Source organism: Marinobacter sp., from assembly GCF_965229985.1.
GTDB lineage: Bacteria > Pseudomonadota > Gammaproteobacteria > Pseudomonadales > Oleiphilaceae > Marinobacter.
On the sequence record NZ_OZ245935.1, the window covers coordinates 628,362 to 683,311 of the forward strand.

At 55.9% G+C, this 54,950-nt stretch carries 57 protein-coding genes (2 of these 57 cut by a window edge); 34 read left to right on the forward strand and 23 right to left on the reverse strand.

All coding sequences use genetic code 11. The features are described 5' to 3' along the window. The 10 genes from gspF to gorA form a co-directional block, all read left to right on the forward strand. Positions 1–1,100, forward strand: the 3' portion of a protein-coding gene (gspF, locus tag ACO06L_RS02815; protein WP_202346615.1) for a type II secretion system inner membrane protein GspF. It extends 112 nt beyond the left edge of the window; the window shows 1,100 of its 1,212 coding nt (coding positions 113–1,212); its start codon lies beyond the left edge, outside the window; the stop codon is at positions 1,098–1,100. Positions 1,101–1,168: 68 nt separating this feature from the next. Next, positions 1,169–1,621, forward strand: coding sequence for a type II secretion system major pseudopilin GspG (gene gspG / locus ACO06L_RS02820; RefSeq protein WP_202346614.1), 453 nt, complete (start codon positions 1,169–1,171; stop codon positions 1,619–1,621). A gap of 6 nt (positions 1,622–1,627) precedes the next feature. Continuing rightward, positions 1,628–2,158 (forward strand): type II secretion system minor pseudopilin GspH, encoded by a 531-nt coding sequence (gspH, locus tag ACO06L_RS02825; protein WP_202346613.1) that lies wholly within the window; start codon positions 1,628–1,630, stop codon positions 2,156–2,158. Next, positions 2,155–2,529 (forward strand): type II secretion system minor pseudopilin GspI, encoded by a 375-nt coding sequence (gene gspI, locus ACO06L_RS02830; protein ID WP_064227993.1) that lies wholly within the window; start codon positions 2,155–2,157, stop codon positions 2,527–2,529. The genes gspH and gspI overlap by 4 nt, the downstream gene beginning before the upstream one ends. Beyond that, the gene (gspJ, locus tag ACO06L_RS02835) at positions 2,529–3,305 is read left to right on the forward strand and encodes a type II secretion system minor pseudopilin GspJ (RefSeq protein ID WP_202346815.1); all 777 of its coding nucleotides are present in this window, start codon (positions 2,529–2,531) and stop codon (positions 3,303–3,305) included. The genes gspI and gspJ overlap by 1 nt, the downstream gene beginning before the upstream one ends. A 6-nt stretch (positions 3,306–3,311) precedes the next feature. Continuing rightward, positions 3,312–4,316, forward strand: coding sequence for a type II secretion system minor pseudopilin GspK (gene gspK / locus ACO06L_RS02840; RefSeq protein WP_202346612.1), 1,005 nt, complete (start codon positions 3,312–3,314; stop codon positions 4,314–4,316). Positions 4,317–4,318: 2 nt separating this feature from the next. Then, on the forward strand, positions 4,319–5,623 hold the full coding sequence (gene gspL, locus ACO06L_RS02845; protein ID WP_202346611.1) for a type II secretion system protein GspL: 1,305 nt from the start codon (positions 4,319–4,321) through the stop codon (positions 5,621–5,623). Between the two features lie 4 nt (positions 5,624–5,627). Continuing rightward, positions 5,628–6,158 carry a type II secretion system protein GspM gene (gene gspM / locus ACO06L_RS02850; RefSeq protein ID WP_202346610.1) on the forward strand — a complete coding sequence of 177 codons (531 nt, stop codon included), beginning with the start codon at positions 5,628–5,630 and terminating at the stop codon, positions 6,156–6,158. Between the two features lie 56 nt (positions 6,159–6,214). Beyond that, the gene (locus ACO06L_RS02855) at positions 6,215–6,886 is read left to right on the forward strand and encodes a GNAT family N-acetyltransferase (protein ID WP_202346609.1); all 672 of its coding nucleotides are present in this window, start codon (positions 6,215–6,217) and stop codon (positions 6,884–6,886) included. Positions 6,887–6,914: 28 nt separating this feature from the next. Then, the gene (gene gorA, locus ACO06L_RS02860; protein ID WP_202346608.1) at positions 6,915–8,276 is read left to right on the forward strand and encodes a glutathione-disulfide reductase; all 1,362 of its coding nucleotides are present in this window, start codon (positions 6,915–6,917) and stop codon (positions 8,274–8,276) included. Positions 8,277–8,314: 38 nt separating this feature from the next. On the opposite strand, the gene ACO06L_RS02865 is transcribed toward gorA, so the two are convergent. The 3 genes from ACO06L_RS02865 to ACO06L_RS02875 are packed head-to-tail and all read right to left on the reverse strand — an operon-like array spanning position 8,315 to position 13,384. Then, positions 8,315–10,258: an ATP-binding protein gene (locus ACO06L_RS02865; RefSeq protein ID WP_336143693.1), complete on the reverse strand. Its 1,944-nt coding sequence runs from the start codon at positions 10,256–10,258 to the stop codon at positions 8,315–8,317. Next, positions 10,251–11,228: an ABC transporter substrate-binding protein gene (locus ACO06L_RS02870; RefSeq protein WP_064227985.1), complete on the reverse strand. Its 978-nt coding sequence runs from the start codon at positions 11,226–11,228 to the stop codon at positions 10,251–10,253. Before ACO06L_RS02870 ends, ACO06L_RS02865 begins: the two co-directional genes overlap by 8 nt. A 32-nt stretch (positions 11,229–11,260) precedes the next feature. Next, positions 11,261–13,384: a TonB-dependent receptor plug domain-containing protein gene (locus ACO06L_RS02875; protein WP_227715818.1), complete on the reverse strand. Its 2,124-nt coding sequence runs from the start codon at positions 13,382–13,384 to the stop codon at positions 11,261–11,263. Positions 13,385–13,541: 157 nt separating this feature from the next. Between ACO06L_RS02875 and ACO06L_RS02880 the strand changes: the two genes are divergently transcribed. Next, positions 13,542–14,186, forward strand: a complete 645-nt coding sequence (locus ACO06L_RS02880) for a J domain-containing protein (protein WP_202346606.1) — start codon at positions 13,542–13,544, stop codon at positions 14,184–14,186. A 16-nt stretch (positions 14,187–14,202) separates the two neighbouring features. Here the strand turns inward: ACO06L_RS02880 and ACO06L_RS02885 are convergent, their stop codons facing one another. The 4 genes from ACO06L_RS02885 to ACO06L_RS02900 all read right to left on the reverse strand — a co-directional run bounded on the left by ACO06L_RS02885 (position 14,203) and on the right by ACO06L_RS02900 (position 18,453). After that, positions 14,203–15,198 carry a bile acid:sodium symporter family protein gene (locus ACO06L_RS02885; RefSeq protein WP_202346605.1) on the reverse strand — a complete coding sequence of 332 codons (996 nt, stop codon included), beginning with the start codon at positions 15,196–15,198 and terminating at the stop codon, positions 14,203–14,205. 3 nt (positions 15,199–15,201) lie between these two features. Next, positions 15,202–15,879 (reverse strand): FadR/GntR family transcriptional regulator, encoded by a 678-nt coding sequence (locus ACO06L_RS02890; RefSeq protein WP_202346604.1) that lies wholly within the window; start codon positions 15,877–15,879, stop codon positions 15,202–15,204. An 81-nt stretch (positions 15,880–15,960) separates the two neighbouring features. Then, positions 15,961–17,451 carry a flavin-containing monooxygenase gene (locus ACO06L_RS02895; protein ID WP_202346603.1) on the reverse strand — a complete coding sequence of 497 codons (1,491 nt, stop codon included), beginning with the start codon at positions 17,449–17,451 and terminating at the stop codon, positions 15,961–15,963. A 90-nt stretch (positions 17,452–17,541) separates the two neighbouring features. Continuing rightward, complete coding sequence (locus tag ACO06L_RS02900) at positions 17,542–18,453, reverse strand: LysR family transcriptional regulator (RefSeq protein ID WP_064227979.1); 912 nt, start codon at positions 18,451–18,453, stop codon at positions 17,542–17,544. Positions 18,454–18,553: 100 nt separating this feature from the next. On the opposite strand from ACO06L_RS02900, the gene ACO06L_RS02905 reads away from it, so the two are divergent. Both ACO06L_RS02905 and ACO06L_RS02910 read left to right on the forward strand, forming a co-directional pair. Then, positions 18,554–20,173 carry an NADH-quinone oxidoreductase subunit L gene (locus ACO06L_RS02905; protein WP_202346602.1) on the forward strand — a complete coding sequence of 540 codons (1,620 nt, stop codon included), beginning with the start codon at positions 18,554–18,556 and terminating at the stop codon, positions 20,171–20,173. Beyond that, the gene (locus ACO06L_RS02910; RefSeq protein ID WP_202346601.1) at positions 20,170–22,626 is read left to right on the forward strand and encodes a YbcC family protein; all 2,457 of its coding nucleotides are present in this window, start codon (positions 20,170–20,172) and stop codon (positions 22,624–22,626) included. The genes ACO06L_RS02905 and ACO06L_RS02910 overlap by 4 nt, the downstream gene beginning before the upstream one ends. Before the next feature lie 31 nt (positions 22,627–22,657). Here the strand turns inward: ACO06L_RS02910 and ACO06L_RS02915 are convergent, their stop codons facing one another. Beyond that, entirely contained in the window at positions 22,658–22,930 is a 273-nt protein-coding gene (locus ACO06L_RS02915; RefSeq protein ID WP_202346600.1) for a YebG family protein, read from the reverse strand. Between the two features lie 146 nt (positions 22,931–23,076). Continuing rightward, complete coding sequence (locus tag ACO06L_RS02920) at positions 23,077–24,045, reverse strand: beta-ketoacyl-ACP synthase III (RefSeq protein ID WP_064227976.1); 969 nt, start codon at positions 24,043–24,045, stop codon at positions 23,077–23,079. Between the two features lie 167 nt (positions 24,046–24,212). Here ACO06L_RS02920 and ACO06L_RS02925 point away from each other — a divergent pair, with 167 nt between their 5' ends. From ACO06L_RS02925 to ACO06L_RS02935, 3 genes are all read left to right on the forward strand, one after another. Beyond that, the gene (locus ACO06L_RS02925; protein WP_064227975.1) at positions 24,213–24,464 is read left to right on the forward strand and encodes a YdcH family protein; all 252 of its coding nucleotides are present in this window, start codon (positions 24,213–24,215) and stop codon (positions 24,462–24,464) included. Between the two features lie 169 nt (positions 24,465–24,633). Continuing rightward, entirely contained in the window at positions 24,634–24,786 is a 153-nt protein-coding gene (locus ACO06L_RS02930) for a hypothetical protein (protein WP_008171150.1), read from the forward strand. A 234-nt stretch (positions 24,787–25,020) separates the two neighbouring features. Continuing rightward, entirely contained in the window at positions 25,021–25,272 is a 252-nt protein-coding gene (locus ACO06L_RS02935; RefSeq protein ID WP_202346599.1) for a hypothetical protein, read from the forward strand. A 3-nt stretch (positions 25,273–25,275) separates the two neighbouring features. On the opposite strand, the gene ACO06L_RS02940 is transcribed toward ACO06L_RS02935, so the two are convergent. From ACO06L_RS02940 to ACO06L_RS02970, 7 genes are all read right to left on the reverse strand, one after another. After that, on the reverse strand, positions 25,276–26,145 hold the full coding sequence (locus tag ACO06L_RS02940) for a peptidoglycan-binding domain-containing protein (RefSeq protein WP_227715819.1): 870 nt from the start codon (positions 26,143–26,145) through the stop codon (positions 25,276–25,278). A 116-nt stretch (positions 26,146–26,261) separates the two neighbouring features. Continuing rightward, entirely contained in the window at positions 26,262–28,268 is a 2,007-nt protein-coding gene (locus ACO06L_RS02945; RefSeq protein ID WP_227715820.1) for a methyl-accepting chemotaxis protein, read from the reverse strand. A 117-nt stretch (positions 28,269–28,385) separates the two neighbouring features. Beyond that, entirely contained in the window at positions 28,386–29,351 is a 966-nt protein-coding gene (locus ACO06L_RS02950) for an ABC transporter substrate-binding protein (RefSeq protein WP_202346598.1), read from the reverse strand. A 288-nt stretch (positions 29,352–29,639) separates the two neighbouring features. After that, entirely contained in the window at positions 29,640–31,478 is a 1,839-nt protein-coding gene (locus tag ACO06L_RS02955; protein WP_202346597.1) for a protein kinase domain-containing protein, read from the reverse strand. Positions 31,479–31,487: 9 nt separating this feature from the next. Next, on the reverse strand, positions 31,488–33,086 hold the full coding sequence (locus tag ACO06L_RS02960) for a dihydrolipoyllysine-residue acetyltransferase (protein ID WP_202346596.1): 1,599 nt from the start codon (positions 33,084–33,086) through the stop codon (positions 31,488–31,490). A 26-nt stretch (positions 33,087–33,112) separates the two neighbouring features. After that, positions 33,113–34,090 (reverse strand): alpha-ketoacid dehydrogenase subunit beta, encoded by a 978-nt coding sequence (locus ACO06L_RS02965; RefSeq protein WP_064227969.1) that lies wholly within the window; start codon positions 34,088–34,090, stop codon positions 33,113–33,115. A gap of 1 nt (position 34,091) precedes the next feature. Then, positions 34,092–35,276, reverse strand: coding sequence for a thiamine pyrophosphate-dependent dehydrogenase E1 component subunit alpha (locus tag ACO06L_RS02970; RefSeq protein WP_202346595.1), 1,185 nt, complete (start codon positions 35,274–35,276; stop codon positions 34,092–34,094). Positions 35,277–35,552: 276 nt separating this feature from the next. Between ACO06L_RS02970 and ACO06L_RS02975 the strand changes: the two genes are divergently transcribed. Continuing rightward, positions 35,553–37,022 carry a malate:quinone oxidoreductase gene (locus ACO06L_RS02975; protein ID WP_202346594.1) on the forward strand — a complete coding sequence of 490 codons (1,470 nt, stop codon included), beginning with the start codon at positions 35,553–35,555 and terminating at the stop codon, positions 37,020–37,022. A 30-nt stretch (positions 37,023–37,052) separates the two neighbouring features. Continuing rightward, positions 37,053–38,789 (forward strand): isocitrate/isopropylmalate family dehydrogenase, encoded by a 1,737-nt coding sequence (locus ACO06L_RS02980; RefSeq protein WP_202346593.1) that lies wholly within the window; start codon positions 37,053–37,055, stop codon positions 38,787–38,789. A 35-nt stretch (positions 38,790–38,824) separates the two neighbouring features. Here ACO06L_RS02980 and ACO06L_RS02985 read toward each other — a convergent pair whose 3' ends face one another. Beyond that, positions 38,825–39,199, reverse strand: coding sequence for a hypothetical protein (locus ACO06L_RS02985; RefSeq protein WP_202346592.1), 375 nt, complete (start codon positions 39,197–39,199; stop codon positions 38,825–38,827). 335 nt (positions 39,200–39,534) lie between these two features. Here ACO06L_RS02985 and ACO06L_RS02990 point away from each other — a divergent pair, with 335 nt between their 5' ends. Beyond that, positions 39,535–39,945 carry an ACT domain-containing protein gene (locus ACO06L_RS02990; protein WP_202346591.1) on the forward strand — a complete coding sequence of 137 codons (411 nt, stop codon included), beginning with the start codon at positions 39,535–39,537 and terminating at the stop codon, positions 39,943–39,945. A gap of 13 nt (positions 39,946–39,958) precedes the next feature. Here ACO06L_RS02990 and ACO06L_RS02995 read toward each other — a convergent pair whose 3' ends face one another. Further along, a complete protein-coding gene (locus ACO06L_RS02995; RefSeq protein ID WP_264753885.1) occupies positions 39,959–40,093 on the reverse strand; it encodes a hypothetical protein in 135 nt (44 codons plus the stop codon). Positions 40,094–40,330: 237 nt separating this feature from the next. Between ACO06L_RS02995 and ACO06L_RS03000 the strand changes: the two genes are divergently transcribed. The 4 genes from ACO06L_RS03000 (at position 40,331) to ACO06L_RS03015 (ending at position 43,468) form a co-directional block, all read left to right on the forward strand. Then, a complete protein-coding gene (locus ACO06L_RS03000) occupies positions 40,331–41,332 on the forward strand; it encodes an AraC family transcriptional regulator (protein WP_064227963.1) in 1,002 nt (333 codons plus the stop codon). A 111-nt stretch (positions 41,333–41,443) separates the two neighbouring features. Beyond that, complete coding sequence (locus ACO06L_RS03005) at positions 41,444–42,286, forward strand: NAD(P)H-binding protein (protein WP_202346590.1); 843 nt, start codon at positions 41,444–41,446, stop codon at positions 42,284–42,286. A 98-nt stretch (positions 42,287–42,384) separates the two neighbouring features. Next, positions 42,385–42,798 (forward strand): hypothetical protein, encoded by a 414-nt coding sequence (locus tag ACO06L_RS03010; RefSeq protein ID WP_202346589.1) that lies wholly within the window; start codon positions 42,385–42,387, stop codon positions 42,796–42,798. Between the two features lie 100 nt (positions 42,799–42,898). Then, positions 42,899–43,468 (forward strand): pyridoxamine 5'-phosphate oxidase family protein, encoded by a 570-nt coding sequence (locus tag ACO06L_RS03015; RefSeq protein ID WP_202346588.1) that lies wholly within the window; start codon positions 42,899–42,901, stop codon positions 43,466–43,468. 7 nt (positions 43,469–43,475) lie between these two features. On the opposite strand, the gene ACO06L_RS03020 is transcribed toward ACO06L_RS03015, so the two are convergent. Continuing rightward, the gene (locus ACO06L_RS03020) at positions 43,476–43,940 is read right to left on the reverse strand and encodes a MarR family winged helix-turn-helix transcriptional regulator (protein WP_202346587.1); all 465 of its coding nucleotides are present in this window, start codon (positions 43,938–43,940) and stop codon (positions 43,476–43,478) included. A 184-nt stretch (positions 43,941–44,124) separates the two neighbouring features. Between ACO06L_RS03020 and ACO06L_RS03025 the strand changes: the two genes are divergently transcribed. Both ACO06L_RS03025 and ACO06L_RS03030 read left to right on the forward strand, forming a co-directional pair. After that, positions 44,125–45,105 (forward strand): LysR family transcriptional regulator, encoded by a 981-nt coding sequence (locus tag ACO06L_RS03025; protein ID WP_202346586.1) that lies wholly within the window; start codon positions 44,125–44,127, stop codon positions 45,103–45,105. A 76-nt stretch (positions 45,106–45,181) separates the two neighbouring features. Then, entirely contained in the window at positions 45,182–45,352 is a 171-nt protein-coding gene (locus tag ACO06L_RS03030; RefSeq protein ID WP_202346585.1) for a hypothetical protein, read from the forward strand. Between the two features lie 72 nt (positions 45,353–45,424). On the opposite strand, the gene ACO06L_RS03035 is transcribed toward ACO06L_RS03030, so the two are convergent. Next, complete coding sequence (locus ACO06L_RS03035) at positions 45,425–46,294, reverse strand: AraC family transcriptional regulator (RefSeq protein ID WP_202346584.1); 870 nt, start codon at positions 46,292–46,294, stop codon at positions 45,425–45,427. Between the two features lie 109 nt (positions 46,295–46,403). Between ACO06L_RS03035 and ACO06L_RS03040 the strand changes: the two genes are divergently transcribed. The 8 genes from ACO06L_RS03040 (at position 46,404) to ccoG (ending at position 52,858) form a co-directional block, all read left to right on the forward strand. Then, entirely contained in the window at positions 46,404–46,874 is a 471-nt protein-coding gene (locus tag ACO06L_RS03040) for a YHS domain-containing (seleno)protein (RefSeq protein WP_202346583.1), read from the forward strand. Positions 46,875–46,958: 84 nt separating this feature from the next. Continuing rightward, the gene (locus ACO06L_RS03045) at positions 46,959–47,243 is read left to right on the forward strand and encodes a DUF2282 domain-containing protein (RefSeq protein ID WP_064227955.1); all 285 of its coding nucleotides are present in this window, start codon (positions 46,959–46,961) and stop codon (positions 47,241–47,243) included. Between the two features lie 5 nt (positions 47,244–47,248). After that, a complete protein-coding gene (locus ACO06L_RS03050) occupies positions 47,249–48,160 on the forward strand; it encodes a DUF692 domain-containing protein (RefSeq protein ID WP_202346582.1) in 912 nt (303 codons plus the stop codon). Next, positions 48,147–48,896, forward strand: a complete 750-nt coding sequence (locus ACO06L_RS03055) for a DNA-binding domain-containing protein (protein WP_202346581.1) — start codon at positions 48,147–48,149, stop codon at positions 48,894–48,896. Before ACO06L_RS03050 ends, ACO06L_RS03055 begins: the two co-directional genes overlap by 14 nt. Positions 48,897–48,908: 12 nt before the next feature. Continuing rightward, complete coding sequence (locus ACO06L_RS03060; RefSeq protein WP_202346580.1) at positions 48,909–49,364, forward strand: DoxX family protein; 456 nt, start codon at positions 48,909–48,911, stop codon at positions 49,362–49,364. 109 nt (positions 49,365–49,473) lie between these two features. Continuing rightward, positions 49,474–49,812, forward strand: coding sequence for a thioredoxin family protein (locus ACO06L_RS03065; protein ID WP_148606962.1), 339 nt, complete (start codon positions 49,474–49,476; stop codon positions 49,810–49,812). Between the two features lie 136 nt (positions 49,813–49,948). Next, entirely contained in the window at positions 49,949–51,349 is a 1,401-nt protein-coding gene (locus ACO06L_RS03070) for a PLP-dependent aminotransferase family protein (protein ID WP_202346579.1), read from the forward strand. A 114-nt stretch (positions 51,350–51,463) separates the two neighbouring features. Beyond that, positions 51,464–52,858 (forward strand): cytochrome c oxidase accessory protein CcoG, encoded by a 1,395-nt coding sequence (ccoG, locus tag ACO06L_RS03075; protein ID WP_202346578.1) that lies wholly within the window; start codon positions 51,464–51,466, stop codon positions 52,856–52,858. Positions 52,859–52,933: 75 nt separating this feature from the next. Here ccoG and ACO06L_RS03080 read toward each other — a convergent pair whose 3' ends face one another. The 3 genes from ACO06L_RS03080 to ACO06L_RS03090 all read right to left on the reverse strand — a co-directional run bounded on the left by ACO06L_RS03080 (position 52,934) and on the right by ACO06L_RS03090 (position 54,467). Then, positions 52,934–53,110, reverse strand: a complete 177-nt coding sequence (locus ACO06L_RS03080; protein WP_201257850.1) for a hypothetical protein — start codon at positions 53,108–53,110, stop codon at positions 52,934–52,936. A 243-nt stretch (positions 53,111–53,353) separates the two neighbouring features. After that, positions 53,354–53,824: a DUF1348 family protein gene (locus ACO06L_RS03085; protein WP_202348625.1), complete on the reverse strand. Its 471-nt coding sequence runs from the start codon at positions 53,822–53,824 to the stop codon at positions 53,354–53,356. A 46-nt stretch (positions 53,825–53,870) separates the two neighbouring features. Beyond that, complete coding sequence (locus ACO06L_RS03090; RefSeq protein ID WP_064227947.1) at positions 53,871–54,467, reverse strand: RNA polymerase sigma factor; 597 nt, start codon at positions 54,465–54,467, stop codon at positions 53,871–53,873. A gap of 191 nt (positions 54,468–54,658) precedes the next feature. On the opposite strand from ACO06L_RS03090, the gene ACO06L_RS03095 reads away from it, so the two are divergent. Continuing rightward, positions 54,659–54,950 carry the 5' portion of a TetR/AcrR family transcriptional regulator gene (locus ACO06L_RS03095; protein WP_202348624.1) on the forward strand. It continues 278 nt past the right edge of the window, so only the first 292 of its 570 coding nucleotides appear in the window; it begins with the start codon at positions 54,659–54,661; its stop codon lies off the right edge, out of view.

The following is a 54,950-nucleotide window of genomic DNA, read 5'->3' on the forward strand; positions in this document are numbered from 1 at the left end:
CGCCACTGGCGGTTGAGCCGGCAGCGGAAAAGCAGGCCCGTAGCAATCCCCTGAGTAGCCGGGGTTCGCTCGCCGCTGCCGATCTGGCGCTGGTTACCCGCCAGCTGGCAACGCTGATTCAATCAGGCATTCCCATTGAGCAGGCGCTCTCCGCAGCGGCCCAGCAGTCGCCGAAACCCAGGATACGCAGCATGCTGATCGCTATCCGGGCCAAGGTCATGGAGGGCTATACCCTGGCAGACAGTCTGGGTGAGTTCCCGCGCGCGTTTCCGAGACTGTATCGATCTACCGTTGCTGCAGGGGAACATGCAGGCCATCTGGACCTGGTACTCAACCGGCTGGCGGATTACACCGAAAGCCGTCAGGAGGCGCGTCAGAAAATTCAGCTGGCGGCGATCTACCCCATCATTCTGAGTATCGTCGCGATTGCCATCGTGGTGTTCCTGCTTACCTACGTGGTGCCGGATATCATCGATGTGTTTCTGAAGCAGGGACAGGAACTGCCAACGCTGACCATGGCGATGCTTGCGGTGTCGGAATTTCTGGCGGATTACGGTGTCTACCTGTTTATACTGCTGGTCGGTGCACTGATGGTGTTCCGGTTTTTCCTGACCAAGCCCGGGTTCCGGCTACGGTTTCACAAGCGCCTGTTACATCTGCCACTGTTTTCCGGGATGGTTCGCGGCGTAAACACCGCCCGGTATGCCAGCACCCTGAGCATTCTGACCACCAGTGGCGTGCCGCTGGTTGAGGCGATGCGCATTGCCGGTGAGGTGCTCTCCAACGATTTCCTGCGGCAGGAATTGCGGGATGCGGCCCGAAAAGTTAGTGAAGGCGGCTCGTTACACCGTTCCCTCGACCAGACCGGATACTTCCCGCCGATGATGCTGCACATGATCGCCAGCGGGGAGGCCAGTGGTGAGCTGGACAGCATGCTGGAGCGGACCGCGCGCATGCAGGAAAACACCCTGCAGTCCAAGATCGCCGCCATCGTAGGGCTGTTTGAGCCCATGATGCTGCTGGTGATGGGCGTCGTGGTGCTGATTATCGTACTGGCCATCATGTTGCCGATACTGAATATGAGTAATCTCGTGGGATGAAACCCACGCCGGATTGTCAGTAGACGAATCCGAACCGAAAGCAATCCATGCCAATGACGAGTGAGACAATGACCATCAAGAACCTCAATACACACAACTCCAACCGTGGCTTTACCCTGATCGAAATCATGGTGGTGATGGTGATCCTGGGCCTGCTGGTGGCCATCGTGGCCCCCAACATCATGGGCAGGAGTGATCAGGCAAAAGTCACCGTGGCGGAAACCCAGTTGAGCAACATTGCCAATGCACTGGACCTGTACCGCCTGGATAACAGCCATTATCCGTCGACTCAACAGGGCCTTGAAGCACTGGTATCCAGGCCCAGCGGCAGCCCGGAACCGAAGAACTGGAACCCGGACGGTTACCTGAAGAGTGTTCCTGAAGATCCCTGGGGAGCCGAATACCAGTACGTGAGCCCGGGCACGGAAGGCCCCTATGATCTGTATTCCTATGGCTCCGACGGCCAGGAAGGCGGCGACGGCGACGCTGCCGATATCAGCGTCTGGAATACCGAGGGCTAAATTACTGTGCAGGTCAGATCCCGACAGACCGGTTTCACCCTGATTGAAATACTGGTGGTCCTGGTGGTTGTGGGTCTGCTGGCCTCCCTTGCCGTGTTTACAATGGGGGGAAGCTCCCAACAGCGGGAATTGGAAAACGAAGTGCGGGAGTTGTATCTGCTCATGCAGACTGCTTCCGAGCAGGCGGTGCTCAACAACCTGGAACTGGGTTTGCGGCTGGAGGAAGATGGCTACCAGTTCGTGGCCTTTCAGGATCAGACCGGGGACTGGAAAGCCTCTGGCGAGCGCATGTTCCGGGCCAGAAGCCTTCCCGAATGGCTGACCGTTACCGAGTTTATTGAAAGCGACGCACCGCGGTTGGCTTCATCCGAAGACACCTTGCTCCCGGATGTGGTGTTCTTCTCCAGTGGCGAGACAACGCCGTTCGAGCTTGAATTCACCATCGGCAACGGGTCAGACACCATGCATGTGCTGGCTTCTGATGGCGTGTCGCCCATGGAATGGCGCAAGCCGAGCGATGAGGGGAGTAGCGGGTGAGAACGCAGAAAGGGTTTACCCTGATCGAAGTGCTCATCGCTCTGCTTGTTTTCGGCCTGATCGCGACTGCAGCAGCCGAAGTCGGCAGCCAGTACATTTCCAGTTATGAACGGGTGCGGGACAAAACCCTGGCAAGCTGGTTGGCAGAAAACCGGATCAACGAAATCCGCCTTCAGGAAAACATCCCGGGAATCTCCGAGAACTCCAAGGATGCCGATTTCGGGCCTTATCGTTGGCGGGTAACCACTGCGATACTTGCCACCGCCGAGGCGAAGATGCGCCGCGTGGAGGTCACTGTCGCCCGTTACCGGGAGGAAGGCGCGCAGCCGGTTCCGATACATACCCTGTCTGCTTTCGTGGGGGCACAATGATGTCCGTGCCTCGCCAGCGCTGCCAACCGCGGCAAAATGGTTTCACCCTGTTGGAGGTGTTGATCGCCGTCACCATTACCGCCGTCATTGGGCTTGGTGTGTGGCAGGTTATCAATGGGGTGGTGAATTCCCGTGATCGGGTAAACGAACTGGCTGAACAGTTTGACGGTCTTCAGCGTGCCATGCTCTTGCTGGAGCGGGATATCATGCAGGTGGTCAACCGGCCGGCCAGGGATATCTACGGCGATTTCCAGCCCGCATTGTCCAGCCGAGAGGATGATTTCTCTCTGTTGCTGACCCGCCAGGGCTGGCGCAATCCCCTTGGCATCCGCCGCAGTGGCCTGCAGCGTGTTGGCTGGGAATACACCGGCAGTGAATTGCGGCGCCGGTATTGGCCCATGGTAGACCAGGGCCAGGAAGATGACAGCCGTGACGTACTGCTTCTGGAAGGCGTAAAACGCCTCGAAGTACGGTTTTTGGATTCCAACCGGAGCTGGCAGCCCCAGTGGCCAACGGATGAAGTGATGGCCGGATTGACCCCTGGTAGCCGCCCGGATATTCCATTGCCGTTGGGAATGGAAGTGACTCTGGAGCATGAACGTTTCGGAACGCTGGTGAGGACCTTTGCCCTGCCGGATTTTGATCCGGCAGTTGCCCAGGGTGCCCTGAATCAGGCCAACCAGGCTGCCAGTGAGGCGGAAGAGGAAACTGCCGAAGAGGAGACCACTACAGAACAACCCGGTGAGAATACCGGCGCAACCGGGCAGGGGGGCTAGGCCGCTATGGGGCAGATCCCTCAGTTACCTTACCGTCAGCGCGGTGTCGCCTTGATCATGGTGCTGCTGGCCATGGCCCTGGTGGTCATGCTCGCGTCAGGCATGACGCAGCAGCAGAGCCTGAGGGTGTTCAAGGCGGGCCATTATCTGGCCCAGCAGCAGGGCCAGAGTATTGCCCTCGGTGCCGAAGCCTTTGCCCGCCAGATCCTGCGCAGGGATTATGACGAGGACAAGGAAGAGAACCTGATGGTCGACAGCCTCGACGAGTTCTGGGCCGCCAACGCGGCCGTTCTGCCGCTGGATGATAACGGCGTGGCCGAGGTTCAGATTGATGACCTGGGTGGCCGTCTGAACCTCAATGATCTGGTGGGCGCCAATGGCCAGGTAGACCCCATCGTCCGGAATCGTTTCGTTCAGTTGTTTGCTGCACTGGGCATAACGGCCGTTTCCGTGGACTCGCTGGTGGACTGGATCGACCCCAACGACCAGACAGTAACTGCCTATGGCGCGGAGGATGGCCAGTACCTGATGGCCGAGCAGGGCTACCGGGCTGCCAACCAGCCTTTCACCACGGTGACCGAGCTGCGCCTGATAGAGGGTATGACCGAAGAGATTTATCGGGCCCTTAGGCCCCACGTGGCGGCGCTGCCGGTAAACGGTGCGGGGATCAATGTGAACACCGCCACTGCCATGGTGATCCGCTCGCTCCATGAAGAGCTGACGGACGCCCAGGCTGCGTCTATTCTTGAGAAGCGGGAAGAGGAACGGTTCGAGAACCTTCAGGACTTTCTGGCGTTGCCGGAGTTCGCCGGTCTGGGACTCAAATCGAATGGCCTGGGGTTGCAGACACGGTTTTTTGAAGTTGCCTCGCGGATTACCTACGATAACCGTGTCGTGAATATGGTCAGTACCGTGTTCCGGACTCCGGAAGGCGAAGTCCAGACGGTTAACAGGGATACCGGGCAGAAAAACCGAATCACCAAAGAGCCTTTTACCATTTCAGAAGGATAATCATGTCTTATCGCCTTTACGTCCGCCCGATACCGCCCTTTGCGGACGCTGACCAGGATCCCGGTGCCCAGATGTTCAACTGGGTGCTGCACGACGCCAGTGGCGATGCCCAGGCCCGGGGTACCGGCGACAGCCGCGATACCATCGAGAATACTCTGGGACAGAATGCCCTGGATAACGTCCTGTTGATTGGCCTTATTCCTGGTGAGGAAGCGATTTACTGCCTGGCTGACATTCCCGCGAAGCAAAGCCGGTTTATCAACCAGGCCTTGCCCTACGCGGTTGAGGAGCAGATTGCCCAGGACATTGATTCTGTGCACCTGGCCCTGGGGTCCCACACCGACCATGGGTACCGGGTGGCTGCCATAGACAGGGAGCGGATGGGGCAATTGGTACAGCTGTTCAGCGGCTGGGAGAATGTGCGCCTGGATGCCATTTACCCGGATGCCTCGTTGTTGCCTCGCACCGAAGGCGGTTGGTCTGTTTGCCTGGATGGCGAGACGGCCATGATGGTAAGCGAACGGGGCGAGTGGCTGAGCATGCAGTCTGCAAACCTCGGTATGTTCGCCCACACCCTCGCGGCACCGTCTGCCGAGGAAGTCGTGGCAGAAATTCCGGTCACCGTGTACGGCACTTCCGATGAGTTTGATATCCAGCAATCAGCGATCACCGAGCTCAGTGCTTCTGGCCGCCTGGCCGTTCGCAAGGAGATGCTGGAACTGATGCCGCTGGAATTGCTCGCCTACGCCCATCACCACCACCTCTGCGAGCCGGTGAACCTGTGCCAGGGCATGTTTTCTTCGAAATCCGGCAAGTCCAGCCCGCTGAAGCCATGGAAGCCGTTGATTGCGGTGGCAGCAGTCTGGTTCGGGGTTCAGGTAGCTCTGAATGCCGGCATGGGATTTTACTACCAGAATCAGGCAGACGAATTACGAAGTGAGGCCATGGCAATCTATCGAGACGCTTTCCCCAATGACCGGCGCACCCATGCAGGCAATGTCCGGCGTGTTATCGAAGGGCAGTTGCGGGTTGCCGGCTCCAGCGGGCCGGAAGTGGACTTCATCACCCTGATGAAATACACCGGCCAGCAATATGCCCGTCTGCCGGGTAGCCAGGGGGTTAACTTCAATTCAGTGAACTACAGCCGCTCCCGCGGTGAGCTTATCGTGGACGTGCGAGCAGACAGTTACGATCGCCTGAGCGCCCTGCGAAACGGGCTGGCAAATCAGGGCCTGGAAGCGCAGATTGGCTCGGTTGTAAACGAAGCCAGCGGCGCACGTGGCCGCCTCACGGTCTCTGGAGGTTAAAGGAATGCTTTCCCGAATCAAAGATCAGCCGGCGGTCGGCAAACTCATTGCGCAATACGACCAGTTGCCCCGCCGCGACCAGCAGGCCCTGATGGTACTGGCCATCGCGGTTTTTCTTGGCATTCTGTATTTTGCCGTATGGCGTCCGGCTGCGGGTTTCTATGAGCAATCTGAGGCTGCGCGAGACAACTCCGGTGAATTGTTGGCCTGGATGCAGGCCAACGAACAGACCATTCAACGCCTGGGCAATGCCGGTGGCAGCAGCGCGACGGCAACGGCCGACACGCCCGCTGATGGTCGCGCCCTGATGGCCCTGGTAACCCGTTCCGCCGGGGAGGCTGGCCTGTCACTTCAGCGGTTTGAACCCAGCGGCGAGGACGCCATCCGTGTCTGGCTTGAGAACGCGCCCTTTGCAGAAGTGGCCGCGTGGCTGGAGCGCCTGAATGGCAACCATGGCGTGGTGATCGACCAGGCCGCCATGGACAGGGCAAGTGAACCGGGGCGGGTATCCGTTCGTTTAACACTGACCATCTGATTCTGAAAACCAGATTCCGGGCATTTTGTCCGGAACTGACGCAGGAGAGGGAAGCGATGAGTAGCGGCAGCGACAACAAGAACAAATCCGAGCCAGCCATTGTTCGTCTCGACGAAACGGCGCGCAATGAAGCCAGATCCATTCTGTTTCACGCCTACCGGAACGAGCCAACGTTCCAGTATCTGTTCGATCACCGACGCCCTGGTTACGATCAGCGTGTAAGAGCCACCATAAGGGAATTGATAGACCTTTATTTTGAGCTTGATCAGGATGCGATCGGTGTGATGGTTGACGATACGCTTGTCGCGGTGGCGTTCATCGGTGATCCGGAACTACGGATGAACCTGGCTGATCAGATCAGCTGGCGGATTCGTATGGTGCTGACCACCGGTTTTGCCTCCACACGCCGGTATCTGGATTACCACGAGAAAATTCGCGACATGCTGCCGCAACCGCTGGCCCACCAGTTGCCAATGATGGGGGTTAACCCCAAGTACCAGAATTGCGGCTATGGCCGGTTGTTGCTGAAAACCGTTGAAAAGCTCTGTGCAGAGAATCCCCGGGGTAGTGGCCTGGTACTTGATACGGGGAACAATCGCTATTTGCCCTTCTACGAATCCGAGGGGTTCCGGAGCCTTGGCAAGATACAGCTCGGCGATTTTGAGGATCACGTGCTGTTCAGGGAAGTGCATCCGGAAAGTAAAGCGGCCGCGCCCGGCCAAACCTGACCTTATTTAATGTTTAACGGGAGAAGCTGTGTCTGACCAGCAGGATTTTGATCTGATTGTTATCGGAGCCGGCTCCGGCGGTGTTCGTCTCGCCCGAATGTCTGCTCAGCGGGGCGCCAAGGTGGCTGTGGTTGAATCCAGGTATCTTGGCGGAACCTGCGTGAACGTTGGCTGCGTGCCCAAGAAACTGTTTGTGTACGGGGCTCACGTTCACGATGAGCTGGAAGACGCAGCCGGTTATGGCTGGCAGGTGCCTCTCGATGATGTCAGTTTCGACTGGCCAAAGCTGGTGGCCAACAAGAACGCCGAGATTGAACGCCTGAACGGCATTTATGGCCGGTTGCTGGAAAATGCCGGCGTAACCATCATCGAAGGGACGGCGTCACTGTCGGACGCCAATACGGTGGTGGTTGGCGATACGTCTTACCGGGCCAAACACATTACCATTGCCACAGGTAGCTGGCCGGTTATTCCGGACGTGCCCGGCAAGGAATGCATCCTCACCTCTAACGAGATGTTTTACCTGCCACAGCTGCCGAAGCAGGCGGTGGTTTGGGGCGGCGGCTACATTGCTGTGGAGTTTGCCGGCATCCTGGCGGGATTGGGTGTTGAAACCACATTGCTGTATCGCGGCGATCTGTTCCTGCGTGGGTTTGATGGTGACATCCGACGGTTTACCGAGCAGGAGATGCGCAAGAAAGGCGTGAACCTGCGGTTCGGTGTGACCATTGAATCCGTTGAAGCCGAAAATGCCCACTATCAGGTTCAACTGAACAATGGCGAAACCCTGGAAACCGGCCTGGTGATGGCGGCGACCGGGCGCAGGGCGCTTGTCGACGGTCTGGGCCTGACGGATCTTGGCGTTCAACTCAGCGCTTCAGGTCATGTTGTGGTTGACGATCACTTCCAGACAGCGGTGCCCTCAATCACGGCACTGGGTGATGTCATTGGAACGCCCCAGCTCACGCCGGTCGCCCTGGCACAGGGCATGGTGCTCTCCAGGCGGCTGTTTGGGGACGGCAAAGGTGAGATGGACTATTCCGCTATTCCAACCGCCGTGTTCTGCCAGCCCAACATCGGTACCGTTGGGCTGACTGAGGAAGAGGCCCGGGAAGCGGGGCATCGACTGCGGATTTACCGTTCCGAGTTCCGTCCGATGAAATACACCCTCAGTGGTCGGGATGAGCGTAGCCTGATGAAGCTGGTCGTAGATGATGAGACCGACAGGGTGTTAGGTGCCCATATGGTGGGCCCGGACGCGGGTGAGATTACCCAGGGCCTGGCGGTTGCAATCAAGGCTGGTGCCACAAAGGCTCAGTTTGACTCCACCCTCGGCATCCATCCGACCTCTGCCGAAGAATTTGTCACCATGCGGGAGCCAGTAGCCTGAGCTCTTGCCGGCGCCCGGGTGAGGGCGCCGGAGCTTCATTAGAGCTGAATCCAGCGGCTGAGCACCTCTCGCAGCATTTCCTTTCGGACAGGTTTGGCCAGATAGTCGTTCATGCCACAATCGAGGCAACTCTTCTCGGTTCCGGGCAGTACGTCTGCGGTTAACGCAATAATTGGCGTACCGATCTGGCCGTTGCTCTGTTCCCACTCCCGGATATAACGGGTGGCTTCGTAACCATCCATCACCGGCATCTGACAATCCATCAGAATAATGTCGTAGCCCGTGTGATTAGTGGTTACTCTCTCCAATGCTTCCTTGCCGTTGTTGGCGGAATCAGTCTGAAATCCCAGTCGTTTTAGCATGGCCGTGGCTACACGCTGGTTCACCGGGTTGTCCTCTACCACCAGTGCGTGGCTGGTGCCATTGATGGCTTCCCTGGGTGGTGGGCCGGAAGGCTCTGGCTGACTCGATGGATTGGCCAGCTCGAAGGGCAGTTCAAAGCGGAACGAGGAACCTTTACCCAGATCGGTTTCGACCTGAATGTGGCCACCCATGAGTTCCACCAGACGTTGGACCAGGGACAGTCCCAGGCCGGTGCCGCCATATCCCCGGCTATTTCCGCCGTCCAGCTGCTCAAAGGAGTTGAAGATGTCCTGCAGACGATCCACCGGAATCCCGGACCCGGAATCGCTCACCGAGCAATTGAGAATGATGCAGTTGTCTTCGAGGGCGAAGCAGCCCGCCTGAATGTTGATAAAACCATCACCGGTAAACTTGATGGCGTTGTCAGCCAGCCCGGCAAGGATCTGACGAAGACGTGCGGCGTCGCCAATCACAATCGGGTTGTCAGGCCAGTCGCCAAAGAATTTGAGATTGAGAGCGAGGCCCTGCTGTTCAGCCAGATGTCGATAGGTAGCGGTGCAGTTTGAAATCAGTTCCCGAAGGTCAAATTCCTGGTTCTCAAGCTGCAGGGTGCCGCTGTCCATCTTTGAGTAATCGAGGATATCCGCAATCACCGTAAGGAGATCCTCGGTGGATTGGCGGGCGGTATTGAGGTATTCCCGTTGGCGATGGGTCAGGGGATCCTCCTGAACCAGATCCACCATGCCAAGAACACCGTTAAGGGGCGTGCGTAGCTCATGGCTCATGGTGGCCAGGAACTCGGATTTTGCCTGGTTTGCCATTTCAGCCTTTTCCCGGGCGCCTTCGGATGCGGCCAGTGTCTGGTCCCGGGCTGTCTTCAGGCCCGCCAGGTGCCGTGCAAGTTCGTTGAGTTGCTCTTCAATAGCGACAATCTCCCGGGAACTCTGATGGGTATTCAGGGGGCGTTCCTGGTATTCACCGGCAGTCAGTTTGCCAATTCGTCCGGCGAGATCCCGTATGGGCGCGAGAATAGTCCCCAGAAAATGGTTGATGATCAGCATGGTAAACAGAAGCAGGGCCACGCCGACCGCAATGGAAGTCCAGAGGATATCCTGTCGTCTGTCGGCCAGAACATCGTGACCCACACCCACCTGAACCGTACCGACCCGCAGGGAACCTGAGCCAAAGCCATAGTCTGGTTCAAACCATTCCGCAGTACGCTCCGAACCAAATTCCAGGGGCTGCTGAAGAATGTCGGCCTCGTAAATCTGATAGCGCCTGGGCATATCGCCGGGGTTGACCGGTTCATGGGAAACAAATCCGATCTGGTCACCCATAACGTCAGAAACGCGGATCCAGTCAGCTTTGCTGCGGCGCAGTGATTGGGAAAGGATCTGATCCAGTGCCAGGGAGTTACCAGAAACCACGGCGTACTCCAGGGCAGGAGCCAGGCTGTCCGCAAGCATCTGGCTGCTGTCAGACAAATCCCGGCGGGCGTCTTCGAGGCGCGCGGAAGTGAAGAACACCATAAGCACGATGAACATGACAACGGCCGGGAGCGCGCCCAGGAGCAGAAGTTTGCGCGACAGGGGGCGCTGCTGACGGTGGATGTTACTCATCAGACACCTCCCCGTTGACGGTCAGTTGTCGATCCACCCGTGTGGCAATATCTTCACGGCTGGGAAGGGGTATGTTCAGGGAGCGTGCAACCTGAGCGTTCACTTCTACCCGGAAATCTTCCGGATAGGACGGTGCCGGAAACTTTCCTGTCTCGAAAAAGGTGGCGAGAAAGTTACCCGCCATTTCGACCATCTCCGGGAACGGTGCATAACTGGATGCCAGTGAGCCCGCTTTCACATAAGCCTGAGTCGGCCCAATGACGATCTGATTACGACGATAGGCGGTCAGAAGAATATGTTTGATGGTTCTGGGGTTGTAAATGGCACTGTCCGGGGCAGCTAACAGGAAATCACCGTAACCCAGTGCCCGGACGAGCGTCGGAATCAGTTTGTCGTTGTTGTCGACAAGAAATATCCGTGCTGACATGCCATAGGTTGGCAGCTCGTCAATCAGCGGCTCGTAGAGTTCCACCGAGTCTGCGGTTGCCAGCAGGGCTATCTTGGTAGCCTGTGGCAGGATGGCCTTGCCCGTCAGGGCCTGGCGGATGAGAGGAACGTCATAGAGAACGCCGGTGATCTGGCCAGGGGAGCGTTCCGCAAAGCCTGAAATAAATGATTTATCAACCAGCATCGCGAGAATATGAGCGGAACGGTTTGCCTGGCGAGCGCGGGAGAAAGCGGCGGGTCCAACAGTGATAATCGGGCCGGCATCGAGCGTAGCCAGTTGGTCATCGGAAACCTCGATCAAGGAAATTGCTGGCTCAAGTTCTCCCTTCAGGAGCTGAACCAGATGTTGATCAAGAGGTGCGTTGCCTGAACCGGCGAAGTAGACAGTGCTCGCCGGTGACCCCTGGGCATGGGCGAACGCGGAAGATAGCGCGAGAAGCAGAACGCAGAGGATCCTTGGAAAAAGGCTCCGGGTTCCGCTACCGGCCCGCTCTCGGTGTATCGTGCCTGACCTTCGTTCCATACCGTCCAGGGCTCGCGCTTTCCTTGTTAAATTCAGAAACGAATACCAGCCTCAACAAAAAACTGGTTCTGATCCTCAATCCGGTTATCCGGGCTGATCCATGGTTTGTGGTTAAGGTAGTGCTGGATCGTTAGTGCCAGCATATAACTGTAATCGCTTTTGTCCACCCGACGGGCCAACCGGAAATCGGCTCGCTCGAATCGAGTATCACGTACTTCATTGGTCCAGTACATGGCCGCTGACGTCATGAAGCCCTTTGGCAGATCCTGGATCCAGGCAAAGCTGCCGGAATCCCGGGCCGAGAGTCGGGCAAGTAGATCGACAGCCCGTTCCTGTTTGTCCACGGGCAGTGCGGCCGGATCGCCGGTGTACCGGCCTTCCTGTTCCAGATAGGCGTAGGTGGCCCGAAGTTTGGTGCCGGAGAATTCCAGGGAAGTCTCCAGCTCCACGCCTTCCTGCTCCAGATCAACGTTGTTGGCGATATACCATTCTTCTTCGTTGATGACGCCACTGATCATGTCATGGAAATCGTCGTTGAAGTAGCGCACCTCCACCGAGAGCAGGGCACTTTCCAGATGGAACTGGCCAAAGTAGCTGATCTCCCGGGAGGTGATCCACTCCTCTTCCAACTTCTGCCCGTAAGTGGACGTAGTCGGGTCCAGGATACTTTCCACTTCGATCTTCTGGCCGTCCAGTGCTTCAAAGGGAGGCTGAACGTTGGTAGGCGTATAGGACCAGTCCGGATTCTGTTCGAAGGCATCCGGTGTGCGAACCGCCCGGGAAAAGACAAACCGCAGGGCGTGGTTGTTGCTCAGGATAAAGTTTGCCGCAGCTCTGGGGGAAAAATAGTCTTCATCGGTGGTCGTGGTCCGCTCCCAGTTGCCGCCTGCGTTGAAGGTCAGCCACCGAAAGGGCGAGTACTCAGCGTTCGCGAATACCCGGGATTGGTAATTTTTCCCTTTACCGTTAAAGAAGGTTTCTGACTCAAAAGAATCCTTGCGATAGCCTAAACCGGAAACCAGCTTGAATTGGTCGCTGAAAATTATGGTGTCCTGAAATTCGATTTCCTGCCGGGTTTCCTCCAGGTCTTCGTTCAGGTCGGCGATGAACGGCCCCTGATCTTCGGGGAAAGGCGGGAAACCAGTCGGCAGAAGGGCATTGATTTCGGCCGCAGGAGCTGACACCGACCAACGTTGCCGCTGCCGTTGATTCTGGTAGCTTGCCTGAATGTGGTAGAAATGGTCGGGTGAGGTCGCTCCGTCGAACCGGACATGGAGGTAGTAGTCATCCATGATAATGTCCGGGTTTGTGGTGGCGCCCAGCTTTCCGGACTTCTCAAGATCTTCTTCATTTACGCCATCCAGAACGCCTGCTCGCACGTCAATCGAATGCTGGCGGTCAATTCGGAATACGCTGTCGAAATTGAAGTTGTTGATGTCGTGGCCATCGTGAAAGGGGATCTCCTGGCCGCCATCAATCTGACTGTCAAAGCCGTTGGATTTGCGCTTCTCGTACGACAACCGCCAACTTTTGTCGGCATCGGTATCGCCCACAGAGGTAAACGTGCGAAGGTGACCACGCGACCCAACCGAGGTGTAGGCTTCCACGCCCGCCGTGTCTTGCGGTGAGCGGGTAATGATATTGATGCTTCCAAGAAACGCGTTGATGCCATAGGCGGCGGAATTTGGGCCCCGGCTCACTTCAATACGTTCGATATTTTCCAGTGCCACCGGCATGCCCAGCCAATCTACGTCTGCGAGGCTGATTCTGTAGGCGGTTCGCCCGTCAATCTGAACCTGCAGGCGGCGTTGCTCGTACTGGGAAGTACCGTGATAGGTTGCCACCGGGTTGGTGCTTCCCCAGTGGCCAACCACCATGCCCGGAACCAGCCGGAATGCCTCTACGAGGTTCATGATGCCGAGGTCACGGATCATGTCGCCGGTGATGATCGTGGTGGTGCCGGGAACCCGGAGTTTGGACTGGCGCAATCGTGTTGTAGTCAGTACTTCGGGGATTTCGCTTTGTTCGCCTTCGAGGGCAAGCAAGCCAGGCATGAAATCAGGTGTGTCAGTTTGGCCGAGCGCGGTAGCCGGAAGCAGGGCGGACAGGGCAAGGCTGATGCCGAGGCAGGTTGCGAGAGGGCGGCGGTCAGCCATTCCTGCCGTTTTTGTCGATTGATGCATGGTTGACGTTCTATAATCTGCCGAGAAAAAGGATAAAGCGGTTTTATTATGATTGGTTCCTATCGTAAGGGACTACAGACGTTTTGTCTCTCTGAAATGTAATGAATCTCGGCCCGGGAGTTGCAGCTGTATGAATTGTTGGGAAATCCTTGGAATTGAGCCAACCGGCGATCGTCGGAAGATCCAGGATGCGTATGAGCAACAGCTCAAATTTGCCTCTGAAGACGAGGCCAGAAGCCTGGAGCAGGCCTTCCGCGAAGCGGTGGGCGATGCTCCGGCCCCGGTTATGCGGACCGAGAACGCTGTTCAGCCTGAACAGCCGGCTCAGGGGCCAGACGAGGCGGCTGAACGTCCCCTGGATGCCAACGACGGACAGGTGGTCCGTGAGGTTGTTATCCAGATCAAGGCACTGCTAAACGACTCGTCCAGAAGCAAAGATGCGGGCATCTGGAAAGCCATTCTGTGCGAACCGCCTGCCGATCAGCCGCAGTTGCGACGCGAAATTGGCCGGCAACTTGAGCCCCAGGTGCGCCCGATGGCTGAAAACGGGACTTTCCAGGCGCCAGTTGCCCAGTTTCTGGGGGAGTGGTTTGGCTGGTTTAGCGTGGAAGAGGCTCCTGAGGCAGCAGACGAGCGTAACTACTCGGAGCCTGGTATGGCGGAAGAGCAGGGTGAGCAGCCACCGCAGATGATGAATTTCTGGCCGGCGGTGATTGGCTGGATTGTCGGCCTGGCGATTCTCGCCACGCTGTTTGGCGGGATGGGCGGCGGTTAATTCCGCCGGCCCCCGGTTAGCTAACCTTATTGGCGTTTGCTCGCTCAATTTTTTCACGGTACTTCTGGGCCAGGATCGCCCCGACAATCACCTGTATCTGGTTGTAGCACATGATCGGTAAAACGATCATGCCGAAACCGGGATGGCCGGAGAACAAAACCTTCGCCATGGGCAGGCCTGACGCCAGGCTCTTCTTAGAGCCGCAGAACACCACCGCCGCCTCATCTTCCAGGCTGAAGCCAAATCGTCGCACCAGAAACTTCGCAAACACCATAAACAGCAGTAGTAATCCCAGGCACAGCCCGATGGCGAACAGGATGGCCTGCAGTGGCAGGTTCTCCCACAATCCGCTTTCCACCGAGTGTGAGAAGGCGGAATAGACAATCAGCCAGATCACGCATTGATCATACCGTGACATCAGGGTTTCGTTTCTGCCGAGGAATCCTCCTAGCCAGGGCCTCAGGGCATGGCCCACTGCAAAGGGCAGAAGCAATTGAAGAATGATGTCTTTCAGGGCCTCCGCTATGGAGAAATCCCCGCCGCCGGACGTGCTTACCAACAGCAACAGCAGGAACGGTGTCAGCATCATGCCGAAAACATTGGAGGCGGCTGCACTGCAGATGGCGGCTGGCACGTTGCCCCTGGCCATCGCAGTATAGGCGATGGAGGAAGAGACCGCGGAAGGCAGCACGCCCAGGTAAAGAAACCCGAGCCCAAGATCCTTGGGCATCCACGAGGGAGCAATGTCGCTGAGCCCGTTGATCGGCAGCACCGCCAGCGGAAAGAAAATAAACGTGAGTGAGGTGATCAGGATATGCAGCCGCCAGTGGGTGGCACCGGCAATAATCTGTTCCCTGGAAAGTGCCGCGCCATGGAAGAAGAAGAGCAGGGCGACAGCGACGGTTCCGGTAGTTGCCAAGGCGTCCCCGGCCTGGCCAGTGGCGGGCAGGAAGGTCGCCAGTACGATGGCGCCCAGTAGCAGCAGGGTGAAGGTGTCGATCCGGAATTTCATGAATCAGGACCCCCGACGCTTGAGTGCCTGAAGGCTGGGTTTCAAAAGCTCTCTGGCCAGAGTCTCGGATTTGCTCTCATCCTGCCGTCTGACGGCCGCCAGAAGCAGTTCGTGGTCTTCCTGGGAAGGCTCCGGAAGATCCGAGTCGGTTTCGGTCTGCTCAATGGTCTGGCTGATAGCGTGGGAGAAGTAATCGTACAGTTCTACCAGCGCGGAATTATGGGAAGCGGCTACCAGGGCGTGATGGAAGGCTTCATCGTGGCAGATGCGGGCCTTAAGATCGCTTCCGGCTCTGGCGCGTGCATCCAGGGCCGTTGTCATCTGTCGCAGATCCTGGTCTGTTCGCCTGGCCGCGGCCAACTTGGCGGCCTCGGTTTCCAGCATGATTCTGACTTCCAGCTGATCCGCCAGCTGAGTTCGGGCAATCCTCCGCAGTGTTTCCCCGGCATCGCGGGTGGCGCGCACGTAAGTGCCATCGCCCTGGCGGGTTTCCAGCATTCCTACGTGTACCAGCACCCGAACCGCCTCGCGCACGGTGTTACGACTGACTCCAAGGGAGTCAGACAGCTCCGATTCCACGGGCAGACGATCACCCACAGACCAATCGCCCTTTTCGATAGCGTTTCTCAAACTCTCTATGGCGGTTTCCACCAGAGAGCCTTTGCGGATACGTTCCAGCATGGTGTTTATCATCCCTCAAACCGATAACCCAATCATCCTATGAATGTGAGGTGTCTTCAAGGGAAAGTGCAAGGCGGGTGCTTAATCCGTGGTTTGTCCCGGATACAGGAATTGGTAATCGGCAGTGTCCACGTGGCGGGTAGCAAACCGGTAGGTGAAGGTAAATCCCGGCCAGTTAATGGTGTTACGGCCATTGGCATCCAGATACCAGGAAGTACAACCGGAGCTCCAGACCGTGTCTTCCAGACCCTTCTGCACCACATGGGTGAAGCGGTCCTGGCGATCCTGGCGGACGTCCATGGCGGAGTGCGGGTATTTTTCGAGCGCTTCAAGACATTCCAGAACGTATCGGAACTGTGATTCCAGCATGTAGAGGATCGAGTTGTGGGCCAGGTTGGTGTTCGGCCCATACAGCATGAACATGTTCGGGAAGCCGCTGACCGTGATGCCTTTGAAGGCGGCTGCGCCGTTTTGCCAGGCTTCGTTGAGCGTCTTCCCGCCCCGGCCGGTTATCTTAATGGGCGAGAGAAACTCCGAGGCGCGGAAACCGGTGCCACAAATAATGGTATCGGCAGGATGGTGGTGGCCGTCCCGGGTGATCACGCCAGTCTCGTCAACGCGGTCGATCGGGTCGGTAATCAGGTTCACGTTGGGCCGGTTAATGGCGGGATACCAGTCATTGGAAATGAGAATGCGTTTACAGCCGATCTTGTAGTCCGGAATGATCTTTTTCAGTTTGGCGGGATCTGTCACCCGCTTTCGCGCCTCACGTTTCGCCTGATTGGCGTAATACTCCAGCAGGCCACTGAATTTGGTGAACGCGAGGGCCCGGCTCTCGTTCTTCCAGTAGATCAGGTAACGATAAAAGCGATCCCAGAGCGGGAGTTTCTGGAACAGAGTCTGCTCCCAGCGCTTGAATGAACGATCTGGCTTGGGAAGCACCCAGGCCGCGGAACGCTGGAACAGGTCCAGCTGTTCGACCATCGGTGCAATCTCCGGGACAAACTGGATAGCGCTGGCGCCGGTACCAATGACGGCGACCCGCTTACCGGTCAGGTCGTAATCGTGATCCCAGCGGGCCGAGTGGAACATCTTGCCCTGAAAGCGATCCAGGCCGTCGAGTTTGGGCCAGGCAGGTTGATTGAGCTGGCCGGTGGCGGTGATCAGCACGTCCGCTGTGAGTTGCTCGCCGCTTGTCAGGGTGACGGTCCACTGGTTCGAATGGTCGTCAAAGACTGCCTCTTGTACCTCCGCATGGAACCGGATGTGATCGCCAAGCCGGTATTTCTCGACGCAGTGCTCCATGTAGCCGAGTATTTCCCGCTGCAATTCAAATTTGCGCGACCAGTCGTGCTTGGGTTCAAACGAATAGGAATAGAAGTGTGACTGTACATCGCAGGCGGCACCGGGGTAGGTATTATCGCGCCAGGTACCGCCAACCCGGTCCGCCTTTTCAAGCATGGTCAGGTTTGTGAAGCCTGCCAGTTTCAGTTTTATGGCCATGCCCAGGCCACCGAAACCGGTGCCGATGATCAGAATAGACGGGCGTTCACGGTTGCTGTGCTGGGTCATGATTGGGTGTCCGGCGTTATTATTGTGGTCTTTCGACTTCAGTATACGGATGTAACCCGCCCGTATGGATGACATTTTTCGCCACACGGGCTAGTCAGAATGACCAATCGGTGTCCGGGTCAGGAAGTTTTCCTCGGTTTGAGACAGCAGCTCCCGAAGCGCCGGCGTCTCGAACTGGCGCCGGATGCTGATGGCATAGAACTCCTCAAAGACGCCGGGCAGGGCGCCATAGTCCGCCAGGGCTCCGCTCTTCATTTCGTCCCGCACCACCACCGGCGGCATGATGGCGAAGTGCCCGGTATCCCGGGTCAGAAGTCGCATCATGGCCATGTCGTCCACTTCTGCGGCGATGTTCGGGCGTAGCTTGTGGTATTCGCAAAGCTGATCAAAGGCCTGGCGTATGTTGTTGTCGGGCCCTGGAACAATCAGGCTCCTGCCGCGCAGTACCTCGGCGAAATCGCCGTGAACATCCATTCCCCGGGGGCCGATAATACTTACCGGCTGTTTGGCAATCAGCCGGGAACGCCATGGATTCTGTTCATCGCCCTGTACGGACTGATTGGCCAGGATAAGGTCCAGTCGGTGGGCTGAGAGCCGCCGAAGCAATTCATCAATGTGGCTGCTTTGCAGGCTCAGTTCCAGATCTTCCCGATTGAGCAGAGGTTGGAGAAAGCCTTCCTGGAAGTTCCGCGAAAGAGTGGCAACGGCTCCGATCCTCAGGATCTCCCGGTTGGGCTGGGCGCCAGAGGCAAACAGCGCCGTCAGTTCTTCACCCTGCCGGAAGATCTCCTCGGCGTATGAGAATGCCATGCGCCCGGCTTCAGAGAGCTTCAGGCGCCGCCCCTCGCGGATAAACAGGTCATGGCCCAGGCTCTCCTCCAGTTTCCGAATCTGACCCGACAGGGCGGACTGGGAAATGTGCAGCGAGTCGGCAGCCCGGGTCAGGTGGCCGGTGCGGGCAACCTTCCAGAAATAGTAGAGATGGTGATAGTTGAGCTTCATGGCCATTCGTTCTCAAAAACAGAATGAAGTGATCAGTATAAACCATTTTTTCTATGAGACGAATAAAGGCAAAGTACATGCAAACAGGAGGTTTGCTGATATGAATCCAATCGCCGAATTTTCATCGCTATTGATCCTCGCAATCTGGCTGCTGCTGCCGGTGAGCCTTTTCGTGCTGGCCGGGCTGGGTGGCTGGCTGAAAAGCCCCTTGAAGCTGAACCACTGCTGGCGCCTCGCAGGATGGATGATGGTGGCCTCCATGGCTGCGTCCCTGATGGTGGGGGTGTTGCTGTTGGCACAAGCCCAGGTTGGGGGTAACAGCAACACTCTTGCGACCCTTGGTGGTCGATTTGGTCTTTATCCGGACGGCATCGCGGTCTGGATGGCCCTTATGGTCGCCTTCATCGGCTGGGTGATCCTGCGCTTTGCCGACAATTATCTCAGCCAGGATCCCGGCCGTGACCGGTTTCTCCCATGGTTCCTGGTGACGGTTGCCTCAGTTCTGGTGCTGGTATTTACCAACCACCTGTTGATTCTCGCGGGCGCCTGGATTGGTGTCAGTCTCGCTTTGCATCATTTGCTCACCCTCTACCAGGACCGTCCCCAGGCGCGCATGGCGGCAGTCCAGAAGTTCATTGTCAGCCGGGTGGGCGATGCACTGGTTATTTCCGGTGTGGTGGCCTTGTATCTTCACTACGGCACCTTTTACCTGCCGGAAATGGTTCAGAGTGAGGCCGCCCGAGCCGGCGGATCCACGGCGCTGACGGTTGCGTCGGTTGTTCTGGCCCTGGCGGCTGTCCTCAAGTGTGCCCAGATTCCCTTCCATGGTTGGCTCATTCGGGTAATGGAAGCCCCGACGCCGGTCTCGGCGCTGCTCCACGCCGGGGTTATCAACCTGGGCGGGTTCCTCTGGCTGCGCCTTTTCCCGGTTTTCGATGGTTTTACGGCTGGCCACATGATTCTGCTGGTAATTGGTGGAATGACAGCCGTTGTTGCTGTCCTGACCATGATGACCCAGTACTCGGTCAAGCATGCCCTGGCTTGGTCTACCTGCGCCCAGATGGGATTCATGCTGTTCGAAATCGGTATGGGGGCATACACCCTGGCTCTGCTTCATCTGTTGGCCCACTCACTGTATAAGGCACATTCTTTCCTGGCATCCGGTCGCACTGTGGCCGTATCTGCGGCAACGCGCTTCCCGGAATCGCCAGCAGCCAGCCGGCTGTTCTGGGCCGGCGCTACCGGCCTGGTGGCGGCTGCCATCCTGGTCCAGGCGCCCTGGATCGTTGAGAACAACCCGGTCTTCGGAGCGCTTCTGGTGCTGGCGGTGTCTGCAGCGGCAATGGGCATTCCGGCCGGAGCAACTGCCGCAGTGAAATTACGGCTTGCAGGCCTGGCAGTACTTCTGGTCCCGGTCTACTCCCTGCTGCACTTCCTCGTTGGCCCGGCAGTGCCCGTGCATGAGGGGTTCGATATCCCGACGCCAGCCTGGGCGGTCAGTTCAGCAATGGTTGCACTGCTGGTTGCCTGTTCGCTGATGATCGTGTTCGGCGCCCGGTTCCCGGCGACCCGCGCACTGTGTGCGCACTTCCGCCAGGGGCTTTACCTTGAGTTGCCTTTTGACCGGCTGACGCGATTCCTGGCGGCGGAAGCCCTGAAGGTGCCCACCATGTTCAGCCGGGTGCCCCACCATCCGTTCAGACTGGAGGAGAGATCATGAGTAACGTTTGCGTGTCGGTACCTGAGCTGCAGGTAATGAACGATGGCTGGCGAAAGCCGTTCCGGCAGGCCTGCGACCTGATCGCCCCGGTCTGGCCCCTGGACCAGTGGATTGCCGTGAATCCGTTCTGGGGGCTGCGGCACCTTCCCATCTCGCGGGCAGATCAGTTGCTTGGCGAGCGCGGCGGATTCAGCATGCTTATGCCAACAGAATACTATCGGGAGGCCTGGGAAGGCGGTCGTATCCGCGAGGAGGATCTTCAGGCCAGCATCGCGGAGCGCGGCGATGATCGAAACATTGCCTGGTATCTGGAATGGCTCGGTCGCAATCCATCTTCAGCAGCGCCCCTGAGGAGTTCCATTCTCGATACCTACAAGGGCGCAAGCGATGACGACGAGGGCGTTGGTTTGGTCGAAACCGCTTGTGATCAGGTGTCGCGGGTTTGTGGTGCGTTCTTCGATCAGCGACAGGGTCGTTGGTCAGCTGCTGGCGATAACTCGGACACGAGCTTGTTCCAGTTCTGGCTCGAGTCAATCCGCCAGGATCTGTCGCTGGATTTCAGTACCGGGCTCAAGGGCGCCAGGGCCTTCTTCAAAACCGTGCCTGACACCATGGATGAGGCCATTCTGGACGCCGTAAAGCGGATTCGTGTCTCAGGGGAGGATCTGGAGGCCCTGTGCCACAGCTTGCTGCTGAAAGTGAACGGCTGGGCGTCGTGGTGCCGCGGCGAGGACTGGCGGGCAGGCCTTGAGGGCCGCTCATCGGATCGCTGCTCGGAAATTCTGGCCATTATGCTGGTTTGGGAATCCGCAGGTGTTACCTTTGCCTCGACCGGCCAGAAAGCCGAGTGGCAAAGGCAGAGAGCGCGGGCGCGTCGGAGCGGTGACCATGACAATCGCAGCAGGCTATGGGTTTGGCAGCGTGCCTTTGAAATCGGCTATCAGCGTTCGCTCTGGCGGGCGCTCGCGGTCGTTCCGGAAAGACAGCCTGGACCAGATCTGGAAAGCGAAACACCGGTTGCCCAGGCTGTTTTCTGTATTGATGTCCGCTCGGAAGTGATGCGCCGGCACCTTGAGGACGTTCTCCCCGGTGTTCAGACACTCGGCTTTGCCGGATTCTTTGGAATGCCAATAGACCACCAGCAGCATGGACCCTTCGCTCCGGCCCGCCGTTTGCCCGGTCTGTTGCCCGCCTCGTACCGGTTAATCGATACCAGGGGCAGCCTGCGCGAAGACCTGGCTGAGAATCGATCCCTGGATCAGCGGGAGATCGCACGGGAATCGGTAAGAAAAGCGAAATATACCAGCCTGTCGACCTTCACACTGGTGGAGACAACCGGGCTGGCCTGGGCTTGGAAACTGGTGAAAGATTCTTTGAAGAAAGGCCACAAAGCCAGAGAGGAAAAGGCCGTTGAGGGCCGACTGGTACACAACCATGGGGGAGATCCGCTGTCGGATGCCGAGAAGGTAGCGCTGGCTGCAAACATGCTCCGTGGTATGTCACTCACCAAGGGCTTTGCACCCTTGCTGGTCCTGGTGGGGCACGGTAGCCATACCGACAACAACCCGAACCAGGCCGGGCTCGACTGCGGCGCCTGTGGTGGTCAGAGCGGCGGCGTGAATGCGCGGCTTGCGGCGCGCCTGGTGAATGATCCCCAGGTTCGGGCGGGGCTGGCGGCCGAGGGGATCAAGATCCCGGATTTTACATGGGTGGTGGCTGCCGAACATTGCACAGCGACGGACAAGGTAACGATTGCCGATCGCCATTTGGTCCCGGATTCCCACGTACAGAAACTGGCTGACCTGGAAGCCGGGTTTGAAGAGGCTGGCATCCACGTGCGCAAGGAACGGGCCACACCATTGAAACTGAACGGTCTGGACGACGATAACCTCAAACAGGCTATGGAAACCCGTACCCGGGACTGGTCTGAGGTGCGCCCGGAGTGGGGGTTGGCCAACAATGCAGCGATCATTTTTGCCAAACGGAGCAAGACCCGGGGCTGCAACCTCTCGGGGCGGGTTTTCCTGCACGACTACGACCCCGAACTGGATGCCGATGGTGGCCTACTCGAGGCACTTCTCGCGGCACCCATGGTTGTCGCCAACTGGATCAACCTCCAGTACTTTGCATCGGTCACCGTGCCGGAGGTGTATGGATCTGGCAACAAACTGCTGCATTCGGTAGTTGGGGGTAACGTCGGAGTAGTGGAAGGCAATGGCACGCATTTGAGAATTGGCCTTCCGTTGCAGTCTGTTCACGACGGCACCTACTGGCGTCATGAGCCGGTTCGCCTGACGGTTCTGATTGATGCGCCTGCGGAGCGGATTGAATCAGTCCTGCACAAGCAGCCTGACGTGGCGGCGCTGGTGGAAAACCAGTGGGTGAGTCTGCATCGAATGACCGACAACGGTGGCGAACGTTACGACAATGGCAGCTGGATAACTGTCGCGTGATGAGAGGGCGGCCAATGTGGGCCGCCCATTTTTATTCTTGCTCCGCGTTCAGCAGGTCAGGCTTCTTGAGAGCCTTCTGGAACAGATCTTTATCCTCGGCGATAGCCATGGCGCAGCGTTCCGCCAGATCGTCACTCAGACCTTCTACCTTGCGGCCCAGGAATACCTGAATTTCTTCGGCCAGCTCCAGCACCTTGTCCCGGGCGTCGGCTTCTGCTTTTGAAGTGAACAGCATCGTCTCAGGATTTTTCAGTGCCATATCCAGGCCGTCCCTATCAGAAAAGTAGACTGCTTGTACTGCCATGGTTATTCCTCGCAGTGAGCGTTGGTTATACTGTATAAAAATACAGTCTATCTGACAGGGTGCGGTAAATACAACGAAAAACGGGCTTCAACTGATGTTGAAGCCCGTTTCTGAGCCAAGCCTGATAAAAGCCAGGAAGAAAGCAATCAGTACCTCAGCAATGCCGAACCCCAGGTGAAGCCGCCGCCAAAGGCCTCCAGGAGAAGCACTTCGTTGCGCTTGATTCTCCCATCACGAACGGCGACATCAAGGGCCAGGGGAATGGACGCAGCGGAGGTGTTGCCATGTTCATTGACTGTTACGACCACCTGGTCCATGGACATGTTCAGCTTCTTTGCCGTGGCCGAGATGATGCGAAGATTAGCCTGGTGCGGAACCAGCCAATCGATCTCCGATTTCTGCATCTGGTTAGCCGCAAGGGTTTCGTCAACGATCTTGCCCAGGGTGTTTACCGCTACCTTGAACACCTCGTTGCCTTTCATCTCTACAAAGGCACGACCCGCTTTCACCTGGTCGTAGCCATCGGCAATGCCGCAGGGAACGTGCAGCAAGTCCGCATATTGGCCATCTGCGTGGATATGGGTGGAGAGGATGCCGGTTTCTTCATCGGCTTCCAGGATCACCGCACCGGCGCCATCGCCAAACAGGACACAGGTACCGCGGTCCTCCCAGTTGATAATGCGGGAAAAAACCTCGGCGCCAATGACCAGTGCTTTCTTGCTGCTGCCGGTCTTTATGAACTTTTCTGCTGTTGCCAGTGCGTATACGAAACCGCTGCAGACGGCCTGGATATCAAAAGCAGGGCAGCCATGAATGCCCAGGCGCGCCTGTAGGATGCATGCCGAGCTGGGAAAGATCTTGTCCGGCGTGGAGGTGGCAAACACGATCAGATCAATGTCTTCCGCCTTGATACCGGCCGCGTCGATGGCGTTTTTTGCGGCCTGCTCGGCAAGATCTACCGTGGTCTGGCCTTCGATGGCTATGTGACGTCTTTCGATTCCCGTGCGCTCGCGAATCCACTGGTCGGTGGTATCGACCATTTTCTCAAGGTCTTTATTGGTAACAATGTTGTCAGGCAGGTAAGAACCGGTGCCGGTAATTCGTGCAAAGGTCATTCGCAAGTGTCCCGAGGCGTAACTGGATAACGTACTACCATGCTATACCCATGCAACGTCGTGCGTAATTAGCGATTTGTCAAAGACGCCCAGAAACTGGCACGCTCGTCTATGCTGAAGATGATCAGCCTTGATCATAACTCTGCAAAGAAAAGGAGAGTAAAACGATGGGCATTTCCAGCCACGAGCTTCACGTAGAATTCCCGCAGTACCGAGACCTCATTCAGGAACTCAAGAGCAATGATCTGAAGTTCAACGAAAAGCTTCAGGAGTACACGCACCTTGACCACGAAATTGAAGGGCTGGAAAAGAGAGACTCTCCCATTGGTGACGATAAACTGCACCGCATGAAACAGAAGCGGGCACAGCTCAAGGACGATCTTTACCAGGTGCTGATTTCAAACGCCAAGGCGTCATGAAATCGCAATTTAAATGAAATAACAGTGAAGCCTGAAAATGCTGGGAGCCCCTGTTTATAGGGGTTTCCAAGTATTCAGAAAACTCCTCGTCAAGCCTAGAATAGGATCCTAATTAAACAAGGTCCCGGTTTTAACGACCGAATTTTTGGGTTGACTAAGGAGTAATGAAATGAAAAGAGCTGCTTCTCTTTACAAAGGCTGGCGGATGAAGCGCAACTTTATCCACCTGGTAATGACAATGGACCGTCGGTTGCTGAACGACGTTGGATTTTCACCGGAGCTGGTTGAACAGAAACTGAGCACTCCGTTCTGGAAATTCTGATCGGTACATGCGATCGGCAAAGGCTACGGTAACCTTCTGAACTGGTTGAAAAATAATCGGGTCGGAAGGTTACACATTGTCACAATAATGAAATATGCCCTTGTTCTTAAAGCGTTTTTATCTCAAAAAAATCTAAGAAAATTGATCTGAATCTGTATTCTCTATTACCGGATCAGCTTATAGTTACGCTACCTCCAGAACCACACCGGTTCACCCTGAAAGGAGAGCTTGACGATGATCCAGGAATTTCTTCGAAGTACCTTGCCTTTAGACTCATCCGTTACCCTCAAGCGTTCAGAAACTGAACCAGACACCGAAATTGCCCACGCCCGTAGTGAAGCCTTTGAGATTGTCTCAGATGCCGGTGAAACCGTCGGATTTGTAAAAGCATGGGAAGATGACCCCAGCTTCCGTGGCTACGTCCACTTCGATTCCGATGGCAACGTTATTGACTGGAAGGTATTCAAAGACCGGTTGCAGAGCTGACGGTCACACCAGCCAACCAAAAAAGAAATCGAACAGCGCACTGAAAAAGCCGCCGCCGGTGCTCCGGGAGTTGTCAGCGACTGCGGATTTTCTCGGTGCAGGGGTATTATCGCCCTGTTCTGGCTGGACTTTTTTCGTATCGGTTGTCTCCGGCTCGGCGTTTCCGGCACTGGTAGGCTCTATGGGGAGCTGAGCCAGGATTGGATCTGGCTCTTCGGTGGCTTCCGGTGTTGTTCTATCGACAATCTCGGGTTCCGGCGTGGGAGTGGAAGCAGGGGGCTCTGAAACCTCCGGCCCAGATGTTGCCTGGGCAGCTATCGAGACTTCTTCTACTGGCGTGACTTCAGTTTGCGTTGAGGTTTCCTCAGCAACTGTCTGGTTTTTAACAGGTTCAGCATCGGTTTCAGTTTTCGGTTCGATCGGTTCGGAAGACTGCTGAACCGGGTCAGGACTTGGTTTTGGCGCAGGTTTTGGCTCAGTCCGGGCAACGCTCGGGGTGCTCGGCGTTGGCTCCGGCAGGGACAAACCAAGCTCTGCCAGTGACGCCTTGCGACTGCCCACAGAATTTGCAGCGATGGTTGTACTTGATGCTTCGGCTACGCCAAGCGCTTTCAGCGTTGGCGCATCCAGGTTGCCGTTGGTTTGCAGCCCATTTTCATTCTGATAGGCGCGTATGGCGGTTCGGAGCTGCTCGTCGAACCAGCCGTCGGCGCGTCCGATATCATGACCTGCACCATAAAGCGCATTTTCGGCGGCAAAAATGACTTTCTCGGGCTCGGCTGCGTGAGCCGTGCCCAGGCAGGTGGCCGCTGTCAGCATGGTAATGACAGAGACACGAATGCCTGGCTTCCTGGGTGAATGAAAGCGCGTCATGGCGGGATACCTCCGGGCAGTCCGTTTCCGCTTACATTGTGTAACTTGAAACCCCAAGGTATCAGGTAATCATTCTCGCTCTCGTGAAGTGGTTAACATCTGCAACCATTGTCTGTTCAGGTCTCATTGGCGCGGAAGCGCCTTACAAGCGTGTTCAGCTCATCGGCCATGTCCGCCAGCGACCGGCTTGACTGGTTTACCTGGGAGATATCCCCGGCCAGTTCCTCGATGGCACCACTGCTGATTTCCACATTCTGGGTCATTTCCGCAGCCGTTGCTCTCTGTTGTTCGGTGGCGCTGGCGATCTGGGTCGTCATTTCGACGATGCTGTTGACCGCAGCGAGAATATCGGTGAGCGCCTCGCCCGACTTGCTTGCCTCTTCGCTGGCTTCCTCGGCCATCTGCTTGGCCTTGCTCATGTCCACGACCGCGCCGGCGGCGCCACTTTGAAGCTGGGAGACTATCCGTTCGATGTCTACGGTCGATTCCTGCACCCGCCTGGCCAGGCCGCGAACCTCATCGGCAACCACGGCGAACCCACGTCCTGCTTCGCCCGCACGTGCCGCCTCAATGGCGGCGTTCAAGGCCAGGAGATTGGTCTGTTCCGCAATGCTTTGAATCACCGCCAGGACATTGCCAATCTCTGCTGACTCGTTTTCCAGTTGCTGGATGCGGGTTGATCCTTTTTCCACCTGATTGGCAAGGTTGGTAACGGCGCGAATAGCTGAGCCAACCGTTTCCTGGCCGGAGTCGGCCAGTGAGGAAGCCTTGCGGGCTGATTCGTCGGTATCACTGGTGTTCGAGGCAATCTCTTCCGAAGTTGAGACCATTTCCTGCATGGCGGCAGACACCTGAGTGATCTGATCGCGCTGTTGTTCTGAGTTGGCGGTGGTTCGAGCCGTGATGCCGGCAAGCGATTCAGACTCACCGGTAAGCCGGCGAGAAGCTGTCACGATCCGCGAAATCGTTTCCTCCAGGGTTTCCAGGAAGGTGTTGACTGCGCCAATAAAATCACCGATCTCATCGGGGCGGCCGGGAGTGAGCCGAGTGGACAGGTCACCGTTGTTGTTGGCGATGTCGTCGAGATAGCCCAGAATCTCTGTTTTCGCCCGTTTTACGCTGGAGCCCATCAGGCGACTCATCACCACTGCAACGATCAGTCCAAGAACCGCCGACACTGCGAAAGCGGCGAGCGTGAATTTGAGTGCGAGGTCTGTTTCCGCCGTTGCTTCATCCGCCTCAATTTCAAGAGACGCAAAAATACTGGCCTCGAGATCGCGTGCCATGGTCGCGATTTCCCGTCCGAGTGCATCCAGCTTTTGGGTTTTCACCTCTACCAGAATACTCTGTTGCTTGAGCATCTCCTGCACAGCAGAGCGGTAGTTCCCGAGCTCTTCAACGACTGTATTGAGATATACCTGAACAAACTCAGGGCCATTCTCTGCATCGATAAGCTCCAGCGCATCGGAGAGGTCCTCAATGGCCCAGCCCAGCGCCTTTTTCGAATCCTCGTCGCCATTGGCGAGATAACGCTCTGCTGTCATCCGCATGATTAGAGCATCGTTGAGTAGCTGCTCGAGTCCCGCTCTTAGCTCACTGTCGGGCTCCCTGTTCGCGACACCATTCAATGCCAGCCTCAGCGCCTTGGTGGCGTTGGGGCCGTGCTCGTCCAGCTTCTGATCAATAATGGCGAGCACCTGTCGTTTCGCGGGTACCAGCTCGTTCCTGAAGGCGTCGATATAGCTCTTGGTGGTGTTTTCAATACGGTCCACAAGCTTGGCGCGCTCCGGCTCCTGAATGTTTTCCTGGGCTCTGGCCATGACGGCGTTGAAATCGGCCTCCAGTTCATCAAAGCGTTCGAGTGTCTCCTCATGGCCGGTTGCGTAGTAGTCGGAAACCCGAAGGCGCATCCGGTAAACGCTGATGACCGACTCTGTACCAATTGCCGTATCCGGCGCCAGATCCCGGGCGACCGTGTTCATGCGCTGGTCCAGTTGCTGGAACTCGGAGACACTGAAAAAGGTGACGGAAGCAAACAGGAGAAGAACGAAAACCGGCGCAATCAACAGCTTACCCGGTACGCCCAACTTGCGCTCTGCGGATTCAAGGAATGAAGAAGCCAAAGTGCGACCCTTTTATCGGATTGTTTTTATAGTTAACGGCAAGGCCGATCAAACCTGAAGTTACGGGTTCGTTTGGTAATATCGGCGCAGTGCTCATGGAAGACCTGAATTCGGAATCTATTCAACGAAATTGGCCTGACTGGCAATCAGAGGCGACAGTTGCAGGTTCCAGTGCGCCAGTCCGCTCTCACTGTAAACGTAGTGGCCGCTCAGGGATTTTAGATGGGGAATACGGTCTGGCTTTACGCCATTGAGAATCAGCGATGCCAATCGGGCTGCGGTAAGCCCCTCCTGTTTGGCCGAGATGGTGAAACCGCCGATACTTTGCTCCTCGCCAACAAAGATATCCCAGAACGAAAACAGGGGGAGTTGGGCCCTATAAAAGGCTTCCTTCAACAGATCATGAGGGATGACGTATTGGTCGTCTTTGTCCCTGATGGTGTGATGAGTGCCAAGCACAACCGCATCATAGCGCTCATGGGCATTCACCACAGTGTTCAGCCAGGTGTCCTTGTCGTTAGTCAGGACGATGTCCAGTTCTGAGCCATAGATCGTGGCCTGACGCTTGTCTCCGAAGTACTCGTTGACTGCGTTGCGCATGGTAGGTGAGTCATCCATCAGAACCAGGAATCGCTCCTTCTGGCGGAGTATTTTTCGAAGATGACGGATGCTTTCCGAGAAAAAGGGACGCTCAAGTATTCCAGTTACCAGAGGGTGTTCGAGGGTAGGGTGCTGAACAGGGCCACCGTTCACACCAAGGAAAACCACTGGAATCTTTTGCCCGACCAGGTGATCAGCCATCAATGTAAAGGCATTGTCATCACCGAGGATAGCAACATCGGGGTTGATGTCCGCAATGTTGCTCTGGATTTCAGCGACTTTCTTTGGCCACTCCGGTTTTGAGAGGCGTTTGGTGTCGAGTTCAAAAACGTGAATATCGTGGTCCTCCCCGAGTACAGACCGGACCGCATCGATATAATCTGCGTCCCATTTGTATTCGAGGTGGTAGCTTTGGATGATTACAACGGTTTTGCCGAAACACAGGGGGCTGACCAGCAGAAGAGCCAGGAAGAGTAAACGCATAGTTGTTCCTTATTATTGTCCGAGCAACATTGAAAAACAGAATGCTTAACGATTTGTTCTTCAGGCAGTTTTTGTAGTTATGACCGGTTTCAATACAGGAACTGTGCCAGTTGGCCAAGCCATTGTTTTAAAAGGTTTTTGATGGCTATGGAGGGCTTTGCTTCCCGTTTTCAGCGTAAAGTGTCCGGTGTAAGGGACAGTTGGCGGCGTGCGGGGCTGGATGTGTTGGTTTTACCGGACAATAGCGTCCGAAATAGCGGACACAGAAAAGTTGGCTCGGGCTGAGGTTTACGCTTGCTCGGTCCTTGGATTGCGCGGGTAGTACCTCTCAGGCAGGCGCTCGATATGCGGAAAGAACCGGGTGTCTTTGTAGGGCATCTTCATGAACCCTGAAACGCCCAGGCCGGTAATCTGTTCCACCGCTGACAGGATTACGTCCAGCAGTCGGCGAAATTCCTGCTCCCGGTCCGGGTCCAGCAGCCGGTAATGGCTGTGGATTTTGAGATGGCGGGGCAGGGCTTCGAAGATGATCATACCTGTGTGATGGATGGCGTTGAGCTCCTCCAGGGCATGAATAATGGTGTCAGGTAAGACCAGGAATTCCTCCGGGTCCGGGCCGTCCTCGAAGTAGGAGTGGACCCGGCTTTCATCTTCTACTTCCGGTGCTGCGCTTACCTCGTAGTGCAATTTCATATCCGGTGATACCACAAAGGGCTGGGACGGTTCGTCGCGATCAACGTGCAGGGTGTTGCGGGCGTTGAAAAGACAGCTTTTGAAAATCCCCTTCCGGTAAATGGCCTGGGCCAGGTAAACCATGTTGTTGACCGCCTGAACAAACGCTGACTTCAGTGCTGGATCGTGCAGATTTAGGGAAGTGTCAATGTAGATGCCATCGGTTTCCCAGCGCACGGCCAGCCCGCCTTCCACCGGGTAGCGCCCAAGCCGGCTGACGGCGGCCAGGAAGGCTTTCTCGGTTTCGCCCATGCCCTGCATGAAGTTCTTGTAGTAGCGGTCCAGCTGCACGTCGTTCACATCGTTCAGGGTTTCCGGTGCGCCTTCCTCCCTGAGGAACGATTTGCGCGAGCTGTAAACCACGGTGTCAATTTCCTGGTCTGAGGTCCGCACCCAAACGGGTACCTGTGCCGCGACCGGCTTTTCGGGCAGATCGATCATCACCGCGCGGGCCATCCGTGGCATCTCTCTCAGATAATAGTCACCTGCTTTGCGGCGGGTGTCCGGGTCCGGCGACAGCATGCCATCCAGCATTCGGGCGAATTCCATGGGCAGGCCGAGGGAAGTGGCTGGTATCGCCCGATGACCAAAACGGCAGGATTGCGCCGAAGCGAGGGCATAGAGCGTGCCGGCCGCGCCCTGTTCGTCAAACCGTGGAGAAGACAGCCCCCCGTTCAGCTGTTCATCGCCAATAAAATAGACATCCCCGAGCCGGGCGTTGGTTTGTTGCAGGTTATCGGACATAAGCTCCATCACGTTGGCGGTAATGAACTGCTGGTTGGCGTCCAGTTGAGCAAACACGGAGGAGCCCCAGTCAATCAGGGCAATGTTTTCGGTGCTGGCGTCAAAGACCAGATTGGAAGGTTTGATATCACCGTGCACGATGGGCCTGCCAGCGGGCCCGTTTTCACGGCGCAGGTTCCGCAGGATATCGGCAAGCTGATCCGCGATGCGGATGATGAGTCGTGGTTTCAGACGGCCATCACGCAGGGAAACCTCTTCCAGGTTCAGGCCGGCAGCACGCTCCATAACGAGAATCGGCTGGTTATTGGCCCGCTGGTAGGAAATCAGCCGGGGCACCCTGGGGTGCCGGACCTGTTCCAGAATGTAGGCTTCATCTTCAAGCCGGTCCTGGAGGTGCCGGGGCAGGTTGATGCGGGTGAATTTGAACACATGTTCCGGGCCTCCGACCGCGGTTCCGGGGAGTCGGCCAGAGAACACAAAGCCATAGGCGCCCTTGCCAATTAGTTCTATGTCTTCATAGCCGAGTTGGCGGAGCTGGGCGGCGCAGAGCGCCACCCAGTCCTTGAGCTTTTTGGCATCATCATGGCTGAGCAGATAGATCGACTGCTCTTCGGGGATGTAGAACTGCTGCAGTTGCGTCTTCTGCGCCATGATGAAACGTCAGCCCATATGCAGGAGCATGGTTTGAGGCGATTCCAGGTAGCCTTTCCAGCGGTTGCAGAACCGGGCAATAGTGCCGCCGTCGATAATGCGATGATCGCCGGCCCAGCTCACGGTCATGATGGCGCGTTCCACCACCTGGCCGTTGGCATCAAACCGGGGCAGTTTCTGGGTGCGTCCCAGGGCAACAATGGCCACTTCCGGCGCGTTGATAATGGGCGATGCGTAGGTGCCGCCCAGTGCGCCAATGTTGGAGATGGTAATGGTGCCGCCCTTGAGGTCTTCCTGGCTCACGCGACCAGATCGCGCCGCTTCGGTCAGGCGCGCTACCTCATCGGCAATGCCCAGCAATGACAGGCTTTCAACGCCCTTGATGTTTGGCACCATGAGCCCTGCCTTGCCATCCACGGCCATACCGATATTGCAGTGGGGCAGGTAGTGGATCTCGGTAACGTCGTCGTTGAGCTGGCTGTTGAGTACCGGGAATTCCTGAACCGCCAGAGCCATAGCCTTCATGAAGAAGGGCATGAGCGTCAGTCTTGAGCCCCTTGCTTCTGCCTCCGGCTTCAGCTGTTCCCGCAGCTTGAGCAGATCGGTGACGTCGATATCCTCGCTGTAGATAAAGTGAGGAATGGTGGTGGCCGATTTCACCATGCTTTTTGCCATGGCGGCTTTCATGCCCCGGATAGGCTCGACCCGTACTTCCTGTTCGGGCGCGGGCTGCCTGCGGGTACCGCCCGTGGTCGCAGCTTGCGTATCGTCGGCGGGCGCCTGAGTCTGAGCCGGTTTTGGGCCCTCTTCAAGATGAGCCAGCACATCGGCTTTCAGCACCCGGCCATCCTTGCCGGAGCCTGGGATGTCACCCAGGTTGAGCTCGTGCTCCCGAACCAGGCGACGAACGGCGGGGCTGGCAGGAATACGCTGTCGGTTGGCTGAAGCCACAGGTGAGGCCGTTGCCGTTGAGAGTTGCGCAGTGGGCTCCGCTTTGGCTTTGGGCTCGTCCGGCTCTTCCCGATCCCGGGGAATGAACGCGAACAGCGGGGCATGAACTTTGGCCATGGCCTGCTGTTGATGATAGAGCTTGGTTACGCGCCCGGCTTTGGGAGCGGTAATTTCAACCATGGCCTTATCGGTCATCACGTCGACAACAGGCTGGTCTTCCTCGATTTCGTCACCTTCAGCGACCCGCCATTCCACCACCTCGCACTCGACAATTCCTTCGCCGATATCCGGCAGGATAAAGTCCTCGGTGGCGTCATCGTCAGACGGCGTGCGTGTCGCAGATTCGGTGTGGGCCTCGCTGGCTGGCTCTGCTTTGGCAGGCTCCGGAGAACTGGCCGCCGGCGCCTGGCCATCGCTTTCGCTCTCATCCACCAGCTCAAACAGCGGGGCGTGGACCTTGGCGATATCGCCTTCCTTGTAATAAAGACGGGTCACACGGCCCTTGTAGGGTGCCGGAATTTCCACCAGGGCCTTGTCGGTCATCACCTCGGCCACTGGCTGATCTTCCTCGATGACATCGCCTTCACTGACCAGCCATTTGACCAGCTCACATTCCACGATACCTTCGCCGATATCGGGCAGTATAAAATCACTCATAGTCGCTCTCCTGTCCTGATATCAGCCTAGAATTCAACGCTCGCCCTGATGGCCTCGTAGACCTTCAGGTGGTTGGGTAGATGCTCTTTTTCCAGCACCAGCGGGAAGGGTGTGTCCATCCCGGTTACCCGAGCGATCGGAGACTCCAGATACAGGAAGCACCGTTCCTGAATCGTGGCGGCGATTTCACCGGCGAATCCGCCGGTCAGGGGAGCTTCGTGGGTGACCACCAGCCGTCCGGTCTTGAACACGGAGTTGGCGACGGTTTCCACGTCCCAGGGCAGAATGGTCCTCAGGTCGATGACCTCACAGGAAATACCATCTTTCTCGGCCCGTTCCACGGCCTGATCAATCACTTCCATCTGGGCGCCCCAGCCCAGAATCGTCACATCCGTGCCTTCCTTGGTGACTTCGGCCTCGCCCAGAGGCAGGCGATAGTCTTCATCCGGCACTTCACCCACCGAGGCCCGGTAAAGCCGCTTGGGCTCGAAGAACAGGGTAGGGTTGGGATCGTGTATAGCGGCGAGCAACAGCCCTTTGGCCTGATGCGGGTTGCGTGGTACCACGATCTTCAAACCCGGGGTGTGAGCAAAGTAGGCTTCCGGTGACTGGGAGTGGTACAGGCCGCCGGCAATGCCGCCACCGTACGGCGCGCGAATGGTCAGCCCACCAACGTTGAACAGGTTGCCTGAACGATAGCGGAACTTGGCGGATTCGTTCACGATCTGATCGAACGCCGGGAAGATGTAGTCGGCAAACTGGATCTCGGCCACCGGCACGGAGCCCTGGGCTGCAAGGCCGTTGGCAAACCCGATGATGCCTTGCTCTACCAGCGGCGTGTTGAAGCAACGCGCCTTGCCGTATTTCTGTTGCAGGTTGCTGGTGGCACGGAAAACGCCGCCAAAGACGCCCACATCCTCACCGAAACACAGCACTCGCTCGTCTTCTGCCATAGCGGTGTCGAGGGCGTTGTTGATCGCCTGGAGCATATTCATCTTGGTCATCTCATGCTCCTCCCTTGGCGTGTTCCGCACTCTTCGGGTATTCGTCCGGATACCGGCGGATATGGGCTTTCAATTTATCGAACTGCTGAGCCAGCGCTGGCGGGACCTCGTCGTAGACATCGCTCACCAGGGTTTCGAGCGGCGGAGGTGGCCGTTTCTGGGCCCGTTTCATGGTTTCGAGCACTTCCCGGCGCATGTTTTCCTGGAGCTGCTTTTCGTCGTCCTCACTCCACCATTTTTTGCTTTCCAGCCAGAGGCGCATGCGCAGGATCGGATCTTTCTCACGCCACACCGCCTCTTCATCTTTGCTGCGGTAGCCGGAGGGGTCATCGGAGGAAGAGTGGGCAGCCAGGCGATAGCTCATGGCCTCAATCAATACGGGGCGATTGTGTTCCACAGCCAGCTTTCGGGCCTCCTGCGTAGCCTGGTACATCGCAAGAATGTCGTTACCATCCACCCGGATCACGTCCATTTTGTACCCGTAAGCCCGGGGTGCAACGCCATCGGCAGCAAACTGTTCGGCGGCCGGCGTGGAAATGGCATAACCGTTGTTGCGGCACAAGAAGATCACCGGTACGCGATGAACCGCGGCCATGTTCAGGGCCGCATGGAAATCGCCTTCGGATGCGGCGCCTTCTCCGAAATAGGTAATGGTGCAATGCCCTTCACCGCGAAGCTTCTGGCCATAGGCATAGCCGGTAGCCTGGGGAATCTGGGTGGCCAATGGCGAGGAGATGGTCATGTAGTTCAGCTTCTTCGAACCATAATGCACCGGCATCTGGCGGCCCTTGCCGTAGTCCATCTCGTTGCCGAACAGCTGGTTCATGAACTCGTCGATGGTAAAGCCGCGGTAGGCGAGGGCGCCTTGCTCCCGATACTGCGCCATGATCATGTCGCCATCATCCAGTGCTGCCGCACTGCCGATTACTGCAGCTTCTTCGCCGGTGCACTGCATGTAAAAGCTCAGGCGGCCCTGTCGCTGGGCGGCTAGCATGCGCTCGTCGAGTATTCGGGTGGTGACCATGGCCCGATAGATACGAAGGGCCTTGTCTTTGTCGAGATCAGGAGCCTTGGCGCTCTTGTAGAGCTTGCCGTCCTGTTTCAGAAGCTTGAACGTGGGAATACGAAATTCCGCACCGTCGGTAAACACTGGGGAATACACAACTTTGGACTTTGTTGTTGTCATAATCCTCTTCCTGGGGTAGTGGCCTGAGGAACAAACACTCCTTGTGGGAGTGTAGTTAATGTCATTGTAGACAGCCTGGCGGAATCTGGTGTGATTCGTGCCAGGTGACATTTACCTTAACGTAAACTGCGGTTTAGGGGTAGACCCTGGTGTCGAGATTTTCGGTAGTGGGAGGCCGCTCGCCATGCGTTTCCCGTGCCTGGCGAAGCGTGCTACCGTCAAGGCATACACTTTTTTAACCTGATTCAGACATTTGACTCACGCGGGTAGGCTTTAATGAATGTAATCATCATTGGCGCAGGAATCATGGGCACCACCTTCGCCACCCTGGCGAAAGAGCTGGCACCGGAACTCGATATCACGATTCTTGAAAGACTGGACGGTCCCGGGGCGGGAAACTCCTGGGTGTTCAATAACGCCGGCACCGGGCACGAGGCGAACTGTGAGCTGAATTACACGCCGGTGGACGAAGAGGTTATTTCGGTCGAAAAGGCGGAAAAGATTCATGCTCAGTTTAATGTGGCAAAGCAGTTCTGGGCGTACCTGATCCAGAAGGGGGCCATCAAGGACCCCAAATCGTTTATTAACCAGACCAAGCACTGCACCATCGTCTCTGAGCCATCTATTCCTGAGCTGAAACTCCGCTTCAAGGAGATGTCGGCCCATCATTTTTTTGAACAGATGCGCTATTCCGAAGATTTCGATGAGATCAAAAGCTGGATTCCTTACACCATGGAGGAACGCCCACGCCATGAAAAAATGGCGGCGACGGTTATTGAAACGGGTACCGACGTCAACTTCGGGGCGTTGACCGAGCAAATGGCCGAATATGCGGTTAAGGATCTGGGTGTAAAGATTGAATACGGCACCCATGTCAAACGTGTGCATCGAAGCCCCGCCGGTAGTTGGCTGGTGGAAACGCAGAGCAGGGGAGTTGATCGTCGGTACAAGGCAGACGTGCTGTTTGTCGGTGCCGGAGGTGGGGCATTCCCGATCCTGAAAAAGAGCCACCTGCCTTTTGCCCGCCGATTCACCGGTTTCCCGGTTGGCGGCCGCTTCCTTCAGGCTCCGATCAGCGCCGAACAGGCTGAGCAATATCGGGCCAAGACCTATGGCAAAGCGAAGGTCGGTGCGCCTCCGATGTCTGTCCCGCACCTCGATCTGCGGGTAGCCAATGGCCAATATTATTTGCTGTTCGGCCCTTTTGCCTCGTTCAAACCGGTGCTTGAGAGAGGCCGTGGCTTCCTGGATTACCTGCGCGCCATGCGCCTGCATGATATTCCAGGGTTGCTCAACGTGGCTCTTGAGCACTTTCCACTGGTCAAGTACCTGGTGTCTGAAACCTTCAAGGGTGAAAAGAGCATGTTCGAGGAACTGGACAGCTTCGCCCCGGGCATGAGTAAAAAGTTCAACTGGAAAGCGGTCGAGGCAGGCCAGCGAGTTCAGATCATCCGGGATGGCGACCTGCAGATGGGCACAGAGATCCTGGTATCCCGTGACAAGACCTATGGCACATTGCTGGGCGCATCCCCGGGAGCTTCGGTATCGCCGGAAGTCATGTTGCGTTGCCTGGAACAGCTTCTGCCGTCTATTTTTACCAGTGAGGAAGCCGGTAAAAAGAGAAAGGAGATATTCCCCGAGGACAATCTGGATACTTTGGCGAAGAATCCCGAGCGCTATCGGGAGATCCGGGATGCCGTTAACGAGCGGTTGGGTATCAAACAATCGGCATCACAGCAGGACTAATTCAGGCCAAGAAACAGCAGGGAGACTCTCATGGACAGCAGAATCAGTGTGACCTCGCCTCTCGTGATCCTTCACGGCGACGAAATGGCTCAGGTTGCGTTTGAGCATATTCTCAAGAAATTCGTGAGATCACGACTTGATATTCAGCTTGAGGAAATCGAGCTGTCCGCGGAAAACCGCCTGCTGACCAATGGCCAGGTGGTTATCGATGCCATCGACTCGCTCCAGCGACATGGTGTGGGTGTGAAAAACGCCGGCATGACCGTAAACCGGCAGCAACTAGAGGACTTGCTCCGCAAGCATCCGGATGTGGATGGCAACAACCTGCATCCGCTGGCGACCAAATCGCCGAACGGCGCGATCCGTAAAGGCATCAGCGGCAACATTACCCGGGAAGACATCAAGTTCCGCAACCTCAATATCCGCCGGCCGGAGTGGGTAGGGCGCGATATTGAAGTGGATACCATGGAATTCGGTGGCATCAAGGACAGCTTCAACCAGCTGTCCATGGCAACCGGTGTGGTCAAACTGATGTTTGTGGGCAGCAGTGGCGACCCGGTAGAGCTTCACCGGCGAGAGATTCGCAAGGGCGATCCGTGGCTGCTTGCTACCAACGACATCGAGGATGTTAAAGCCTGGGCCCACCGTTTCTTCCAGCGGGCCATCGCAGAAAAACGCGATGTGTACCTGGGCCTGAAAGACACCGTGATCCCAGGTTATGACGGCGCCATGCGCTCGGTGATCGAGGACATCTATCACAGCGACTATAAGAAGCAGATCGAAGATCTGGGACTGAAGTACTACTACGAGCTGATCGATGCCCAGGCGGCGCGAATTGTTTCCAATCCGCCGGAGCGCGCACTCTGGGGTGTTCCGGACAATACCACCGGGCGCAAACTGCTCAAGCTGGTCAATCAGCTTCGGGAGTTTGGCATTCCGGGCCGGGGTGCACACGTGTCCATCTCCCGCATGAGTGCCGGTGGCGGCGACCAATACGGTAGCTTCAACATGGCGGCGAAGGAGGATGGCATCCTCAAAGTGATTGTCGACGGTGACGAGAAGCACGCCCGCCGGGTCAGGAAGGGCGATCCCATGTTGCTCATGTCCAATGACCGGGAGGCTATCAAGGACTGGGTTCTGCAGGTTTTCCGGGACGCCTCCCGTAAGGACAAAGAGGTGTACTTCGGCCTCAAGCGCGAGTACATGGAGTACGACGAAGTCTATAGCGACGTAATTACCGAAGTGCGCCGGGAACTGGCCAGCGAGCACACGCCACCGCCTTCGTTCATGATCATGCGGCCCTCGAGCCAGCTCAAGAAGATGATCACAGACCCACCCAGGAACGCGCTTTATCCCTCCCAGAATCTGGATGGCGACATCTTCTCGGACATTTCAGCGGCGCTCGGTGGCAGTCTGGCGACCGCCAGTTCGATCATAGAGAGCAAGGACGGCACGATGCTGTTTGAAGCTCCCCATGGCACGGCCCATGACCTGTATCTGAAGTACCTGGAGAGCGACGGAAAAATAGCCCATTTCAATCCGTCAGCGTTGATCTTTGCGCTGGCCAACGCCCTGGAAACCCTGGGTGAGAGAGAGGGTAATGAGCCACTCAGTCAATACGCCGTTCAATTGAAGGCGGCGTTAACCGATACGGTCGATAGCGGCATTGTTACTGCCGATCTGAAGGGTAAAACCGTTGATCCGGATTCGGAACAGGTGGTGGATATGATTGGATTTCTGGAGGCCGTAGAAAAGGCGCTCCAGTGATCCTCTGAACCACGGGAGCGCCCCACCTCTGGAGCTTACTTGACGGTATTACCGGGAATCAGCATTCCATTGCCCTTGATGACGCCATCCTGGCGCAGCACCATGGATGGCCCATTGATGCTGACCGAGTAGCAAGTGGGCTCCTGGCCATAGGCAAAGCACATTTCGCCCTCTTTGGTGGTCCACTCGCCTTTGTAGTCCACGCCATGGATTGTGCCGTCCGCTGCATAGTATTCGTTAAATCCGGAGTTCGGTTCCAGCATGCTGCCCTGGTATGAGTGGTCGCTGACCGCCTGGGAGATCTCATCTGCGCTGAGCTTTTCAGATGCACTTGCGGCGCCGCTGCCCAGTAGTGCTGCCAGAGCGAATGCGAAGGGGACTGACATGCCATTTCTTGCGTTGCGATTCATCGTACTTTCCTTTTTTCGTTTGAATTAAGAAGTGCGCGATAAAGCGTACGCGTGGCTAACGTGCAGAGATCTGTTTCGTGGTTCCAGTCATTGGCGATCTGATCCGGCGAGGGGCGCTAATGTAAGCTCTTGGACACGATGTCTGATGGAGGCTCGTTATTCGCCTGTGATAGGTGAGCAGGGCGTGTCGAAGCGAGTAATCGTATTAGTAAGCGGAATCAGGTACTCAGCAACGGATTTTGATAACTAAATCCGCAGCAATTGACTATGCTCATAGGGAAAGTTTCAAGTTTCCTTACTGCAATCCGGCGACCTTCGCCCTAAGGACAGTCAAAATGATGCGAACACAGTTCCTGCAGGATTTGATCAAGCAGCTCTCGCCAACACTGGATGAGACGACGTACGTTTACTGCACTGTGCCAAAGGCAAAGTACGGCGATCTGGAACACCTCAAGCCCATCGTCAGCATTGCCGAACTGGAAGGACTTACTCTGGTTATTCCACTCGAGGAAGCCAAAGCCGAGGGCCTGGACTACTACAGAGTCTTCAGGCGTATCACCCTTGAGGGTCACTCCAGCCTTGAGGCTCTGGGTCTGACATCGGTGGTGACGAGCCTGCTGGCCGAACGGGGCATTACCACCAACGTTATTGCAGGCTTCTATCATGACCACATGTTTGTGCCCAGTGATCGGACTGATGAGGCAATGAGGGCGCTCAAGGAACTCGCAAGCAATCCAAGTGGCTGAACGCTGCTGCCGTTTAAGAGCCGGTGAGCTGGTTGTCGTTCTGCTTCTGAATCATCTGAGTTTTGCCGGCGGCATATCTGAGCGTAATGGCCAAAGTGAAGAATGCCGCCAATCCGCCAAACAGAGTAATCACGGGGATAATGTTCATAGGTTTTAAACCTCCAGTGGTTTAAGTCGGGTATCGGTATCGCATCCAAGCTTATAGTTAGTATACGAAGAAAAGTCCGACCCTGGCGTATGCAGAAACCATTACTGCTCGTATGCAAATACCCCTAGTTCGTCTTTGCCGTACAGATCTACCTCCATATGCTGCGCCAGAGGCGCCGCTTTCTGACCAGGCTGAAGAGGTTGCACAACCAATAGAACATGGATTATCTATGTTGCCATGGCTCAAATAACTTCACTGTATGTCTACAAGGTGGTCAGTCAGGCAAGCCCGGGCGTCGAAACGCGGGACTTGATACGTAAACTTGGCCTTCCCGTGGACGGCCCCATTGATCCCACTCAGATGGTGTCTTCAACAGAGTATTATGATTTCTTTGCTGCTTTGGTTGATCGAGATCCCAATGGCCTCTCATTGCCGCTGAAAATCGGTGCCTCAATGCGAAGCGACGAGTACGGCGCCTTTGGCCTGGCCTGGAAATCCGCGCCGACCTTGCGCGGTTCATTTACAAGGGCAGAGCGGTACGGGCATGTTCTTGGCAGTGCAGAAACGTATTCGCTTGAGGAAACGACAGAGGGGTTCCTATTCAACCTTGAAAAAGCAGGGGATGGTTGTCCGGGCATGCTGCTCTCCAATGAGGCCAGCATGTCGGCGGTATATACCATTAGCAAAGAAGTCAGCTCCTCGAATTTCATTCCTTTTGCCATTTATTTCAAGCATGCGCCGAGAGGCGATACCAGAGTGTACGAGAACCATTTCGGTTGCCCGGTCCATTTCGAGACGGGACGAGATGCGGTGCTTGTAAGTAAAGAGAGCATCGAAATCCCCAACAGGCTGGGCGATGAATCCATCGCCAAGTTTTTTGACCGACATCTTGAACAGCAACTGAACTCCCTTAAGGGCGAGATCGACCTGCAACAACAGGTCCGGCGTGCAGTCGCCAACGTGCTTAGCGAAGGGGTACCGAAGCTTTCCCGGATTGCGTCCGAACTGAATCTGGGCGCACGGACACTGCAAAGAAGACTGTCAGAGCAGGGTTATTCCTTTCAAAACGTCGTCGACATGGCGCAGAAGGATCTCGCACAGAGACTTCTGCGGGAGACAGATTACAGTCTTGCCGAGGTGGCCTTCCTGACGGGATTTGCAGAACAGAGTGGGTTCACTCGGGCTTTCAAGCGCTGGGCGGGACAGACTCCACGATCCTATCGACTTCGAACTCGCTGAAGCTGAGTTCGAAGTTGTCGCCAGCTGCACAAACTCTGGCACCCTGGGGCAATAACAAACAATACTGTTCCTCGAAAATTGACTTGCACTTAAGAAAAAAGGAGCAAGTCAATGAAACCATCCAATCAGGCACATCAAACAATTCTTGTCGTAGGCGGTACCGGAAAAACCGGCAAACGCGTCGTTGATCAGCTGAAAGACAGCGGTTATGAGGTTCGAGTTGGATCCCGCTCGGCCATCCCGTCTTTTGATTGGGGCAACGAAAAAAGCTGGGACCCTTGCCTCACTGGCGTCACTTCAGCCTATATCACCTACTCACCAGACCTGGCCATGCCCGGCGCAACCGACGCTATCCAGGCGTTTGTGAGCCTGGCGAAACGACGCGGCGTGAAGCGGCTCGTCCTGTTATCCGGCCGTGGCGAAGCCGAGGCTCAAGCCTGCGAAGACATTGTCCAGGAATCTGGCCTCGAATGGACCATCGTCCGCGCTAGCTGGTTTAACCAGAACTTTTCTGAAGGCGCATTCATCGACATGGTGTTGAATGGTGCCATCACTCTGCCAGCAGGCGATCAGGTCGAGCCTTTCGTTGATGTCGATGACATCGCAGACGTGGCTGTTGCGGCCCTGACTCAGGACAGCCACAGCGGGCGCATCTATGAAGTGACGGGGCCAAGACTCATGACATTCGCAGACGTGGCCAACGATCTTTCCCGCGCGACCGGTCGCGAGATTTCATTCATCGACGTGCCTCACAAGAGCTTTATCACAGAGATGGAGAACTCCGGGGCGCCCGAGGATGTGGTCTGGATGCTGGATTATCTATTCGCAACGGTTCTTGACGGCCGCAACGCTCATTTGACCGATGGCGTTCATCAGGCACTTGGTCGCCCGCCGAAAGACTTTGCTGTGTTCGCAGAAGAAGTGGCCAGAACAGGTATTTGGGAAGAGCGCTAAGCGCGCCTGGCCCATGAATTGAGGCAGGTTTGGCAGGCGCATACAGCAGTTGTCAAACCTGACGCTTTCCCACTTTTAACTCACAGGTAGCATGAACAATGCTTGATAAGATACTGTTAACAATATCAATCGCACTTTACGCAATTGCTGTCCCGTATTTGGAAATCAACGACACCCACGTGTTCAACCCGGATTGGGTAGCCCATGCGAGATTGCACGAAGTGTGGCAACTGATTACCAACTCTTCTCTCGGTGCGATTGCCCTGTGGCTTACCTGGATGTCTGTCGATGGAAGGGGCAAAGCAAGTGTTATTGCGCTGGTGGTCACCGGCGGTTTCCTTGCAGCCTACGCCTTACAGGGTTCATACGGCGGATCAATGGTGCATCCGGATGGTACGGAAAAGACTCTATTAGGCATCAATGTTGGCGTGATTGGATTCGGCTGGGTATTCATGAGTTCAGTTTTCACGCTCGTTAGAGCAGGGCGCCAGGATGCTACAAATAGGGATTGAGGCTGTCTAAAAATAATGGCGACGCGATGTAACACTTGAGCCGGCCGGGTTACTGATAGCTAACAGGAACAGAAAGCTAAGAGAATCTCAGGAGCCCATCATGGCGCACAAGTTTGCGGAAATCGCTTTTACCCGGACCGTTAAGCGGGTTCAGGAGGAAATGGGCAGCCGGTCGGGTTACTCATCCATTGAGACCGGCCCCGACCGAAACCATCTGCTCAGGGATCGGGAGCGCAGCTTCATTGAAGCTCGTGACAGCTTCTACATTGCCAGCGTCAGTGAGACAGGCTGGCCTTACATCCAGCATCGGGGTGGGCCAGCCGGATTTTTGAAGGTAATAGACCAGTCGACCATCGGGTTTGCTGATTACTCAGGCAACCGACAGTACGTGACGACGGGTAACGTGTTGAACAATGATCGCGTGTCGCTGTTCCTGATGGATTATCCTAACCGCAGAAGGCTGAAACTCCTTGGCCGGATGGCATTGGTTGGTCACGAACAGTCTTCAATTCTCGAGCGCCTGCAGGACCAGAGTTACAAAGCCCAGGTAGAGAAGGGCATGATCATTCGCGTCGAAGCCTTCGACTGGAATTGCCCGCAACATATTACCCCGCGCTACACTGAGACTGAGGTCGAAGCCATGCTTGCGTCTATGGGCGACGGGGGCTGAACCGACATCAAAGGGTAGACTGAAGTTTACTGCTGTAGCGCCGGAGTTTGCCTACGGTTTCTGACCAGTCATCTGCCCCTACCATATCGGTAAACTCACCGTGAGCTTCTTCCCATCGCGCCAATGCCTGCTGGTATATATCTTCGCCTTCCGCCGTCAGAGCCAGGCCCAGTGAGCGCTTATGGCCTGTTGGCTGGGACTGCAGCAAGCCTTTGGCAATCAGTTTTTCAACCGTTCGCTGAAGTGATGTCCGCTCCATGCCGAGAAGCTCCGCCAGCTCGTTGATGGAGTTTGGTGGCGACAGTTTGATGGCATTCAGAATTGAGAACTGGGTAATCCTGAGGCCGGTGTCGGCAAGGTGATGGTTGTAATGACGGGTTACCAGCCTGGAAAAAACTCGGGAGTAGAGCGCGGCGCAGGTTCTGGCAACCTCAAGAGGCGTTGTTTCCTGATCGATTGAGTGCTCAGACATGAAGGGCTCTCGTTTGCTTAAGTGTATATGCATGATGCTAGATTCAATCCCCTGTATTGTCCAGCCAATCAAACTCATGGAGTTGACGGGAATCTTGCGCCGTTTCAGTAACAGATAGGCCTCCAGGACGTCTGTGCAGTAAGGATTCCAATCCAACGTCCTCATCAAACACCAGGGAGGCACCATGAAAAACCAGGAACTCAACCTGTTACACGTGTTCAGCGCCATCATGACGGAAGGTTCGATCACACGAGCGGCGGACCGCCTGGGCATGACCCAGCCAGCGGTCTCAAATGTTGTTTCCCGAATGCGGACGGCCTGGAAAGATCCTTTGTTTGTGAAGCGGGGACGGCAGGTAGAGCCGACCTCGTATGCCCAAAGCCTATGGGACCAGATCCGGAACCCCTTGTACGAACTTTCCAATGCGGTGAATTCCACTCGCTTCACGCCCAGTGAATCCCGCAGGACGTTCAGGGTGGCCGTCACCGATTTGATACTCGAGATGGTCTGGCAACCGCTGATCTCCGAGTTGCAGAAAACTGCCCCGGGGATTGATCTGCATGCGGTGCCTTTCTCGCCCGCCACCGCAGCGAACCATTTGCGCGAAGCGAGTGTCGATTTCGTGATCGGGTTTTTCGAGCAGCATGATCACAGCCTGAGAAGCCTGTGGCTGTTCGACACCGGTTATGTGTTGGCCATGAGAAGCGGCCATGATCTGAGTGCTCAGCCGGTTGACCTCGATTCCTTTCTCAATGCTCAACATCTGCTGGCAACCATGTCGGGAGAGGCTCATGGTGTGGTCGACGACACGCTCCACAGACGGGGGTTGGAGAGACGCGTCGCGGTAACGGTAAACCACTTTTCTGCCGTTCCGAATCTGCTCAGAAACTCCGACCTGGTTGCAACAATTCCGGAAGTCATCACTGGTGACTGCGAGTTCTGCGCTGGTATTTCGATTACCAGTCTGCCAATTGAAGTTGAGCCGACCAGCCTGTATCTCGCATGGCATACCCGCCACGACCGGGATCCAGGAATTATCTGGATCCGGAGCGTGATCGAACAGGTTGCCAAGGAGTGTTGGGCAAAAGCGATGGCCGCAAGAGAGCTTGATTGCGGCCCACTGACGGTGATTGATCCAGGTATGGACAATCGGCCCAGTAACTAGAACGCCTGTCCATTTGTCGGGGTGCACCGGTGGTTACTATTTCTCTCGTAGACATCAACCACTGGAGAAACCAATCATGAAAAACGTAACTGCCAAAGCACTGCTTCTTGTTTCCATTGCCCTGATTTCCGCTTCCGCCAGCGCATCTCTGGCGGACCGCAAGTCAGACATCGACGATTTCAGCGAGACCGTCAGCAGCCCATACAGCGGCCAAAAGGTAATCCGCGGGCAGGTTGTACTGAAGTAAAACGCCACATCAAACGAAAGGGGCAAGGTTTCGAAATCCTTGCCCCTTTTTTGCTGCATAACTATCTAACTATCAGGCCACGCTGGCGTTTTCCTCAACTAAGGTGTTTTCCGCTTCAGCGGCTGTCGTGTTCAGCTTTTTCCATTCCCTCGGCGTCATGCCGGTATTCTTTTTGAAGGCCCTCGAGAATCCAGAGGCGTCCTCATAGCCCACCTCAAAGCAGATAATCGACATGGGTTTGTCCTTCAGGATGAGTTTTTTGGCTGCAGATATCCGCGCGTTCTGAACGTATTCGCCAGGTGCCAGGCCGAGCACATTCTTGAAGTGCTGTATGAAGGTTGAGCGGGACATAGTCGCCACATCAGCAAGCATATCCACGGACAGATCCCCGTTCAGATTGCTGTCAATGCGATTCAGAACTTTGCTTAGCTGCCGGTCAGCGAGCGCAGAAAGCATCCCCTTGGGTGTTTCCCCTTCCGAGACAATGTGTCGAAGCACATTTACGAATATCACCTCCACGAGTCGATTCATGACGGCGTCTCTTCCTTCCTGTGCGGCCTCGGCTTCCAGGAACAACACATCCACAAAGGAGCCAAGACCATGAACGGAAGAAAGGGGCAAAACCACGGATGCGGGCAGCGCCTCCAGGACGGGATTCCGCGACCCTGTCTGGAACTTGATTGAGGCACAGATCATCTCCGCGCCTTCCCGATTGGCACCGAAAAGCTGATGGGGCTGGGACCGCACTGAAAAGATCATGGTGGGTTCCGTCAGCGTAATTTTCTCCCGGTTCCCTTCCATGATGTCGAGCACTCCGGAACGGAGTACATGAATGTAGCCGGTTTCCTCTTCTTCAAAGGAGGCCAGCCCGCAGAGCTGGCCCCGAAAGAACACACCGGCGTTCACATTAAGCTGGTCGAGAATGTAAGAAAGCCTGTCCATAAGCACTCCAGATAATTGGCATAGAAGTTTGAACGATCGTACTTATTCAGTACCCCTCCAGGCCTTAATGTTTCAAACGTAGTCATCATTCATTCAAAGGAGATACCCAATGACTCGTTTCAAGAAACTTCGTGCCTTCGTTGCTATTGCCTCTATGAGCGCCGCTTTTGGTGCTTTTGCTGCCGATATCGACATGAACGCCAATGCCAATGATGTTGCCATCAGCGGCTACGATCCGGTGGCCTACTTTTCCGATTCAGAAGCCACCAAGGGTTCTGCGGAATACACCGCTACCTACAAGAACGCGATCTACCACTTCTCCAGCGCAGAGAATCGTGATCAGTTTCGTGCCGACCCCAGTGCTTATGCGCCCCAGTACGGTGGTTACTGCGCGTTCGGCGTAACCATGGAGAAGAAATTCGACGTTGATCCTGAAGCCTGGCGCATTGTCGATAACAAGCTCTACCTGAACCTGAACAAAGACGTGCAGAAGCGTTGGCTCACTGATGTACCTGGCTTCATCGCCAATGCCAACGACATCTGGCCCGAGATCAAAACTGTGGAAGCAGCCGAGCTGTAATTCTCTGTCAGTGATATGAGCAAGTCCGGGGGTCCTTGAGGTTCTACCTCAGGGGCCCTGAACCAAACTTTGAAGGAGATCGATATGAACCAGAAGCTTCTTTTGAGCGCGGCATTGGCCGCCGCATTGGCCGGCGCCATGTCTGCACCCCTGGCACATGCTGGGGGCAAGGAAAAGTGTTACGGCATCTCAGCGGTTGGCGGTAACGATTGTGCCAACCTTGCGGGAACGCACTCCTGTGCAGGGCAGTCGAAAGTCGCCAACGACCCGGGTGAGTACAAGATTGTCGAGAAGGGCACCTGTGAAGACCTGGGTGGCTTTGACAAGGAAACGGCCCTGAAAATCATTGCTGAGAAAAGCAAAGGTTAAGTGGCATGAGTAACCGTCAGGACATAGTCCCAGCCAGGCCGGAACTCGGGAGCAGCACTGTTGGGGTAGGTTTACGACCGGACCACTATCAGGACGTTCTCGAGCACGCCCCTTCGGTAGATTTTCTTGAGGTGCACTCGGAGAATTTCTTCGCGGAGGCAGGAATCGCCGTCGATCTGTTGAAGGAGGTTTCGGCAAGCACGCCAATCAGCCTTCATGGCACCTCGGCAGGCCTCGGGTCCGTTGAGGCTATTCCTGACGATTACCTCAAGCAACTCAAACGTCTTGTGGACCGGGTGAACCCGATATTGGTGTCAGACCACCTGTGTTTTACCTGGGCAAGGATTGGTGGACGACTCTTTCATGGTGGTGATCTTCTGCCCATTCCCTACACCGAAGACAGTCTCCGGCATGCGGTTAACAACATTGACCGAATGCAACAGGCACTGGGCCGCCAGATCGCTGTTGAGAACGTCTGTGCGTACATCGAGTTTGACCACAGTGACTTCGACGAGGCCGCTTTTCTGAATGAAATCGTTGCCCGCACGGGCTGCGCCTTAATCCTTGATATCAATAACGTGATGGTGAACGCCCGGAATGCGCAAGTCTGCGAACCGGCGGATTTTGTTGACCGTTACGTTGCGTCTCTCGATCACTCCGCCATTGCGGAAATTCATCTTGCAGGCTCTACGCCCGTGGATAGGGCAGAGCTACTGATCGATGACCATGCCTGCCCGGTATCCGAGGTTGGGTGGCACGCCTATGAGCGAGTGGTTCGAGAGATCGGCCCAAGGCCCACGTTGATCGAATGGGACAACAACCTCCCGTCGTGGCGCAAACTTCTTGGGGAAGCCACCAAAGCCAGAAAAGCACAACGCCGGGTATTGAGCAGGGAGCACAGCCATGAATCTGTCTGATTACCAGAGTCAGTTTCTGGCGTTCCTGTTTGGCGGTACCAACGAACCGGCGCTGCCCAATTCGGAGGTGTATCGATTCGGGGTGGAGGCCAAGGCGGTTCGAGCCCTTGAGCTCAGTTATCCGACGGTGAAGGCACTGGTAGGACCGGCGGTCTTTGAGGAACTGGCGCTGGATTATTTCAGAATGATCCGGAAGCAGAGCGGCGACTGGAGTGATTTCGGCTGGGGATTTCCGAGCTGGATGATCTCGCACCGGATTTCAGATCGGGTTCCCTACCTCTCCGATGTGGCGCGACTCGACAATTACGTGGGGCGGGTCGAGCGTTGCCAGTATCAAGAAGTGGACTTCGAGAGCTTTTCTGCGATTGGCGAGGATCTCTCTTCTTGTCAGCTCATTCTCAATAGCGGGCTTCAGTTTTTCAGGTCCGTTTATCCAATCGTCAGCATATGGGAAGCACACAAAAGCCATACCCCTCAAGACACGCTCAGTTTTGCTCAAGCAAAAAGAATGATCGCCAAAGGCCGAGGCCAGAACGCCCTGGTTTATCGAGCGGGTTGGCGAGGGATGGCAGAGGCCATTTCTGAAAAGGATATTGCGCTGCTCGATCGTCTCAGAAAACAGCCAAGTATTGCCGAGGCTTTCGGTGAAGGTGTTCTGAATGAAGCGAATTTTACCGGTTGGCTGCAAGACATGATCTCAAAAAGGGTCATCGTTGGCGCCAGAACCATTCATTGAGAGGAGATTGATATGAAAACCTTAGCTTACAGTTTTTACGGATTAAATGATTCGGTTCAGCGAATCGTCCGAGGCCTGCTACCTGTTGCACTGCTTCTTGGGCGTCTCTACGTGGCATGGGTGTTCTTCAAAGCCGGCCTCACCAAGATTGATGACTGGGGAACGACGCTGTTTTTGTTTGAAGAGGAATACAACGTGCCGCTGTTAAGCCCGGAGTTGGCTGCCTTCCTGGCCACGTTCGGGGAACTGGTGTTTCCCGTCCTGCTCGCCCTTGGCCTGCTTTCTCTGGTGTCTTCCCTGGGGCTGTTTGTGATCAACATAGTTGCGGTAATCAGTCTGGAAATGATAGCGCCGGCAGCCGAGCTGACCCACGTGGTATGGGGCCTGATCCTGATGGCACTGGCCATGTGTGGGCCCGGTCTGTTCTCGCTGGATAAGCTGATTGGCGACAGGTTGAGAAGAGCCTGAACCAGAATTGTTCACCCCTTGGCGTATTCGGCATTCACCCTCGCATCGATAGTGTTCTCCGGGTACGCCCTTTTTCTTAATTGAAGTTATTGTCCGGAGGATATCCGCTGTGCCGATCGTAAACCTGAATACATTTGACGAACTGGGAGATCTTGCCAACAGACACGAGTGGCTCCTGCTGGATTTTTGGGCTCCCTGGTGTGCGCCGTGCAAGGTTATGAACCCGGTTCTGGAGCAGTTCAGTCAATTGAACCCTGAAACTGCAGTGGTAAAAGTGGACGTGGACCAGAAGCATGATCTTGCTGCCAAGTTCGGCGTTAGAGCCATTCCGACCCTGGTTCTGCTGAGACGAGACCAGTTCATGGGCCAGGAGGCAGGCTCCAAGTCCCTGAAGGACCTGACTAACTGGATAGATGGTTTGAAAGAGAAGGTATCGCAGTTAGCGTGAGTTGTTGGCGGTGTTCAGAGTAAACTCAGTTTGCCGGGCTCAAGCCCGGCTTTTTTATGCGGGAATAGCGAGTGTTTTGTACTCTGTTCGCAACTGAGATGAATCGTTTGAACGTGCCTTGGAGAAGAATTAGACAATGACGGTCGAATTGCCGAGATACCAGAAACTTGAGAATACTCTGCGACAGAGTATTGAAAGTGGCCGCTGGCAAGCTGGCGAACGACTCCCTTCAATAAGGACACTTTGTCACCAGCACGGCGTTTCCAAGATTACGGTTCAGCATGCACTGCAGCGACTTGAAGCTCAGGGATTGATCGAGGCTTGGGAGCGCAGCGGCTTTTTCGTTGCGCCTGGTCATCGAGAGTTCGAGCCCCCCAGACAAGCCTCGACACTCGCCGCCCCCAAACCTGTTTCGGTAAGCCAGGTGTTTCAGGACATCATGACCCGAAGCGCTGCCTTTGATTTGCTCCCTGATCACCGCCGCGAATTAGCGCCGCCAGGTATTGTTCAACTTAACCGGTCGATCGGGCGGGCACTGAGGCGTCAATCGGCAAGCTTTCAATACTATGACGAGCCGGCTGGTGACCCGGAGTTGAGATCCCAGCTTGCCCTGCGATCAGCCCGAAGAGGGTGGACGGCTGATGCCGATCAATTCTGCATCACATCTGGCTGCCAACAGTCCCTGTTCCTGGCCTTGATGGCCGTTTGCCAGCGCGGTGATGTGGTTGCAGTGGAAGCTCCGGGATTTTATGGAGTTCTTCAGTTACTTGAACAACTTCAGCTCAAGGTAGTCGAGATATCTGCATCGCCGAACAGTGGTATGGATATACAGGCGCTTGAAGAGACTCTTCAGACCTGGGACGTAAAAGCTTGCGTGGTTTCACCGGCCTTTGCTACACCGACGGGCGCTGTGATGCCCCATGAAACCCGCGTGCGTCTGCTCGCGCTGGCCGATCAACATCAGCTTGCCATTATCGAGGATGACATTTATGGCGAATCGGGTTGGTTAAACGTACCTGACACTCTGAAAGCGATTGATGAATCTGACCGGGTCATCCATTGCAGCTCTTTTTCCAAGGTGCTTTCGAGAGATCTCCGTTTGGGGTGGGTTTCAGGAGGAAGATGGCACCAGCAAATTATGCAACTCAAACTGACGTCCCAGTTGGCGAGTAGTCGGTTTTTACAACAAGGAGTGGCGGATTTCATTGCAGAGGGTGGCTACTCATCCTTCCTCCGGCGCTATCGTCTAAGTTTGCGCCAGCAGCGAGATCATTTGCTGACTCTTCTGGGAGACTGGCCGGTGCCTTTGCGTGCAACGGCTCCGAATGGAGGCCTGGCCCTTTGGGTAGAGCTGCCTCCGGAGGTCGACACCTTGAGTCTTTACGCCGAAACGCTGAAAGAGGGCATTGTCATCACCCCTGGCAGCCTCTTTTCGGTATCAGGAAGGTTTTCAAACTGCCTTAGAATCAGTTTTGCCCATCCCTGGAATGGCGCCCGGATTGCCGCTTTGCACCGGTTATCCGAACTGGTGTCCTGAAGATTCCTTATCTGTCCCTATTGTTTATTAAAAAAGTGGTCCTGCCCCTATTTAAATCGAGCGATTATCCTCCTGCCATCCGTTTCTGATCGAGTCTGGCAAGGTGCGCAGCGAATGAGTCGCCTGATCTCTGTTAAGCAAATTGAATCGTCATCAACAACTCGTGGGCCTGAACAGAAAATTCAGCCGCGAAGCTTTTCCGGGCTTTACCGCCGTTTGAGGATAACCGGCGGGTTTGTACTCTTCGCCCTGTATTTCGGCGTAGCCTGGCTGAACTGGGGTGGCCGGCAGGCCGTACTCTGGGATCTTTCCGAAAAGAAATTCCACATATTTTCAGCCACGTTCTGGCCAGAAGACCTCGTGTTGCTTTCTGGAATCCTCCTGATTTGCGCCTTCGGCCTATTTTTCCTGACTGTATTGGCCGGGCGGGTATGGTGTGGCTATGCCTGTCCCCAGAGCGTCTGGACCTGGGTCTTCTTGTGGGCAGAGCGACTGACAGAGGGGGACCGCTCAAGAAGAATCAAGCTTGATGCCGCGCCTCTGAGTCTGCACAAGATCGCTCGCCGGGGTTCCAAACATGGGCTCTGGCTGGTTATCAGTCTGCTAACGGCAATAACGTTTGTAGGCTATTTCACGCCGATCCGGGATCTTGTCGGTGATCTTTTTGCCATGGAAGCATCTGGTTGGGCACTGTTCTGGGTCCTGTTTTTTTCAGCGGCTACCTATCTGAATGCCGGCTGGCTCCGCGAGAAAGTCTGTTTTCACATGTGCCCATACGGTCGGTTTCAGTCGTCCATGGTGGATGCGAACTCCCTGGTGATCTCCTACGACGTCGCCCGAGGTGAACCGAGAGGGTCGCGGAAAAAGGATGCAGCGCTTTCCGAAGGCGGGCTTGGTGACTGCATTGACTGCCAGATGTGCGTTCAGGTATGCCCGACCGGTATCGATATTCGGGACGGTTTGCAGATGGAGTGTATCGGATGCGCGGCGTGCATCGACGCGTGCGACTCGATTATGGACAAGATGGGGTATGACCGCGGCCTGGTGCGTTACGCCAGCGAGCGCGAACTACAAGGCGGAAAAACAAACCTGTTGCGACCACGACTGGTGGGGTATTTCGCGTTCCTCGCTTTGATGATTGCGTTATTTTCCTGGGGCGTGGCGTCCAGACCACTGGTAACCCTCGATGTGGAAAGGGACCGCGGTATGTATCGCTATACCGGCGGGGGCAACATTGAAAACAGCTATCTGCTCAAGCTTACGAATAAAGACAGTAGCCCGAGATACTTGGTGATCGAGGTTGGCGGTGTTGAAGAATTCTCAACCACAGGTCCCGGAGGTGTAGTGGTTGGAGCAGGTGAGAGGGTTGAGGTGCCATTTTCTGTCGCTGTTCCGTCCTCCTCCCTTGATTCCGGGGCTAACGACGTTGTTTTTGAGGTCAGCACGTTGAATCACGAAGGGGCAGTGACAACTGCCACCACCACCTTTCTTGGCCCCCCAAAACACTGATGGGATCGGTCTTTCGGGATGAACAAGGGGACGGTCGCGAATCTCGTCGAGCCGTCCCCTTGGCGTCCTAGGGATTCATGATGCGATTAAGCTCACTCTCCGGCGGCAGGCCTTGAAGGAAGAGACCACTTTCAAACCCCGGTCGGTCACTTGCTTGATAATCTTAGGGTGACCATCTGAAGCGTGGGCTGTTGCCGAGAAAAGAAAGGCCGCGCTGATTAAAGCAGACAGCCCCGAGATTGTTTTATCCATGGTTTTACCCCTTTACAGACGTGGATCGATTAGCTGGTTGGGTAAGGGTATTGCCATTCTCGATACGGAAGTCTGCAGATCGTGCTGGAAAACCGTCAGGTCGTTTGAAAAGCCAATTCGGGGAGAAAGAGATGAGAACATGGCGAAGTTAAGGCGGCGCCGGTGGGCATTAAAGTATTATCACCGGGCCGCCCGAATGGGATATGGCTCAGAATTCTCAGAGAGAACGCAACTTTGGCAAGATCAGAGACCCAGGTCACTAAGGCCGGGGTGATCATCGGGACGGCGACCGAGCGGCCAGCGGAAAAGCCGGTCTGATTCCTTAATGGGGCTATCGTTGATGCATGCGAAGCGTCGCTGCATAAGGCCGTCGGCATCGAATTCCCAGTTTTCATTTCCGTAGGAGCGAAACCAGTTTCCACTGTCGTCGTGCCACTCGTACGCATAGCGCACGGCAATCCGGTTGTCGGTGTAGGCCCAGAGTTCCTTGATAAGGCGGTAATCCAGTTCGCGATTCCATTTGCGGGTGAGGAACTCTTCGACCTGTTTGCGGCCATTGGCGAACTCCGCCCGGTTGCGCCAGCGGGTGTCCGCTGTGTAGGCGAGGGCAACCTTCGCCGGGTCCCGGCTGTTCCAGCCATCTTCGGCAAGGCGGACCTTTTCAATGGCACTTTCCCGGGTAAACGGAGGTAGTGGTGGACGTTGGGTACTCATAAGGGTTCTCCAGTTTTAGCAAAACACAGTGAACAGGCCCCCTGGATTAGAGCAGGGCGGCCAGTTCATTCCGTGCACGGTGCAGGATGACTCGCAGGTTTCCGTGGGAAATCTCGAGCACATCAGAAACCTGCGAGCCGGTGAGTGGGCTCATGCCCTTGAGCAGAATCGCGTTGGCGTGATCCCGGTTCATATTCTTCATTTCAACGCGAATGCGTTCCTGAACCTTTGCAGTCTGGGTAGCCAGCTCCGGTTCGCTAAGATGCCCGGCGGCGCCATTAAATTGGTTGTCCGGTGAGTTGTCTGATAACAGGGCAAGGCTTGGCGTGGCCGGAAATTCCTTACGGTTTTCCCGATACGTGTTGAAGGCTTTATTGGTGACAATCCGGCATAGCCAGGTCTTGAGCGAGGAACGGCCCTCGAAAGAACCAATGGCTCCAATCGCCGCCATCCAGGCTTCCTGGGCGATATCTTCGGCAACGGCTGCAGAAGTGTACTTCGCCGCAACCCTCAGCATCACTGGATGATATCTCCGGTAAGCTTCCGCAAAGGCTTGTGGGTGCCCGGTCTGCAAGCCATCTATCAAATCAGCTTCAAGCCCAAACACGGGCGCCTTTCGGGTGGTTTTGATTTGAATGTCCATCGTGCTCTTCTCCGTGTCTCGTTCACTGGTGGTTCGCAAGTCAAACCGACAAAAACACCAGTCAAAAAACACCCTGTTTCACTGCGCTGAGTGGCATTTCTTGAAGTAGACAAGTCGGTCTACTTTTAATTCTAGACAGATCTGTCTAATTTGGTCAAGATATATTCAACGAACAATTTGGAGTTTTGACGATGGGACGAAGGCAGGATTTGGTCGACACGGCACTGCGGCTGTTCTATGAGCATGGTATTCATGCCATCGGCATCAACCAGGTGCTTCAGGAAGCAGGCGTCGCAAAGCAGACGCTCTACAACCATTTTGAGAGCAAGGACAGCCTGGTAGAGGCAGCAGTTGAGCACCGGGACAATCTGTTTTTCGAATGGCTAGAGACGCGAATGAACAGTCGGCCAGCGGGAAGAGAGGCACTCATGGAAATGTTCGATGCGGTTCACGATTGGTTTAATAATCGCGTACCAACACTGC

What these genes read in the sequence shown, in the direction of transcription:
- ACO06L_RS03040 (WP_202346583.1), top strand. Translation starts at nt 46,404, where the DNA reads ATGACTCGTTTCAAGAAACTTCGTGCCTTCGTTGCTATTGCCTCTATG.
- ACO06L_RS03045 (WP_064227955.1), top strand. Translation starts at nt 46,959, where the DNA reads ATGAACCAGAAGCTTCTTTTGAGCGCGGCATTGGCCGCCGCATTGGCC.
- ACO06L_RS02870 (WP_064227985.1), bottom strand. Translation starts at nt 11,228, where the DNA reads ATGGAACGAAGGTCAGGCACGATACACCGAGAGCGGGCCGGTAGCGGA.
- ACO06L_RS02880 (WP_202346606.1), top strand. Translation starts at nt 13,542, where the DNA reads ATGAATTGTTGGGAAATCCTTGGAATTGAGCCAACCGGCGATCGTCGG.
- ACO06L_RS02925 (WP_064227975.1), top strand. Translation starts at nt 24,213, where the DNA reads ATGGGCATTTCCAGCCACGAGCTTCACGTAGAATTCCCGCAGTACCGA.
- ACO06L_RS03035 (WP_202346584.1), bottom strand. Translation starts at nt 46,294, where the DNA reads ATGGACAGGCTTTCTTACATTCTCGACCAGCTTAATGTGAACGCCGGT.
- ACO06L_RS02955 (WP_202346597.1), bottom strand. Translation starts at nt 31,478, where the DNA reads ATGGCGCAGAAGACGCAACTGCAGCAGTTCTACATCCCCGAAGAGCAG.
- ACO06L_RS02980 (WP_202346593.1), top strand. Translation starts at nt 37,053, where the DNA reads ATGGACAGCAGAATCAGTGTGACCTCGCCTCTCGTGATCCTTCACGGC.
- ACO06L_RS03010 (WP_202346589.1), top strand. Translation starts at nt 42,385, where the DNA reads ATGCTTGATAAGATACTGTTAACAATATCAATCGCACTTTACGCAATT.
- gspJ (WP_202346815.1), top strand. Translation starts at nt 2,529, where the DNA reads ATGTCCGTGCCTCGCCAGCGCTGCCAACCGCGGCAAAATGGTTTCACC.
- gspK (WP_202346612.1), top strand. Translation starts at nt 3,312, where the DNA reads ATGGGGCAGATCCCTCAGTTACCTTACCGTCAGCGCGGTGTCGCCTTG.
- ACO06L_RS03090 (WP_064227947.1), bottom strand. Translation starts at nt 54,467, where the DNA reads ATGGACATTCAAATCAAAACCACCCGAAAGGCGCCCGTGTTTGGGCTT.
- ACO06L_RS03060 (WP_202346580.1), top strand. Translation starts at nt 48,909, where the DNA reads ATGAAAACCTTAGCTTACAGTTTTTACGGATTAAATGATTCGGTTCAG.
- ACO06L_RS02970 (WP_202346595.1), bottom strand. Translation starts at nt 35,276, where the DNA reads ATGACAACAACAAAGTCCAAAGTTGTGTATTCCCCAGTGTTTACCGAC.
- ACO06L_RS02975 (WP_202346594.1), top strand. Translation starts at nt 35,553, where the DNA reads ATGAATGTAATCATCATTGGCGCAGGAATCATGGGCACCACCTTCGCC.
- ACO06L_RS02950 (WP_202346598.1), bottom strand. Translation starts at nt 29,351, where the DNA reads ATGCGTTTACTCTTCCTGGCTCTTCTGCTGGTCAGCCCCCTGTGTTTC.
- ACO06L_RS03085 (WP_202348625.1), bottom strand. Translation starts at nt 53,824, where the DNA reads ATGAGTACCCAACGTCCACCACTACCTCCGTTTACCCGGGAAAGTGCC.
- ACO06L_RS02865 (WP_336143693.1), bottom strand. Translation starts at nt 10,258, where the DNA reads ATGAGTAACATCCACCGTCAGCAGCGCCCCCTGTCGCGCAAACTTCTG.
- gspL (WP_202346611.1), top strand. Translation starts at nt 4,319, where the DNA reads ATGTCTTATCGCCTTTACGTCCGCCCGATACCGCCCTTTGCGGACGCT.
- ACO06L_RS02985 (WP_202346592.1), bottom strand. Translation starts at nt 39,199, where the DNA reads ATGAATCGCAACGCAAGAAATGGCATGTCAGTCCCCTTCGCATTCGCT.
- ACO06L_RS02915 (WP_202346600.1), bottom strand. Translation starts at nt 22,930, where the DNA reads ATGGCAGTACAAGCAGTCTACTTTTCTGATAGGGACGGCCTGGATATG.
- ACO06L_RS02895 (WP_202346603.1), bottom strand. Translation starts at nt 17,451, where the DNA reads ATGACCCAGCACAGCAACCGTGAACGCCCGTCTATTCTGATCATCGGC.
- gspM (WP_202346610.1), top strand. Translation starts at nt 5,628, where the DNA reads ATGCTTTCCCGAATCAAAGATCAGCCGGCGGTCGGCAAACTCATTGCG.
- ACO06L_RS02885 (WP_202346605.1), bottom strand. Translation starts at nt 15,198, where the DNA reads ATGAAATTCCGGATCGACACCTTCACCCTGCTGCTACTGGGCGCCATC.
- ACO06L_RS02890 (WP_202346604.1), bottom strand. Translation starts at nt 15,879, where the DNA reads ATGCTGGAACGTATCCGCAAAGGCTCTCTGGTGGAAACCGCCATAGAG.
- ACO06L_RS02875 (WP_227715818.1), bottom strand. Translation starts at nt 13,384, where the DNA reads ATGGCTGACCGCCGCCCTCTCGCAACCTGCCTCGGCATCAGCCTTGCC.
- gspG (WP_202346614.1), top strand. Translation starts at nt 1,169, where the DNA reads ATGACCATCAAGAACCTCAATACACACAACTCCAACCGTGGCTTTACC.
- ACO06L_RS03080 (WP_201257850.1), bottom strand. Translation starts at nt 53,110, where the DNA reads ATGGATAAAACAATCTCGGGGCTGTCTGCTTTAATCAGCGCGGCCTTT.
- ccoG (WP_202346578.1), top strand. Translation starts at nt 51,464, where the DNA reads ATGAGTCGCCTGATCTCTGTTAAGCAAATTGAATCGTCATCAACAACT.
- ACO06L_RS02920 (WP_064227976.1), bottom strand. Translation starts at nt 24,045, where the DNA reads ATGACCTTTGCACGAATTACCGGCACCGGTTCTTACCTGCCTGACAAC.
- ACO06L_RS02935 (WP_202346599.1), top strand. Translation starts at nt 25,021, where the DNA reads ATGATCCAGGAATTTCTTCGAAGTACCTTGCCTTTAGACTCATCCGTT.
- ACO06L_RS03055 (WP_202346581.1), top strand. Translation starts at nt 48,147, where the DNA reads ATGAATCTGTCTGATTACCAGAGTCAGTTTCTGGCGTTCCTGTTTGGC.
- ACO06L_RS02930 (WP_008171150.1), top strand. Translation starts at nt 24,634, where the DNA reads ATGAAAAGAGCTGCTTCTCTTTACAAAGGCTGGCGGATGAAGCGCAAC.
- ACO06L_RS02960 (WP_202346596.1), bottom strand. Translation starts at nt 33,086, where the DNA reads ATGAGTGATTTTATACTGCCCGATATCGGCGAAGGTATCGTGGAATGT.
- ACO06L_RS02990 (WP_202346591.1), top strand. Translation starts at nt 39,535, where the DNA reads ATGATGCGAACACAGTTCCTGCAGGATTTGATCAAGCAGCTCTCGCCA.
- ACO06L_RS02995 (WP_264753885.1), bottom strand. Translation starts at nt 40,093, where the DNA reads ATGAACATTATCCCCGTGATTACTCTGTTTGGCGGATTGGCGGCATTC.
- ACO06L_RS02855 (WP_202346609.1), top strand. Translation starts at nt 6,215, where the DNA reads ATGAGTAGCGGCAGCGACAACAAGAACAAATCCGAGCCAGCCATTGTT.
- ACO06L_RS02905 (WP_202346602.1), top strand. Translation starts at nt 18,554, where the DNA reads ATGAATCCAATCGCCGAATTTTCATCGCTATTGATCCTCGCAATCTGG.
- ACO06L_RS03020 (WP_202346587.1), bottom strand. Translation starts at nt 43,940, where the DNA reads ATGTCTGAGCACTCAATCGATCAGGAAACAACGCCTCTTGAGGTTGCC.
- ACO06L_RS02965 (WP_064227969.1), bottom strand. Translation starts at nt 34,090, where the DNA reads ATGACCAAGATGAATATGCTCCAGGCGATCAACAACGCCCTCGACACC.
- ACO06L_RS03015 (WP_202346588.1), top strand. Translation starts at nt 42,899, where the DNA reads ATGGCGCACAAGTTTGCGGAAATCGCTTTTACCCGGACCGTTAAGCGG.
- ACO06L_RS02910 (WP_202346601.1), top strand. Translation starts at nt 20,170, where the DNA reads ATGAGTAACGTTTGCGTGTCGGTACCTGAGCTGCAGGTAATGAACGAT.
- ACO06L_RS03030 (WP_202346585.1), top strand. Translation starts at nt 45,182, where the DNA reads ATGAAAAACGTAACTGCCAAAGCACTGCTTCTTGTTTCCATTGCCCTG.
- ACO06L_RS02900 (WP_064227979.1), bottom strand. Translation starts at nt 18,453, where the DNA reads ATGAAGCTCAACTATCACCATCTCTACTATTTCTGGAAGGTTGCCCGC.
- ACO06L_RS03000 (WP_064227963.1), top strand. Translation starts at nt 40,331, where the DNA reads ATGGCTCAAATAACTTCACTGTATGTCTACAAGGTGGTCAGTCAGGCA.
- ACO06L_RS03005 (WP_202346590.1), top strand. Translation starts at nt 41,444, where the DNA reads ATGAAACCATCCAATCAGGCACATCAAACAATTCTTGTCGTAGGCGGT.
- ACO06L_RS02940 (WP_227715819.1), bottom strand. Translation starts at nt 26,145, where the DNA reads ATGACGCGCTTTCATTCACCCAGGAAGCCAGGCATTCGTGTCTCTGTC.
- ACO06L_RS03070 (WP_202346579.1), top strand. Translation starts at nt 49,949, where the DNA reads ATGACGGTCGAATTGCCGAGATACCAGAAACTTGAGAATACTCTGCGA.
- ACO06L_RS03025 (WP_202346586.1), top strand. Translation starts at nt 44,125, where the DNA reads ATGAAAAACCAGGAACTCAACCTGTTACACGTGTTCAGCGCCATCATG.
- ACO06L_RS03050 (WP_202346582.1), top strand. Translation starts at nt 47,249, where the DNA reads ATGAGTAACCGTCAGGACATAGTCCCAGCCAGGCCGGAACTCGGGAGC.